General features: G+C 66.0%; 55 protein-coding genes and 1 pseudogene (2 of these 56 running past the window's edge). 11 read left to right on the top strand and 45 right to left on the bottom strand.

Annotated features, from left to right (window positions below; translation table 11 throughout):
• Nucleotides 1-256 carry the start of a multidrug effflux MFS transporter gene (locus tag B2R83_RS14815; RefSeq protein WP_292042722.1) on the bottom strand. It extends 926 nt beyond the left edge of the window, so only the first 256 of its 1182 coding nucleotides appear in the window; the start codon lies at nt 254-256; its stop codon lies off the left edge, out of view.
• Nucleotides 257-491: 235 nt separating this feature from the next.
• Complete coding sequence (lepB, locus tag B2R83_RS14810; protein ID WP_292042720.1) at nt 492-1160, bottom strand: signal peptidase I; 669 nt, start codon at nt 1158-1160, stop codon at nt 492-494.
• Between the two features lie 162 nt (nt 1161-1322).
• Here lepB and ppk1 point away from each other — a divergent pair, with 162 nt between their 5' ends.
• Nucleotides 1323-3479 (top strand): polyphosphate kinase 1, encoded by a 2157-nt coding sequence (gene ppk1, locus B2R83_RS14805; protein ID WP_292042717.1) that lies wholly within the window; start codon nt 1323-1325, stop codon nt 3477-3479.
• Complete coding sequence (locus tag B2R83_RS14800; RefSeq protein ID WP_292042715.1) at nt 3445-3921, top strand: SixA phosphatase family protein; 477 nt, start codon at nt 3445-3447, stop codon at nt 3919-3921. Before ppk1 ends, B2R83_RS14800 begins: the two co-directional genes overlap by 35 nt.
• Nucleotides 3922-3930: 9 nt before the next feature.
• Here the strand turns inward: B2R83_RS14800 and B2R83_RS14795 are convergent, their stop codons facing one another.
• From B2R83_RS14795 to B2R83_RS14785, 3 genes are read right to left on the bottom strand one after another with little or no spacing between them, the layout of a single operon-like run.
• The gene (locus B2R83_RS14795; RefSeq protein WP_292042713.1) at nt 3931-5379 is read right to left on the bottom strand and encodes a Ppx/GppA phosphatase family protein; all 1449 of its coding nucleotides are present in this window, start codon (nt 5377-5379) and stop codon (nt 3931-3933) included.
• 60 nt (nt 5380-5439) lie between these two features.
• The gene (locus B2R83_RS14790; RefSeq protein WP_036217364.1) at nt 5440-5622 is read right to left on the bottom strand and encodes a hypothetical protein; all 183 of its coding nucleotides are present in this window, start codon (nt 5620-5622) and stop codon (nt 5440-5442) included.
• Complete coding sequence (locus tag B2R83_RS14785) at nt 5619-6779, bottom strand: PepSY-associated TM helix domain-containing protein (protein WP_292042711.1); 1161 nt, start codon at nt 6777-6779, stop codon at nt 5619-5621. Before B2R83_RS14785 ends, B2R83_RS14790 begins: the two co-directional genes overlap by 4 nt.
• 124 nt (nt 6780-6903) lie before the next feature.
• On the opposite strand from B2R83_RS14785, the gene B2R83_RS14780 reads away from it, so the two are divergent.
• Nucleotides 6904-9060, top strand: coding sequence for a TonB-dependent receptor (locus B2R83_RS14780; RefSeq protein ID WP_292042708.1), 2157 nt, complete (start codon nt 6904-6906; stop codon nt 9058-9060).
• Nucleotides 9061-9078: 18 nt separating this feature from the next.
• On the opposite strand, the gene B2R83_RS14775 is transcribed toward B2R83_RS14780, so the two are convergent.
• The 12 genes from B2R83_RS14775 to B2R83_RS14720 form a co-directional block, all read right to left on the bottom strand.
• Complete coding sequence (locus tag B2R83_RS14775) at nt 9079-9876, bottom strand: hypothetical protein (RefSeq protein WP_292042706.1); 798 nt, start codon at nt 9874-9876, stop codon at nt 9079-9081.
• A gap of 164 nt (nt 9877-10040) precedes the next feature.
• Nucleotides 10041-11462 (bottom strand): ATP-binding protein, encoded by a 1422-nt coding sequence (locus B2R83_RS14770; protein WP_292042704.1) that lies wholly within the window; start codon nt 11460-11462, stop codon nt 10041-10043.
• A complete protein-coding gene (locus B2R83_RS14765) occupies nt 11459-12124 on the bottom strand; it encodes a response regulator (protein ID WP_292042703.1) in 666 nt (221 codons plus the stop codon). Before B2R83_RS14765 ends, B2R83_RS14770 begins: the two co-directional genes overlap by 4 nt.
• Before the next feature lie 25 nt (nt 12125-12149).
• Nucleotides 12150-12797: a TRAP transporter TatT component family protein gene (locus B2R83_RS14760; RefSeq protein ID WP_292042701.1), complete on the bottom strand. Its 648-nt coding sequence runs from the start codon at nt 12795-12797 to the stop codon at nt 12150-12152.
• 27 nt (nt 12798-12824) lie between these two features.
• The gene (locus B2R83_RS14755; protein ID WP_292042699.1) at nt 12825-13625 is read right to left on the bottom strand and encodes an SDR family oxidoreductase; all 801 of its coding nucleotides are present in this window, start codon (nt 13623-13625) and stop codon (nt 12825-12827) included.
• Between the two features lies 1 nt (nt 13626).
• Nucleotides 13627-14301 carry a TenA family transcriptional regulator gene (locus B2R83_RS14750; protein WP_292042697.1) on the bottom strand — a complete coding sequence of 225 codons (675 nt, stop codon included), beginning with the start codon at nt 14299-14301 and terminating at the stop codon, nt 13627-13629.
• The gene (locus tag B2R83_RS14745) at nt 14298-15770 is read right to left on the bottom strand and encodes an AMP-binding protein (RefSeq protein WP_292042695.1); all 1473 of its coding nucleotides are present in this window, start codon (nt 15768-15770) and stop codon (nt 14298-14300) included. Before B2R83_RS14745 ends, B2R83_RS14750 begins: the two co-directional genes overlap by 4 nt.
• Nucleotides 15715-16365 carry a thermostable hemolysin gene (locus B2R83_RS14740; RefSeq protein ID WP_292042692.1) on the bottom strand — a complete coding sequence of 217 codons (651 nt, stop codon included), beginning with the start codon at nt 16363-16365 and terminating at the stop codon, nt 15715-15717. Before B2R83_RS14740 ends, B2R83_RS14745 begins: the two co-directional genes overlap by 56 nt.
• A gap of 136 nt (nt 16366-16501) precedes the next feature.
• Nucleotides 16502-17563, bottom strand: a complete 1062-nt coding sequence (locus B2R83_RS14735) for a hypothetical protein (RefSeq protein WP_292042690.1) — start codon at nt 17561-17563, stop codon at nt 16502-16504.
• A gap of 101 nt (nt 17564-17664) precedes the next feature.
• On the bottom strand, nt 17665-18720 hold the full coding sequence (locus B2R83_RS14730; protein WP_292042687.1) for an NAD(P)-dependent alcohol dehydrogenase: 1056 nt from the start codon (nt 18718-18720) through the stop codon (nt 17665-17667).
• Between the two features lie 28 nt (nt 18721-18748).
• Nucleotides 18749-19585, bottom strand: a complete 837-nt coding sequence (locus tag B2R83_RS14725) for a universal stress protein (RefSeq protein WP_292042685.1) — start codon at nt 19583-19585, stop codon at nt 18749-18751.
• Nucleotides 19582-20088 carry a hypothetical protein gene (locus tag B2R83_RS14720; protein WP_292042683.1) on the bottom strand — a complete coding sequence of 169 codons (507 nt, stop codon included), beginning with the start codon at nt 20086-20088 and terminating at the stop codon, nt 19582-19584. Before B2R83_RS14720 ends, B2R83_RS14725 begins: the two co-directional genes overlap by 4 nt.
• Nucleotides 20089-20271: 183 nt before the next feature.
• Here B2R83_RS14720 and B2R83_RS14715 point away from each other — a divergent pair, with 183 nt between their 5' ends.
• A complete protein-coding gene (locus B2R83_RS14715; RefSeq protein WP_292042681.1) occupies nt 20272-23040 on the top strand; it encodes a bifunctional acetate--CoA ligase family protein/GNAT family N-acetyltransferase in 2769 nt (922 codons plus the stop codon).
• On the opposite strand, the gene B2R83_RS14710 is transcribed toward B2R83_RS14715, so the two are convergent.
• Both B2R83_RS14710 and B2R83_RS14705 read right to left on the bottom strand, forming a co-directional pair.
• On the bottom strand, nt 23037-23558 hold the full coding sequence (locus tag B2R83_RS14710) for a universal stress protein (protein WP_292042679.1): 522 nt from the start codon (nt 23556-23558) through the stop codon (nt 23037-23039). The two genes, B2R83_RS14715 and B2R83_RS14710, sit on opposite strands and share 4 nt — an antisense overlap.
• A 12-nt stretch (nt 23559-23570) precedes the next feature.
• On the bottom strand, nt 23571-24008 hold the full coding sequence (locus B2R83_RS14705; protein ID WP_209586393.1) for a universal stress protein: 438 nt from the start codon (nt 24006-24008) through the stop codon (nt 23571-23573).
• 236 nt (nt 24009-24244) lie between these two features.
• On the opposite strand from B2R83_RS14705, the gene B2R83_RS14700 reads away from it, so the two are divergent.
• Nucleotides 24245-24391 carry a hypothetical protein gene (locus tag B2R83_RS14700; protein WP_292042678.1) on the top strand — a complete coding sequence of 49 codons (147 nt, stop codon included), beginning with the start codon at nt 24245-24247 and terminating at the stop codon, nt 24389-24391.
• A gap of 12 nt (nt 24392-24403) precedes the next feature.
• A pseudogene (locus tag B2R83_RS24060) lies at nt 24404-24523 on the top strand (hypothetical protein); the annotation flags it as partial.
• 1 nt (nt 24524) lies between these two features.
• Here B2R83_RS24060 and B2R83_RS14695 read toward each other — a convergent pair.
• From B2R83_RS14695 to ppsA, 4 genes are all read right to left on the bottom strand, one after another.
• The gene (locus tag B2R83_RS14695) at nt 24525-25334 is read right to left on the bottom strand and encodes an SDR family oxidoreductase (protein WP_209586391.1); all 810 of its coding nucleotides are present in this window, start codon (nt 25332-25334) and stop codon (nt 24525-24527) included.
• Nucleotides 25331-26266, bottom strand: coding sequence for an SPFH domain-containing protein (locus B2R83_RS14690; protein ID WP_027865287.1), 936 nt, complete (start codon nt 26264-26266; stop codon nt 25331-25333). Before B2R83_RS14690 ends, B2R83_RS14695 begins: the two co-directional genes overlap by 4 nt.
• A gap of 39 nt (nt 26267-26305) precedes the next feature.
• Nucleotides 26306-26728, bottom strand: coding sequence for an NfeD family protein (locus B2R83_RS14685; protein WP_292042672.1), 423 nt, complete (start codon nt 26726-26728; stop codon nt 26306-26308).
• A gap of 395 nt (nt 26729-27123) precedes the next feature.
• Nucleotides 27124-29556: a phosphoenolpyruvate synthase gene (gene ppsA, locus B2R83_RS14680; RefSeq protein ID WP_292042669.1), complete on the bottom strand. Its 2433-nt coding sequence runs from the start codon at nt 29554-29556 to the stop codon at nt 27124-27126.
• 284 nt (nt 29557-29840) lie between these two features.
• Between ppsA and ppsR the strand changes: the two genes are divergently transcribed.
• Complete coding sequence (ppsR, locus tag B2R83_RS14675; RefSeq protein ID WP_209586386.1) at nt 29841-30701, top strand: posphoenolpyruvate synthetase regulatory kinase/phosphorylase PpsR; 861 nt, start codon at nt 29841-29843, stop codon at nt 30699-30701.
• Nucleotides 30702-31257: 556 nt separating this feature from the next.
• Here the strand turns inward: ppsR and B2R83_RS14670 are convergent.
• The 20 genes from B2R83_RS14670 to rpsB all read right to left on the bottom strand — a co-directional run bounded on the left by B2R83_RS14670 (nt 31258) and on the right by rpsB (nt 50039).
• Complete coding sequence (locus B2R83_RS14670; RefSeq protein WP_292042667.1) at nt 31258-31647, bottom strand: hypothetical protein; 390 nt, start codon at nt 31645-31647, stop codon at nt 31258-31260.
• A gap of 154 nt (nt 31648-31801) precedes the next feature.
• Nucleotides 31802-32530 (bottom strand): hypothetical protein, encoded by a 729-nt coding sequence (locus tag B2R83_RS14665; RefSeq protein WP_292042666.1) that lies wholly within the window; start codon nt 32528-32530, stop codon nt 31802-31804.
• A 1-nt stretch (nt 32531) separates the two neighbouring features.
• Complete coding sequence (locus B2R83_RS14660) at nt 32532-33041, bottom strand: hypothetical protein (protein ID WP_292042663.1); 510 nt, start codon at nt 33039-33041, stop codon at nt 32532-32534.
• Nucleotides 33042-33265: 224 nt separating this feature from the next.
• Nucleotides 33266-34471, bottom strand: a complete 1206-nt coding sequence (locus tag B2R83_RS14655; RefSeq protein WP_292042661.1) for an EAL domain-containing response regulator — start codon at nt 34469-34471, stop codon at nt 33266-33268.
• A 51-nt stretch (nt 34472-34522) separates the two neighbouring features.
• A complete protein-coding gene (locus B2R83_RS14650) occupies nt 34523-35308 on the bottom strand; it encodes a TrmH family RNA methyltransferase (RefSeq protein ID WP_292042657.1) in 786 nt (261 codons plus the stop codon).
• A gap of 10 nt (nt 35309-35318) precedes the next feature.
• A complete protein-coding gene (rnhB, locus tag B2R83_RS14645; protein WP_209586381.1) occupies nt 35319-35966 on the bottom strand; it encodes a ribonuclease HII in 648 nt (215 codons plus the stop codon).
• A 7-nt stretch (nt 35967-35973) separates the two neighbouring features.
• On the bottom strand, nt 35974-37134 hold the full coding sequence (gene lpxB, locus B2R83_RS14640; RefSeq protein ID WP_414674429.1) for a lipid-A-disaccharide synthase: 1161 nt from the start codon (nt 37132-37134) through the stop codon (nt 35974-35976).
• Nucleotides 37118-37906 carry an acyl-ACP--UDP-N-acetylglucosamine O-acyltransferase gene (lpxA, locus tag B2R83_RS14635; protein WP_036207028.1) on the bottom strand — a complete coding sequence of 263 codons (789 nt, stop codon included), beginning with the start codon at nt 37904-37906 and terminating at the stop codon, nt 37118-37120. The genes lpxB and lpxA overlap by 17 nt, the downstream gene beginning before the upstream one ends.
• A 1-nt stretch (nt 37907) precedes the next feature.
• Nucleotides 37908-38396: a 3-hydroxyacyl-ACP dehydratase FabZ gene (fabZ, locus tag B2R83_RS14630; protein ID WP_229413069.1), complete on the bottom strand. Its 489-nt coding sequence runs from the start codon at nt 38394-38396 to the stop codon at nt 37908-37910.
• The gene (gene lpxD, locus B2R83_RS14625) at nt 38393-39442 is read right to left on the bottom strand and encodes a UDP-3-O-(3-hydroxymyristoyl)glucosamine N-acyltransferase (RefSeq protein WP_292042653.1); all 1050 of its coding nucleotides are present in this window, start codon (nt 39440-39442) and stop codon (nt 38393-38395) included. The genes fabZ and lpxD overlap by 4 nt, the downstream gene beginning before the upstream one ends.
• Nucleotides 39443-39505: 63 nt before the next feature.
• Nucleotides 39506-40021, bottom strand: coding sequence for an OmpH family outer membrane protein (locus B2R83_RS14620; RefSeq protein WP_292042651.1), 516 nt, complete (start codon nt 40019-40021; stop codon nt 39506-39508).
• Nucleotides 40022-40080: 59 nt separating this feature from the next.
• Entirely contained in the window at nt 40081-42417 is a 2337-nt protein-coding gene (bamA, locus tag B2R83_RS14615; RefSeq protein WP_292042647.1) for an outer membrane protein assembly factor BamA, read from the bottom strand.
• A 75-nt stretch (nt 42418-42492) separates the two neighbouring features.
• A complete protein-coding gene (rseP, locus tag B2R83_RS14610) occupies nt 42493-43833 on the bottom strand; it encodes an RIP metalloprotease RseP (RefSeq protein ID WP_292042645.1) in 1341 nt (446 codons plus the stop codon).
• Nucleotides 43834-43837: 4 nt separating this feature from the next.
• Nucleotides 43838-45013 (bottom strand): 1-deoxy-D-xylulose-5-phosphate reductoisomerase, encoded by a 1176-nt coding sequence (gene ispC / locus B2R83_RS14605; protein WP_292042642.1) that lies wholly within the window; start codon nt 45011-45013, stop codon nt 43838-43840.
• A gap of 32 nt (nt 45014-45045) precedes the next feature.
• Complete coding sequence (locus B2R83_RS14600) at nt 45046-45876, bottom strand: phosphatidate cytidylyltransferase (protein WP_285377257.1); 831 nt, start codon at nt 45874-45876, stop codon at nt 45046-45048.
• A gap of 21 nt (nt 45877-45897) precedes the next feature.
• Nucleotides 45898-46650 (bottom strand): polyprenyl diphosphate synthase, encoded by a 753-nt coding sequence (gene uppS / locus B2R83_RS14595; protein ID WP_036207009.1) that lies wholly within the window; start codon nt 46648-46650, stop codon nt 45898-45900.
• Between the two features lie 103 nt (nt 46651-46753).
• Nucleotides 46754-47314, bottom strand: coding sequence for a ribosome recycling factor (gene frr, locus B2R83_RS14590; RefSeq protein ID WP_285377262.1), 561 nt, complete (start codon nt 47312-47314; stop codon nt 46754-46756).
• A 35-nt stretch (nt 47315-47349) separates the two neighbouring features.
• Nucleotides 47350-48066 (bottom strand): UMP kinase, encoded by a 717-nt coding sequence (gene pyrH / locus B2R83_RS14585; RefSeq protein WP_027865306.1) that lies wholly within the window; start codon nt 48064-48066, stop codon nt 47350-47352.
• A 163-nt stretch (nt 48067-48229) separates the two neighbouring features.
• A complete protein-coding gene (tsf, locus tag B2R83_RS14580; RefSeq protein ID WP_292042633.1) occupies nt 48230-49135 on the bottom strand; it encodes a translation elongation factor Ts in 906 nt (301 codons plus the stop codon).
• 154 nt (nt 49136-49289) lie between these two features.
• Entirely contained in the window at nt 49290-50039 is a 750-nt protein-coding gene (gene rpsB, locus B2R83_RS14575) for a 30S ribosomal protein S2 (RefSeq protein WP_036207002.1), read from the bottom strand.
• Nucleotides 50040-50315: 276 nt separating this feature from the next.
• Between rpsB and map the strand changes: the two genes are divergently transcribed.
• The 3 genes from map to B2R83_RS14560 are packed head-to-tail and all read left to right on the top strand — an operon-like array spanning nt 50316 to nt 54519.
• Entirely contained in the window at nt 50316-51152 is an 837-nt protein-coding gene (gene map / locus B2R83_RS14570; RefSeq protein ID WP_292042630.1) for a type I methionyl aminopeptidase, read from the top strand.
• Nucleotides 51153-51166: 14 nt separating this feature from the next.
• Nucleotides 51167-53749 carry a [protein-PII] uridylyltransferase gene (locus B2R83_RS14565; RefSeq protein WP_292042627.1) on the top strand — a complete coding sequence of 861 codons (2583 nt, stop codon included), beginning with the start codon at nt 51167-51169 and terminating at the stop codon, nt 53747-53749.
• 23 nt (nt 53750-53772) lie between these two features.
• Nucleotides 53773-54519 (top strand): pseudouridine synthase, encoded by a 747-nt coding sequence (locus B2R83_RS14560; RefSeq protein ID WP_285377268.1) that lies wholly within the window; start codon nt 53773-53775, stop codon nt 54517-54519.
• Between the two features lie 12 nt (nt 54520-54531).
• Here the strand turns inward: B2R83_RS14560 and B2R83_RS14555 are convergent, their stop codons facing one another.
• Together B2R83_RS14555 and B2R83_RS14550 are read right to left on the bottom strand one after the other, a co-directional pair.
• Nucleotides 54532-54780: a hypothetical protein gene (locus B2R83_RS14555; protein ID WP_292042622.1), complete on the bottom strand. Its 249-nt coding sequence runs from the start codon at nt 54778-54780 to the stop codon at nt 54532-54534.
• An 89-nt stretch (nt 54781-54869) separates the two neighbouring features.
• On the bottom strand, nt 54870-55217 hold the full coding sequence (locus tag B2R83_RS14550; protein WP_292042621.1) for a GFA family protein: 348 nt from the start codon (nt 55215-55217) through the stop codon (nt 54870-54872).
• Between the two features lie 117 nt (nt 55218-55334).
• Here B2R83_RS14550 and B2R83_RS14545 point away from each other — a divergent pair, with 117 nt between their 5' ends.
• A protein-coding gene (locus B2R83_RS14545) for a DUF488 family protein (protein WP_036206987.1) crosses the window boundary here: on the top strand, nt 55335-55776 show its 5' portion. It continues 89 nt past the right edge of the window; 442 of the gene's 531 nt are visible here — the first part of the coding sequence; the start codon lies at nt 55335-55337; its stop codon lies beyond the right edge, outside the window.

Raw genomic sequence — 55776 nt, 5'->3', positions numbered from 1 at the left:
CGCCGACCGAGGCCAGCGTGTACACCGCCAGCGCTCCGAGGATCACCGGGCGGCGCCCGAAGGAATCCGACAGCGTCCCGTAGAACAGCATCATCAGCGCAAAGGTGAACAGGAACACGCTCAGGGTCTGCTGCACCGCCACCGGCCCGACGCCGAAATCGCCCCCGATGACGGGCATCGAAGGCAGATAGGTGTCGATCGCGAGGGCCCCCGTCATGCCGAGGCAGGCGAGGATGGTGGTGAGGAGTCGTTGCATGGGAGTGCCTTGTGAAAACCCGGCACTGCGGGGGCAAGCGTCCGGAGGGGACGCAATTGTACTGGGTTTCTATAAAACAAATCGGCGCCCCTCCAAACTGGAAGAGGCGCCGGCGACAGCACCAGGGGTCAGGTCTGACATCGAGACACGGACTCGTGCGTAGCACTATGGTAGCGCTCAGTCCGTGTCCGAATGTCAGACCTGACCCCGGCCTGGACCCCGGTCTGGGGGGCAATCAGCGCAGCGACTGGCCGAAGCGCTCGGTGCGCGGCATCCAGTTGCCCTGGTAGTCGGCCGAGACCAGGATGCGCTCGGCGCGCCCGATCAGCAGGTGGCGCGGCACGAAGCCGATGTAGCGCGAATCGGCGCTGTTGTCGCGGTTATCGCCCAGCATCAGGTAGGCGTCCTGCGGCACGGTGACCGGCCCGAAATCGCGCATCACCACGCGCTGCGGCAGCACCTGGATGCGGTGGCGGCGCCCGTCGACCACTTCCTCCATGCGCAGCGCATCCATGACGCGGCCCTCGTCGGTCGGTTCCTGCACCACTTCCTCGAGCGCGTACTGCGACTGGACGCCGTTGATGACCAGGCGCTCGTTGCGCATCTCGACGCGGTCGCCCGGCAGCGCCAGGATGCGCTTGATCAAGCGGGTGCCGTCCGCCGGCGAGGAGAAAGTGACGACGTCGCCGCGTTGCGGCTCGCCGGTGCGCGCGATCACGAGGTCGGTCAGCGGGAGCTTGACGTTATAGGCCAGCCGGTTCACGAACACCACGTCCCCTTCCAGCAGGTTGGGCCGCATGGAACCGGAAGGGATCGGGTTCCAGTCGGCCACCGCGGTGCGGAACACGCCGAACAAAAGCATGAACAACAGGAAACCCTTGTTGGCGCGCACGAACGCTTTCATCTCGCAATGCTCCTCTTGTTATGATTAACGATGAGAAGCTTTATACGCGCTCAGCCTTTAAGCATGCTTAAACGTCAAGCGCCGCCAGGCTGAGGGCCGCGTGTAACAACATTGTCATATTCGCCAACTACACTGCCTGCGCCGAGACTACGACGCAGACCCATGGATATGAAACACAAGGCCCAGGAAGCCGAGGCCAGGAGCATTCCCGAAGGCGGCGCCTTCCTGAACCGCGAGCTGTCGCTGCTCGAGTTCAACCGTCGGGTATTGGCCCAGGCCGAGGATCCCAGCATTCCGCTGCTCGAGCGGCTGCGCTTCCTGACCATCGTGTCGGGCAACCTCGACGAATTCTTCGAGGTGCGCGTGGCCAGCCTGCTGGCCCAGCACCAGATGGAGGCCGGCCACAACGGCATTCCCCATGCGCTGGCCAGTACCCTCGAGCGCGCCAGCCTCGAGTGCCGTACGCTGATCGAGCGCCAGTACAAGCTGTTCAACCACGAGATCCTGCCGCTCCTGTCCGAGAACGGCATCCACATGCTGCGGCGGGGCGAGCGCAACGCCGCCCAGCGCGCCTGGGTCAAGCAATTCTTCGACCGCGAGGTGCGCCCGCTGCTCACTCCGATCGGGCTCGACCCGGCCCACCCCTTCCCGCGCGTGGTCAATAAAAGCCTGAACTTCATCGTCGAACTGGCCGGCAAGGACGCGTTCGGGCGCGGCACCGGCATCGCCATCATGAAGGCGCCGCGCGTGCTGCCGCGCGTGATCCGCCTGCCGGCCGAACTGTCGGACAAGAAGGGCGAGTCCTATTGCCTGCTGTCCTCGGTGATCCAGGCCCACCTGGCCGACCTGTTCACCGGCCGCGAGGTGCTCTCGTATTCGCAGTTCCGCGTCACCCGCAACAGCGACCTGTGGGTCGACGAGGACGAGGTCAAGAACCTGCGCCAAGCCCTGCAGAGCGAACTGCACAGCCGCAACTACGGCTTCGCGGTGCGCCTGGAAGTGGGCCGCGCCTGCCCGCCGCACCTGTCGAACTTCCTGCTGGACCAGTTCGGGATCGACCCATCGCGCCTGTTCACGGTGGACGGCCCGGTGAACCTCGGGCGCATGCTGGAAATCGCCAACACCCACGACAAGTCGGAACTGAAGTTCCCCCCCTTCACGCCGGGTTTTCCGGCCAAGCTGGTGGGACCCGACATCTTCGCCGTGCTGCGCAAGGGCGACGTGCTGCTGCACCATCCCTTCGAATCCTTCCAGCCGGTGATCGAATTCATCCAGTCGGCCGCGAACGACCCCTGCGTGGCGGCGATCAAGCAGACCATCTACCGCGCCGGCATGAATTCCGACCTGATGGAAGCCCTGATCGCCGCCGCGCGGCGCGGCAAGGAAGTCACCGTCATCGTCGAACTGATGGCGCGCTTCGACGAGGAAGCCAACATCAACTGGGCCGAGCGCCTGGAGCAGGCCGGCGCCCAGGTGGTCTACGGCGTGGTCGGCCTGAAGACCCACGCCAAGCTGGCGCTGGTGCTGCGCCGCGAAGACAACGGACTGCGGCGCTACGCCCACCTGGGCACCGGCAACTACAACTCGACCACCGCCAAGTTCTACACCGACTTCGGCCTGCTCACCTGCGACGACGAGATCACCGCCGACGTCAACGAGGTCTTCATCCACCTCACCAGCCTGACGCGCCCGAAGCAGCTCACCATCCTGTGGCTGGCGCCCTTCTCGCTGCAGAAGGAGATCGTGCGCGCCATCCGCGACGAGGCCGCGATCGCACGCGCCGGCAAGCCGGCGCGCATCATCGCCAAGATGAATTCGCTCACCGACGAGTCGGTCATCCGGGCGCTGTACGAAGCCTCGCAAGCCGGCGTGCGCATCGACCTGATCGTGCGCGGCGCCTGCTCGCTGCGGCCCGGCGTGAAGGGCTTGAGCGAGACCATCCGGGTGCGCTCGATCGTCGGCCGCTTCCTGGAGCACACGCGCATTTTCTACTTCCGCAACAACCTCAAGCACGACATCTACCTGTCGAGTGCGGACTGGATGAACCGCAACCTGTTCCGGCGCGTGGAAGTGGCCTTCCCGATCCGTTCGCCCGCGCTCAAGCGCCGCGTGCTGCGCGAAGGCCTGCATCCCTACCTGAAGGACAATGTCAACGCCTGGGAACTGGGCAGCGACGGGCGTTATCGCCGCAAGAAGGCGCGCGGCGGCCAGAAGGCGCTCAGCGCGCAGCAAGACCTGATGGAGACGCTGGGCGCGGGCCTTCATTCCAACAAGGAGAACGAGCATGGACCTGATCCTGTGGCGCCACGCCGAGGCTGAAGCGCACGTCGCCGAGGGCGATGACGAAGGCGACCTGCGGCGCACGCTGACCCCGAAGGGCAAGCGCCACGCCGCGCGCGTCGGCGCCTGGCTGCACCGCCAGCTGCCGGAGGACCTGCGGGTGCTGAGCAGCCCGGCCAGGCGCTGCGTGCAGACGGTGGAAGCGCTGGGGCGCAACTACAAGCTGGTGGATGCCCTCGCGCCGGATTCGGGCGCGGAAGCGATCATCGAGGCGGCCGGCTGGCCCGAGCACCGCCAGCCGGTGCTGATCGTCGGCCACCAGCCGCTGCTGGGACAGGTGGCCTCATTGGTGCTGTGCGGCGGGAAGCAGGACTGGCGCATCCGCAAGGCGGGGGTGTTCTGGATCACGCACAAGAACAGCGATGGCCTGCCCTATGTGAAGCTGGTGGTGGGACCGGACTTCATTGGGCAGTTGCGCTAGCCACCTACGTCAAACCACCTTCGCCTGGAACGGCATCCCGACCTCGCTCCACGCCCCCTCTTCCTTCTGCAGCCAAGGTCCCAGCGTCGGATGCTTCTCCAGCAGCCCGGCCGGCAGTTCCAGCTCGATGCGCTGCCGCATGCGCATGTTGAGGCCCGCCAGGTCCTCGTCCGCGCGCGCATGCATGAATACCACCGCCGTGCGCAGCGCCAGCACCGCCTTGGCCACGTCGGCCTCGCCCAGGGCCTCGCGGATCTTGCGCAGGTTGCCCTTCTGCCCCAGGATCAGCCTGGCCATCAGGCGCTGCTCGCGCGTGGTGAAGCCCGGCAGGTCGGCGTGTTCGACGATGTAGGCGCCATGCTTGTGCGCCCCCGTCATCGAGATCTGCAGGCCGACTTCGTGCAGCATGGCGCTCCAGCACAGGTAGTGCTGCGCGTCCGAGGGGGTCAGCTTTTCGTATAGTAGCGAGGCGATCTTCGCGGTGCGCAGCGCGCGCTGGCTGTCCACGCCGAAGCGGCGCATGCAGGCGCGGATGGCGGCGTCGCGGCGGTCGCGCCGGTTGGCGCGCAGCTCCAGGTCGTACAGCACGCCCAGGCGCAGGCCGGCGTTGATCGCGGTGAGCTGCTGCACGCCGAGTTCCTGCATCACCCCGATCAGGACCGTGAGGCCGCCCACCATCACCGGCACCCTCTCCTTCTTGACGCCCGGCAGAGTGAAGGCGTCGACGTGGCCCAGCGCCAGCAGGATGTCGCGCAGCGCGTGCAGGCTGGCCTGCGACATGGATCCGTCGCCGATGCCGTTCCTGCTGATGACCTCGTTGATGGCGCGCATGGTGCCGGACGAGCCATAGGCCGCATCCCAGCCCTGCGCCTTGTACAGGTCGGCCGCATCCTCGAAGCGGGCGCGCGCCTCGGTGACGGCGGCATCGAAGGCCTGCGGCGTGATGCGGCCGTCGGCGAAGAAGGCGGCGGTCTGCGGGTGGGTGCCGATGCCGAAGGATTCGACCAGGTTGATCTCGGGGCCGATGGCGGCGATGACTTCGGTCGAGCCGCCGCCGATGTCGATCACCAGCCGGCGCTCGTCCGGCTTGTCGATGGCGCGCGCCACGCCCATGTAGATCAGGCGCCCTTCTTCCTCGCCCGAAATCACTTCGATCGGATAGCCGATGGCCGCCTCCAGCTGGGGCAGCAGCTGCTCGGCGTTGCGCGCCACGCGCAGGGTGTTGGTGGCGACCACGCGCACCGCGTCCAGCGTGTATTCGTCGAGGATGGCGCGGAAGTCCTGCAGGGTCTTCACCGCGCTGCGCATGGCGGGTTCAAGGAGCATGTTGTCCCGGTCCAGGCCCGCGGCCAGGCGGATCGGGTCGCGCGCGGTGCGCACGATGTGCATGCGCCCGCCCGCGGGCTCGCCGATATGGAGCCGGAAGCTGTTGGACCCCAGGTCCACTGCTGCAAACATAGGCGCTCTTTCGCTGTGGTTGTTGGCGAAGTATACAGCCTTGGCGCGCTTGAGGCAGCCCTAGCGGCGCGCGCGCGGGCGGCGCAGCGCGTACCAGGCGCCCACTGCGACCGGCGTGCCCAGGCTCACTGCCGAAACCAGGTCCCAGATGCCGTCGCCCAGCAGGGCCGGGACCAGGCCGATGACGGTCAGGATGGCCAGCAGGACCGGCATGGCCCAGATCTGGGTACGGGTACGGATCATGATGCCTCCCTCGAGCGCGCCAGCGCCGGCTCGGCGACGCTGGCCTTGCCCGCTTGGGCGACCCGGGTCTTGCGGCTGCGCTTGAGCCACAGGTAGAGGCCACTGCCCAGGATGATGATGGTGGCGATGTCGAGCAAGGCCCACAGCAGCTTCATGGCCTGGCCGCCGTAGTCGCCGAAGTGCAGCGGTTGCGACAGCAGCAGCGCCGTCAGGTACCAGGGCAGCTCGCGGCGGTCGGTGATCTCGCCGGTGGCGGCGTCGATCAGCACCGGCTTGTACAGGCGCGAGCTGAAGGCCTCTTCGCCGCGCATGAAGATGCCGTAATGGTGCGGGCTGCTGAAGGGCGTGCCCGGGAAGGCCACGAACGCGACCTTCATGCCCGGCTCGGCGGTTTCCGCGCGCACGATGGCCTCGTGGATCGAGGACATCCTGGTGACCTGCGGCTGGCCCTCGTAGGGCTTGAGCATCACGGCCAGTTCGTTGTTCTGCCAGTACTTGAGCAGCAGGTCGGCCCAAGTGTTGACCATGCCGGTGGCGCCCACCACGAAGACCCAGACCATGGTGACGATGCCGAGCAGGTTGTGCAGGTCGAGCCAGCGGATCACGCGGCTGCGCTCGCGGCGCACTTCGCCGAAATCGAGCTTGCGCATGAAGGGCGCGTACAGCACCACGCCGCTGACGACGGCGACGATCAGGAGGAAGCCCATGAAACCGAGGAACAGCTGCCCGTACAGGCCGGCGAACAGGTCGACGTGCAGGCGCAGCATGGTCGACATGAAGGCGCCGCCTTCGAAGGCCGGTTCGGTAATGACCTTGGTGGTACGGGCGTCGACCGCGATCGGCTTGTAGTGCTCGTCGTTCGGATGGTCGCCCAGGGTGACGTTCCAGATCGCCGGTTCGTCGATTTCCTGCGACATGTACATCGCAATCTTGTTGGGGTAGAGCTCCTTGGCCGAGGCCAGCACGGCGTCGATGTTGCCGCGTGGGGTGTCGACGGGCATGGCAGGCGCTTCGACGTCGGTGCCGAGCAGGTGGCCGATCTCGTGGTGGTAGATCAGCGGCAGGCCCGTCAGGCAGAGCAGCAGCATGAAGACGGTACAAACCAGGCTGCTCCATTTATGGATCCAGCTCCAGAGGCGCAGCTTATTTGGCGACATAGGTGGGTGCTATCGGACGTCGGAATCGACAAGTTCGGCAAATAATAATCGTTCTCATTTACACGCGCAAGCCAAAACGGATAGAATGACAATCATTCTCATTAAGAAAAACCGAGCCCTACCGATGAAACTGTTCCGCCTGACTCCGATCGCCCTCGCCGCCGCGGCCTTTGCCGCGCAAGCACAAGACACCACCTCCGAACCTGTCGCCACCGTCGTCGTCACCGCCTCGGCCGACGCGTCCAGCCAGGGCCTGCCCTCGGCCTACGCCGGCGGCCAGGTCGCGCGCGGGGGGCGCCTGGGCCTGCTGGGCAACGTCGACATCATGGACACCCCCTTCAATTCCATGAACTACACCCAGGCGCTGATCCAGGACCAGCAGGCGCGCAGCGTGGCCGACGTGGTGCAGAACGACCCCTCGGTGCGGGTGGCGCGCGGCTTCGGCAACTACCAGGAGCTGTACGTGATCCGCGGCTTCGCCGTCAACTCGGACGACCTGGCCTACAACGGCCTGTACGGCCTGCTGCCGCGCCAGTTCGTGGCCTCGGAACTGCTCGAACGCGTCGAAGTGCTGCGCGGCGCGAACAGCTTCGTGAACGGCGCCGCGCCGGGTGGCGGCGGCATCGGCGGCGCCATCAACCTGCTGCCCAAGCGCGCGCCGAACGCGCCGCTGACCCAGCTGACCGTGGGCGTCGAGACCGGCGGCCAGGCCTATGTGGCGACCGACTTCGCGAACCGCTTCGGTCCGGAGGGCCGCCTGGGCGTGCGCGTGAACGCGGTGCGCCGCGAGGGCGACACCGCGATCGACCGCGAGAGCCGCGAACTGAGCCTGTACTCGGTGGGCGTGGATTACCGCGGACGCGGCTACCGCCTGTCGGCCGACGTCGGCCATCAGGACCACCAGCTGCGCGGCGCGCGCCCGAGCGTGACGATGGCGGCCGGCGTGCCGATCATCGCAGCCCCGGAAAGCGACAGCAACTACGCCCAGCCCTGGACCTATTCCGGCGAGCGCGACACCTTCGGCACCCTGCGCGGCGAAGTCGACCTGCCGGGCGGCGCGGTGGCCTGGGCGGCGCTCGGCATGCGCGGCGGCATTGAGTCCAACATCATCTCCTCGCCGACCGTCACCAACGCGGGCGGCGACGCCACCATGACCCGCTTCGACAATGCCCGCGAAGACAAGGTGCGTACCGGCGAAGTCGGCGTGCGCACCGAGCTGAAAACCGGCGCGGTCTCGCACAAGCTGAGCGCCTCGCTGTCGGGCTTCCATTCGGAGTCGAAGAACGCCTACGGCATGAGCGATTTCGCGGGCTTCGCCTCGAACATCTATCGTCCGCTCGACGCCCAAGCGCCGTCGAGCGGCTTCTTCACCGGCGGGAACATGAACGACCCGCTCCTGACCAGCAAGGCGATCCTGTCGAGCTTTGCCGTGGCCGATACACTGGGCTTCATGGACGAGCGCCTGCTCGTGACCGTGGGCGCGCGCCACCAGACCATCAAGTCCTTCGGCTACGACTACAACACCGGCGCAGCGAACGCGCGCTACGACGAAAGCGACGTGACGCCGGTGGCGGGCATCGTCTACAAGCCGATGAAAGGCGTGTCGGTCTACGCCAACTACAGCGAGGCGCTGCAGCAGGGCCCGGTGGCGGCGGGCACCGACATCGTCAACCAGGGCGAGGTGTTCGCACCCTTCGTCTCGCGCCAGAAGGAAGTCGGCGTCAAATACGACAGCGGCAAATTCGGAATGACGGCAGCCGTGTTCGCTACCTCCCAGCCGAGCGCCTACGTCCAGGACCGCCGCTTCGGCGTGTTCGGCGAGCAGCGCAACCGCGGCCTGGAGCTGAGCGTGTTCGGCCTGCCTGCGCGCGGCCTGCGCCTGCTGGGCGGCCTGACCCTGCTTGAAGCCGAGCAGCGCCAGACCGCCGGCGGCGTCAACGAGGGCAAGGATGCGATCGGCGTGCCGGGCACGCAGCTGAACCTCGGCGCCGAATGGGAAGTGCCTGGCGTGCAGGGCCTGTCGCTCAATGCGCGCGCCCTGTACACCGCGACCCAGTACGCGGATGCGGCCAACACCCAGAAGCTGCCATCGTGGTCGCGCCTCGACATCGGGGCGAACTACCTGATGCGCTTCATGGACCGCGACGTGACCCTGCGTGCGCGCATCGACAACGTCACGGACAAGAACTACTGGGCGTCGGCGGGCGGCTATCCGGGCTTCGGCTACCTGGTGCAGGGCGCGCCGCGCAGCGTGGTGGTGTCGGCGACGGTCGATTTCTGAGCGCCGCCGAACGGCCCGTCAGAAGCGGACCTTGAGGTAGGCGGAAGGTCCGGTCAGTTTCAGGTCGAGGTCGGCGCTGCGGTCGCCGTTGCGGTGCAGGTCGATCTTCTGGATGCCGTAGTCGAGCACCAGGCCGACGTTCTTCGCCGCCATCCATTCGATGCCCGCGGCGGCGTTGACCACATGGCCCTCGACGCTGCCGCCATTGCGCTTGACCCCGCCCGCCTCGGCATACAGGCGCACCCTGTCGTTCAATGCGTGGCGCCATGCCAGCTCGATGGTCGGCGCCCACACGCTGTCGCTGGCGGAACCGGACCCGCTCCAGCTGTAGGTTTCGAGCGGCGCTTCGGCGCGCAGGTCGGCCTCGGCCGTCGCCGAGATCCTGGCGCGCAGGTGGGCGGCGCCCAGGCCGATCCCGAAGGCATTCCTGTCCGAACCGAACCAGTATTTGTAGGCCAGGCGCGCCATCTCGATGCGCAGCTTGGCATCCGCGCGGATGCTGCCGCTGACCGGGCGGCCTTCGTAGACCGTGGCGCCGCTCGGCGCGGCCGCGTAGTCCTCGTTGAAGCGCCAGTAGTCGAAGGACGCGCCATGGCGCTCGCCAAACAGCAGTTCGGCTTTCACGCGCGGCAGGGTGCCGTCGCCGAGCTTCTCGTCGGGCGTGTCGACGCGGCCGTAGCGGGTATCGCCGCCGAGGCGGATTTCCGGTTCGGCATGGAAGGCGCCGACCGACAGGCTCATGCGATCGAGCGCCGGCGACTGCTGCGCCTGGGCCATGCCGGCGGCGGCCGCGCCGAGCAGGATGGCGCCTTTCAAGAATTTAACGGATACGACGGACGTGCGTGATGCAGGGCGAGACATGGATACTCCGATCATCAAGGGTGTGTTCAGAAATGTCCGCCAGACTATGTCTAGCGCGACAACACCCTGATTATCGCAGTTATCAAAATATTATCCCGCACGATTGGCGAATCTTGATTCTATAAATACACGGCGCCGCTAGTGCGGCAGCTTCCGGCCACGGGCAGCGAGACCTCGGCGACGGTGCCCTGCCCGTCAGGCTTGCGATGCAGGCTGATTGACGCGCCATGCTGGCCGGCGATTTCCTTGACGATCGCGAGACCCAGCCCATGTCCACCGGGCGCCGCTCCCGGCGAACGGTAGTACGGCGTGAACAGTTTGTTCATTTCCCCGGCCGGAATCGGGCGTCCGTCGTTCGCCACCGAGACCAGCGCGCGGTCGGCCCGCCGCGCCAGCCGCACCTCGATCTCGCCGTCCGGCGCGCCGTGGACCGAGGCGTTGTCGATCAGGTTCTGCAGCAGGCGCCGTAGCTGCGAGGGCTCGCCCCACACATGCACGTCCTGCTCCGCGTCCAGGCTGATGCCCTGCCCGCGTCGCTCGAGCAGCGGATCGAGCGTTCCGATCACATCATGGCAGACCTCCAGCAGGGAGACCTGCTGCGGCGCGTAGTCGTCGCTGCGGGCGCTGATGCGGCTCAGGGTCAGGAGCTGCTCGGCCAGCTTGCTGGTGCGGCGCGCCGCGACGAGTGCCTGATCGAGCGCTTCGGCGCGCTCGGCATCGGCCGGCGCACGCACGGCATTCTCGAGGTGCAGCTGGACCGCCGCGATCGGCGTGCGGATCTCGTGCGCCGCGGCGTCGATGAACCGTTGTTCGCGTTCGAAAGCGGCCTTGATTCGGTCGAGCAGGCTGTTGAGCTCCTCGATGATCGGCGCCAGCTCGGTTGGTGTCTCCGCGAGGCGCACCGGATCGAGCGAGTCGGGGGTGCGCGCCGCGATGCGCGCGGCGAGCTCCTTGAGGGGACGCATGCTGCGCACCAGGACCAGGTTCACCGCAACCAGCAGCAACAGACCGCCGCCGATCAGCGGCGCGGTGATCGACATGCCGATATACTCGGCCAGCTCGCCGCGCACCTCCTCCTTCTCCGCCGTCATCACCCAGATATCCCCGGAGCGCAGGGCGAAGACTTCCCATAGCGTGTCACCGACCTGGTGAACGCTGAAGCCGGCAGCCAGCGGCGCCAATGCTTCATTCGGCGCCGAGGCGGATTTCGCCAGCAGCACGCCGTCGGCGCGCCACACCTGGAAGGCGATCTTGGTCTCGTAGCGGTGCCCGGCGGCCCCGGGGGCGTCGCTGGTCGAGGTCTCCAGTTCGGGCGGCAGTGCGATGACGAGCGGCTGCGACAGCGTCGCCGTCGACAGTTGCTGCGCCACCAGCGCCTCCAGCACCCGCGCCGAGGTCGCCAGGCGGGCGCTGAACAGCTCTTCGGATTCGTGCCGCGCCACCAGCTGCGCGGCCACGCCGATGCCGCCAAACACCAGCACGATGCAGACCAGCGTGGCGACGACCAGGCGGCGCCGGCCGGAATAGATGCGCGTCCTCATGCGCCGACGTCGCCCAGGCGGTAGCCGACGCCGCGGATGGTCTTGATCGCCGCCGGGGCGAGCTTCTTGCGCAGGTGGTGGACGTGCACGTCGATGGTGTTGCTCTCGGCGCCCTCGCCCCAGCCATACAGGGACTCTTCCAGCTGCGCCCGATTGAATACGCGCAGCGGGTTCTCGGCGAGCTGCTTGAGCAGCATGAACTCGAGGCGCTGCAGCTCGACCGGCTGGCCGTGCCACGACGCGCGCAGGCTGTCCTCCTCCAGCACCAGGGCGCCGCGCTCGATCCGGTTCACCGGTCGTCCGCCGTGGCGCCGCAGCAGCACGCGCAGGCGCGCCAGCAGCTCGTCCAGCTCGAAGGGCTTGACCAGGTAATCGTCGGCCCCGAGGTCCAGGCCCTGGACCCGGTCACGCATCGCGTCGCGCGCCGACAGGATCAGGACCGGCACGCCGTTGCCGCTGGCGCGCACCCGCTCCAGCACCCGGGTGCCGTCCAGGTCGGGCAGGCCGAGATCGAGCACCGCCAGGTCGAAGGCATTGTCGCGCAGTGCCGCCACCGCGGAAGCGCCGTCGCGCACGTGTTCGACCGTGTAATGCGCGCGGCGCAGCGCCACCAGCAGCCCGTTGGCGAGCAGCGCGTCGTCTTCAACCAGCAGCAACCTCAAGATGGCCTTCCTTCCCGTGTACTCGTCACTTCTTCCCTTCCGCAATCTTGTTCAACAACTCCCTGATTTCCCCGCGCCGGCCCTCGTCGGCCAGCTTGCGGCCCGGGCGTGCCGGCGCCTGCAAGGCCTTGCGCAGGTAGCGCTCGGCATTGCTGTAGTCGCCCTGGCGCAGCAGGTAGTCGCCGTAAAAATAGTTCGGATCGATCCCGTCCGGATTCACCGCCAGGCCTTTCTTGAGGAACTCCTCCGCCCGGGTCTTGTCGCCGAAGCCGATCGGCCAGCCCGGCACCTGGTAGTACAGCGAACCGAGGCTGGTGTAGGCCGAGCCGTTGAGCGCGTTCGGATCGAGCGCCAGCGCCCGTTCCAGCGACTTCCTCGCGTTCTTGACGTACTTTAACGCGCCGAGGCCGCCTTTGGCGCCGGCATAGGTGGACTCGACGATCGCGTACCAGATCAGCACGTCGGCATTGCCGGGATTGCGCGCCGCCATCTGCTCGCTGTCGGCCAGCAGGCGCGCGAACTCGGCTTCCTGGCGCGCTGCAGGCGTTCCATACTTGATCTGTTCCCAGCCCTGCTGCATGCGCGCGACATCCTCGGCGGGCCCGGCCCAGGCGCTGCCGGCCAGCAGCGCCGCGGCGGCGAAGGCCGCTATCCATCGATATACGGTGTTCATCATCTTCTCCTTTGTACTTCGCTTATGTTATCGAGGCAAGTATTTTCGAATCTGGACCAGCTGCTTGCGGATCGCCTTGTCGGGTATGCCGGGCAGCAGCTTGTTGACCAGGACGAAGAAGCGTTCCGCCGAGCCCAGGGTTCGGGTCGCGGCACTTCCCGCGAGGAAGGCCATGAACGCATCCGCGACCGCTTCGGGCGAATCCTGCGTCGTGCGCAAGGCCTGGTTCATGTCGTTGACGGCGGCGCTGTTGATCGGCGTGCGGGTGGCGCGCGGCGAGAAATGGCGCACCGAGACCGTCGAATCGGCGTACTCGCGCCGCAGCGCTTGCGAAAAACCGGCCAGGCCGGCCTTGGCGGCGCCATAGGCGGCGAAGCCCGGAAAGCCGAGCGCGCCGAACACCGAACCGATGTTGATCACCTGGGCCCGCGGCGCCGCACCCAGCAGCGGCAACAGTTCGCGCGTGAGCAGCATCGGCGCCAGCAGGTTGGTCTCGACCTGGGCGCGGATGGCGGCGGGATCCTGGCTCTCGAAGGCGTGGAAGCCGCTCACGCCGGCGTTGTTGATCAACAGGTCGATCCCGCCGCTGGCGCGCGCGGTGGCGGCGATGGCGCTCGCGGTATGGGGATCGCACAGGTCGCCGCAGACGATCTGGACGTCGCAGCCGCGCAGCTGCGCCGCCAGGGTCTCGAGCGCCTGGCGCTGGCGTCCCACCAGGATCAAGAGCGCGCACTGCGGGGCCAGGCGGGCAGCGATCGCGGCGCCGATGCCGCCGCTGGCGCCGGTGAGGACGGCGCGGTAGCGCCCGGGTTGCGGTGACCGCGCCATCTCAGGCCGCCTTCCCGAACAGCGCCTCGCCGCGCGGCAGGCTGCGGAACACGTTGCCGTACAGCCCGTACATCATGCGCGCCATGTGGACCACCGCTGCACGGTCGGCGTCGTCCTCGAGCCGGTTCATCAGCGTTTCGAAGAAGGCCACGTGTTCGAGGTCCAGGCTGCCGTGCGAACTCAGGTAACTGAAGGCTTCCGGCGGCAGCGACAGCGCGCTCTGGATGGTGCCCGCTGCGTGGGTGGCCAGCGCGGTGCTGGTTCCTTCCAGCACGTGCACCATCCCGAAGAAGCCGACCGGGTTGCCGCGGTCCACCTGGTGATAGGCATAGGCCACCATCAGCTCGGTGCTCGGGTGCGGACGGGCGCGGCGCACCGCTTCGGCGTCGCCGCCGCAGGCGCGGATGTCGGACAGGATCCATTCCTGGTGCCCGACTTCCTCCTCGATGTATTCGGCGATCGCCTCGCGCAGCCATTCGTGGCGTTCGCCGAGGCGGCTGCCGCAGGCCATCAGGAGCGGCACCGTGTGCTTCACGTGGTGGTAGGCCTGCGACAGGAAGGCGATGTACTGCGAGATCACCACCTGGCCCTGGAGCGCGTCCTGGATGATCGGGATGGAAAACATCTCCTGGCGCTCGGCCAGGGTGACGGATTGCAGTTGGTCGAAAAAGTTCACGTTGAATACTCCGGTTGATCGAACAGGGATGCGATGTCGTGCGCGTGGGCGGCGCGGATCGCGGCGCGGCGCAGGCGCCCGTTGGGGGTAAGCAGGCCCGCCGCCGGAGAAAATGGCGGCACGGGGCGCCAGCGCCGGACCTGCGCGTAGTCCGGCAACTGCGCGTTGGCGCGGTCGACCGCCTCCTGCAGCTGCGCCGGTGCCAGGCCGGGGCGGGCCGGCACCAGCAGCGCGCCCAGATAAGGCTGGGCCTCGCCGAGCACCATGGCCTGGGCGAACAGGCCGGTGCCGAGCAGGACCGCTTCCGGCCACTCCGGGGAGACGTTACGGCCATAGCCGGTGATCAGGATGTCCTTCTTGCGGCCGTCGACGAACAGGAAGCCGTCCGCGTCGAGGTGCCCCAGGTCGCCGGTCGCCAGCCAGGGATCGGCCGCTACCGGCTGGCCCAGGTAGCGCGCGACGCAATCCTCGACCAGGATCTCGCCGTCGGCGGCGATGGCGACGCGCCGGTGCGCCAGCGGTCGCCCGACGCTGCCGTCGCGCTGGGCCCCCGGCAGGTTCAGCGCCACCACCGACGCGCACTCCGACAGCCCGTAGCCCTCGAACACCGGGAAGCCGCGCGCCCGGGCGGCCTCGATCAGCTGCGGCGGCATCTTGCCGCCGCCCACCGCCACGAAACGCAGGCTGGCGATGCGCCGGTCGCCGGGCGCGCTGGCGGCCACCAGCGCCCCCAGCATCTGCGGCACCAGCGTGATGCTGTGCGGCGCATGGCGCGCGATCGCATCGAGGCAGGCGCCGGCATCGAAGCCGCTGGCGCCGCGCATCCCGGTCTCCTGCAAGGGCGGACAGATCGTGGTGGCGCCGCTGAGCAAGGCGGTGTACGGGCCGGCCAGGTTCTCGAGCAGCACCGCGAACGGCAGCAGGCACAGGTGGCGTTCCAGTCCCAGCGGCGCAACGCCGTCGCACAGGGCGCGGGCTACCTCCCATTGCTGCCCGGCGGACAGGCAGACGCCCTTCGGCGCCGAGGTGGTGCCGGAGGTGAAGGTCAGCTTCTGCACGCCGTCGAGCGGCGCGGCGCGCGGCGCGCGGCTGCTTTCGCACAGCGCCAGCGGGCCGCCCGTGTCGTGCGCCACGTCGAAGCCAAGCGCCGCGCCCTGCCCCGGATCGGCGCAGAACAGCGCGCCGATGCCGCTCTCGGCCACCACGTGCGCCCACTGCTGCGCGGTGAAGAACAGGGGCAGCGGCACCAGGGTGAGGCCGAGCGCCTGCGTGGCGAGGTCGACCATCAGCCACTCGGGCGAATTGTCGGCCAACATTCCTACCGGGGCCTGGGGCCGGGCGCGCGCGCCGAGCGCGGCGCCGATGCGCGCGATGCCCTGCGCAAGCGCGGCGCGGTCGAGCCCGCGCTCGCCGTCACTCAGCAGGATCGCGTGGTCGGGCAGCGAGTCGAGCAAGTTCTGAATATCCATATTGAATGTCGCCAAACATGACTTGTGGGTGGGTGTCGTAATAGCTGCCCCACTGGCTGCCGCCGTCGGGCAGGCGCGCCGGATCGGCGCACGCCAGCACCTGCGGGCGCAGCTGGAGGCGGCTGAAGGAATTGAGCAGGCTGGTGGTGGCGGTGAAGGCCACCACGCGCAGGCCGAGCCCGTGCAGCAGGCTGGTGGTGCCGACGATCAGGGCGCGCGCCGCGCCCGGATGCAGCGCCGCCAGGTTCCCGACCTCGACGATGTCGGTGCGCGCGACCGGACGGCCGAGGCGCGCGCCGATCTCCGCTTCGATCGGACCGTCCAGGTAATGCTCGAGGAAGAGCGGATGGGCGCCGGCCAGCGAAAAGCCCAGCGCGGCCGTCCAGGCGCCCTCGGCATCGCGGCAGCCCACCAGGGTGTCGCTGAAGTGAGCGATATGCGCGCCGTAGTTCTTCAGGAAGGCGGCAGCGATGAAGGCCTCGAGCTGCGCGCGTCCCGGATCGCCCCGCTCGTAGCATGCGAGGCTCGTTCGGGGCCGGCGCGGCAGGCGCGGCGGCAGGGCCTGGCCTGCAGGCGGTTCAAGAATGTTCATCATGCGTGGCCTGCTTGCTGCTGTTTCAATGGTGCAAGCCTATGCAGCGAACATTAAACCCAGATTAAGCGGACTGCAGCGCAGGACAGTTCGCCGCAATACTGACAAAACGCCAAGAGATATTTTCGCGACGATGTCTCTACGGGCGGGAGGCTGCAACACGCCGCCCCTGCACCCGGAGCAGCGCCAGCCCCATCGCCAGCATCGCGAAGTGCGCAGGCTCCGGCACCCCGGGCACCGGCGTCAGCAGCGTGGAGCCGTAGCAGAACACGCCTGTCCGGTCGCAAGAGTGGGCCAGGATCTGGCCACGATCGTTGATTTCGTCAGCCGAAACCAGCAACAGGTCGGCGCCGGGGTCGATGAGGGTGTTCGGGTCGATCAGTTCGCCGTCGGCATACAGGAAGGGGCGACCGTCCGTAACGCCGACGACCTGGCCGCGGTTGTTGATGTCGTAGCCGAAGCTGTTCGCCGCCCAGGGCGTCAGGTTGGTGAAGGTGTCGCCATCCCACAGGAAAGCGTGGGTGCGGCCGTTGGCGCCGGTGACGGAGCCGGTCACCCAGCCGGCATCGTTGATGGCCTGGCCGATCACCGGCTTTCCTCCGAAGAGCGGCAGCTCGGACAAGACCCCGTCGCTGTACACCGCCGTGCGCGGGACGTAGCCGTTGTCGTAATCGTAGTAGCCGACCAGCAGCTCGCCGCGCTCGTTCAAGTCGCCGGCCCCGCTGTTGTCGGGCTCCAGGACGTGCACCACGCCGTCCCTGAGTATGGCGGCGCGGAAGTCCGCGCTGCGGGCGGCGATCTTGCCCCGGTTGTTGATGTCGCGCACATCCTGCAGGCCATAGCGGGTCGTCAGGTCCACCATCCGCCCGTCGGAATAGAAGAAAGAGTGCGCTTCGCCCGTGCCCGTGGTCGAGATCCCGACCGCCTCGTCGAGGTCGTTCAGGGCGCGGACCTGCGTGACGTAGCCGCCCAGGCCGCCGACCGGTTCCCCGAAAGGCGAACGGATGATCCCGGCACCCTGGTACGGCGTCTCGGGTCCGTAGCTGTTGACCGCGAAATGTCCCTGGTTGTTGAGCGCAAGCGCACTCGCATACTTGCTGCCCGCCGGCGACGTCGAGAAATATTCCGGGACCGCAGCGGCAATCGGCGCCAGCATGGCCAGCAGCGCCGCCAAGCCGGCGCGACACACGTGCCTGTTCATCATCGCCCCCTGGCGGCGGTCTTCACGCCGCAGTCGAATCCATTCTGACATCGGCGGACCCTGGAGCGCCGCACGCGCCTGCGTGCCGCATCCAGTTCCATTCAGGGCACGATCGCCACCTTCAGCACGCCGTCGCGCTGGTTGGCGAACAGCTCATATGCTTCCTCGATACGCTCGAGGGGGAAGCGGTGCGTGACCAGCGGCCGCAAATCGACCCGGCCCGAGGCCACGATGTTCATCAGCCGCCGCATGCGGTGCTTGCCGCCCGGGCACAGCGTCGTGATCAGCTTGTGGTCGCCCAGGCCGGCGGCGAAGGCGTCGACCGGCAGCCCCAGCTTGCCTGAATACACACCCAGGCTCGACAGGGTGCCGCCGGGGCGCAGTGCGCGCAGGCAGCTTTCGAAGGTCTGCTGGGTGCCCAGGGCCTCGATCGTGACGTCCGCGCCCTGCCCGTCGGTGAGTTCGAGGATGGCCTGGACCGGATCGGTCTGCCGGTAATCGATGACATGGTCCGCGCCCAGCCGTTTGGCCATCTCGAGCCGCGCCGGCACGGTGTCGACCGCGATGATGCGGCTGGCGCCGCGCAGCCGCGCGCCGGCGGTGGCGCACAGGCCGATCGGTCCCTGGGCGAACACCGCCACCGTATCGCCAATGCGGATCGCGCCGTTCTCGGCGCCGCCGAAGCCGGTGCTCATGATATCGGGGCACATCAGCACCTGCTCGTCGCTGAGCCCATCCGGGACCGGGGCCAGGTTCGCTGCCGCGAACGGCACCCGCACGTACTCGGCCTGGCAACCGTCGATGGTGTTGCCAAAGCGCCAGCCCCCCATTGCATGCCCCCCGCACTGCGACTGGTGCGCTTCCAGGCAGGCGTGGCACTGGCCGCAGGGCGTGATCGCGCCGACCACGACACGTTGCCCGAGCGTATAGCCCTCGACACCCGCGCCGAGCTCGGCGATGACGCCAACGGGTTCGTGTCCGATGGTCAGACCGGGCTCGACCGGATACTCGCCTTTCAGGATATGCACGTCGGTCCCGCAAATGGTCGTCATCGTCACCTTGACGATGGCTTCGCCGGGCCCGGCCTGCGGCACCGGCTTGCGCTCGAGCGCGATCCGACCGGGGCCGGTAAATACTGCCGCTTTCATCGTTTCCATGGAAGCTCCTTTTGGTAGGAAGAGACGCTCAGCGCGCCATCAGCACGGCCATGGTCGCCTCCTGCAGCACCTTCCTGGTGACGCCGCCGAGGAACAGTTCGCGAAACTGCGAGTGCCCGTAGCATCCGATGACGAGCACATCGTAGGCCTCCTGGTTGGCCAGCGTGAGCAGGGCCTGCCCGCCATCGATATGGCGGTTGAAGGCAATGATCTCGGCCTGGACCTCGTGGCGCGCAAGGAAAGCGGTCAGGTCGGCCCTCTGCTGTGCGTCTTCCAGGTCGGTGTTGCCGGGCGAGCGGAAGGAAACGACCGTCACGCGCACCGCGCGCCGCATCAGCGGCACCGCGGCCAGCAGTGCGGCCGATGCTTCCTTGCTGCCATTCCAGGCGGCCAGGACATGCCGCCCCATGAAATGCGTCACCGGCGCGCAGGGAACGACCAGCACCGGGCGGGCGCAAGTGAAGGCAACGTACTCGGGAATACGCCCGACGGTTTCGGCCAGGGCCTCCGTCAGGTCGTCCTGGTTGACGACGACCAGGTCGGCAAAGCGTCCCATCCGCGCCAGGGCCTCGCTGGCGAGGTCGCAGACCAGGCGCTTCTCGAACGCGACGCCGGCCTCGCCGGCGAGCACGCCGAATCTGTCGAGCGCACGCGCTGCTGACTCGTTCAGGGGGCCGAAATAGCTGGCTTCGAGGCTGCCCGGCGCCGCAGGGTAGCCGTGCGGGAAGACCTCGCGCGAGACGCCGATGGCGGCGACGCCGATCAGGTGCGCCTCGTGCTCGGCAGCCAGCCTGGCCGCGAGCCGGATGCGCTGCGGGGCATGGCGCGACTCGTCGGCATGTACGAGAATGGTCCTGTAGCTCATCGGTCTTCTCCCGTTGGCAATGACATCGGAAACTCGGCCTGGCGCTGGCGGCGTGCCGCCAGACGCGCCGCGGCGCGTCCCGCGAGCGGCCCCGGCACACGTCCCCGGCGCAGGGCCAGCACCGCGCCGCGCGCCGTGGCCAGCACGCGCAGGCCGCAGAAGCGGTGCAGCGACAGCAGGTCCGGCAAGGCAGCCACGACCGCCCGGCCGACGCCCAGGTCGCCGGCTTCCACCAGGGGCACCGCGTGATGCAGGGCGTTGAGCAGCAGGGCATTGTCGCGGCGCTGCTCGTGCACCCCGGAAAACCCGGTCGCTTCCATCAGCGCCTCCTCGCGACGGAAGGCGGCTTCGACGGCAGCGCTCAGGTGCACGAACGCGGCAGGAAAACGTTCGTCCGGCTCGCCCGCAACGGTGCGGACCTGCGCCAGCAGCAGCTTGCGCGCATGCGCCAATGCGCGCACGATGGTGTGGGCGCCCGGCGCGGGCGCTGACGAGGCAAGCATGATGACACCTTCGATGTTGACCGGGGTAGAGGTGGCAGTCTCGCTCTTTCCCCCCTACCCTGTATTTGATGCAGATCAAATGGGCTAAAATCGCTGCAAGGCCGCATGCGTTCGACGGTCAAAGAAGGGGTCATCCAGCCTCGACAGGCTTGGGGCGCTTGGCGGCAACCGGCAGGAGCATCCATGAGCATCCGCAACCTGAATCACCTGTTCGCGCCCGCGTCCGTGGCCGTGCTCGGCGCTTCCGACCGTGCGGGCAGCGTCGGCGCCACTGTGTGGAACAACCTCGTCGCCGGCGGTTTCCGCGGGCCGCTGTGGCCCGTGAACCGGCGCCATGCCCGGGTTGGCGGGCAGCAGGCATGGCGCAGCGTCGCCGACCTGCCGGCCGTACCGGAGCTGGCCGTGATCTGCACACCGGCCGCTACCGTACCCGGCCTGATACGCGAACTCGGCGCGGCCGGCTGCCGCGCCGCCATCGTCATCAGCGCCGGCCTGGACGCTCCCGCGACCGAAGGCGATCCGGGGCAAAGCTTGCGCCAGGCCATGCTCGACGCCGCCCGACCGTGGCTGCTGCGCATCCTCGGGCCCAACTGTGTCGGCCTGCTGGTGCCGGGCATCGGCCTGAACGCCAGCTTCGCGCCCGCCGCGGCGCTCCCCGGGCGGCTGGCCTTCGTGGCCCAGTCCGGCGCCCTGGTTACCGCCGTGCTCGACTGGGCGGCGGCCCGCCGCATCGGCTTTTCCTGTTTCGTTTCGCTGGGCGACGGCAGCGACATCGATTTCGGCGACCTGCTCGACTGGCTGGCCGGCGACGCGGGCACCGATGCCATCCTCCTGTACGCCGAAAGCGTGCGCCAGGCCCGCAAGTTCATGAGCGCGGCGCGCGGAGCGGCGCGCGGCAAGCCTACCCTGATCGTCAAGTCCGGCCGCGGCGCCGACGCGGCGCGCGCCGCATTCAGTCATACCGGCGCGCTGGCCGGCTCCGACCTGGTCTACGACGCAGCCATCCGCCGCGCCGGCATGCTGCGGGTCTACACGACGGCCGAGCTGTTCGACGCGGTCGCGACCCTGGCCCGTACCCGGCCTCCGCGCGGCGAGCGGCTGGCCATCCTCACCAACGGCGGCGGGCCGGGCGTGATGGCGACCGACGCCCTGCTCGACGGGGGCGGCGTACCGGCCCGGCTCGCACCAGATACGGTGGCGCGCCTGGACGAAGGCCTGCCCCCGCTGTGGTCGCACGGCAATCCGGTCGACATCGTCGGCGATGCCCCTGCCGAGCGTTACCGCCACGCGCTGGCCGCGCTGCTGGATGCGCCTGAAGTCGACGGGGTGCTACTGATCCATGCTCCGACCGCCATCGTGGCGAGCAGCGAGATCGCCGCCGCCGTGCTGCCGCTCATCAACGGCAGCAGCCGTCCGGTGCTGTGCTGCTGGCTGGGCGGGCCGAGCGTGGCCGGTGCGCGCCACCTGTGCATCGAGGCGGGCGTGCCGGTATTCGACACGCCGGAGGAAGCGGTCAAGGGCTTCCAGCAACTGGTCGACTACCGGCGCAACAGCGACATCCTGGTGCAGGCGCCGGGCCCAAGCGAGATGGCGGTACCGGACCGCGATGCAGCAAGGTCCCAGGTCGAGGCCCTGCTGGCCGGTGGAGCAAGGGAGATCGGCGAGACCGACACCAAACGCCTGCTGGCTGCGTACGGCATTCCCGTGGTGCCCACGGAGAGCGTCGCGGACCGGGGCGCTGCGCTGGCGGCGGCGCGCCGGATCGGCTTTCCCGTCGCGCTCAAGATCCAGTCGCCGGACCTTGCGCACAAGACCGAGGTCGGCGGCGTCGTCCTTGACCTGGAGGACGAAGACGCCTTGTGCGCGGCCCTCGATGCGATGCTCCCGCGTGTCGCCAGCCTGCGCCCGCAGGCGCGGCTGGCCGGGTTTACGGTGCAGGCCATGGCGCGCCGGCCACAGGCACTGGAGCTGATCATCGGCATTACCACGGATCCGGTATTCGGTCCGGTGGTGTTGTTCGGCCATGGCGGCATCGCGGTCGAGGTCACGGCCGACCAGGCGGTCGGGCTGCCGCCACTGAACCGGGTACTGGCCGCCGACCTCGTCAAGCGCACCCGGGTGGCGCGGCTGCTGGCCGGCTACCGCAACCTGCCCCCGGCCGACCTGGACGCGCTATGCGACGTGCTGGTGCGGGTCGGACAGATGGCGGCCGACCTGCCCGAGCTCGTCGAGCTCGACATCAATCCACTGCTGGCGGACGCCGGCGGCGTGGTGGCGCTCGACGCCCGCATGCGGCTGGAACCGGTGCCGCCGGGCCGCGACGGCAGCGCGCGCCTGGCCATCCTGCCCTACCCGGAACACCTCGAACGCCAGGTCGCCAGCAGCATCGGGCCGCTGACGATCCGCCCGATCCGGCCCGAGGACGCGGCTGCGCATGTGGACTTCTTCAAGGCCTTGAGCCCTGAGGACGTGCACATGCGCATGTTCGGCATGATGCGCGAACTCTCTCCGCAACAGCTGGCGCGCTTCACGCAGATCGACTACGCACGCGAAATGGCCTTGATCGCCACCCGCGCCGTGCCGGCCGGCAGCGAGACGCTGGGCGTGGCGCGCGTCGTATTCGACCCGGACGACCTGCGCGGCGAATTCGCCGTGACGGTGCGATCGGACCTGCAAGGATGCGGGCTGGGGCGGATCCTGTTGTCCAGCCTGCTCGATTACTGCGACGCGCGCGGCGTGCCGCTCCTCGAAGGCCTCGCGCTCCCGGAAAACACGCGGATGCACAGGCTTGCCGCCGGCCTCGGCTTCGCGCTGGAGGGCGCCGCCGACGGCATGGTGCGCATGCGGCGGCCTCGTGAGCACGGGCATCCTTCGCCCTCCCCGCGGGAACACCCGCTATCGGAGAACGTGGACGCGGAATCCCGCTGCCCCACGCTGCACCGGCGCCCCTAGTCGGGATCCCTGGCTGGCCAGGCCCTCGCCAGCGCCTGCGCATCCGCCGGGGCCCGGACGTCGCCAGCCACCGGGCGCAGCACCATCACCGGGACCGGCGCATAGGCGAGCACCGCCTGCGTGACGCTGCCGGCCAGCAAGCGGCTGATCCCGCGCCGCCCGTGCGATCCCATCGCGATCAGGTCGCAACCGTGCTGGCGCGCCGCGTCGGCGATCGCCTCGGCCACGTCGAGCGCATTGGTCGTCACTTTCGTGCAAGGCACGCCGGCCGCTTGTGCGCGCGCGGCGATGGCATCGACATAGTGGGTGGCATGCTCCAGCAGCACGTCGGCCCGCGCGCCCGGATCGTAGGTCATCGAACCTTCGAGCGCCTGCAGGACCGGCTCGGGAAGGGCGACGCACAGCGCGACGATCTCGCTGCCGCACGCACGCGCAAGATCGATGGCGGTGTCGGCGGCCGCCTCGGCGACCGCCGAGCCGTCGGTCGGCACCAGGATGCGTTTGTACATGAATGCCATTCTCCCGCGCGCCTAGCGGTGCACCAGCACCGGAATCAGGCTGTGGACCAGCACTTTCTGTGTTTCGCTGCCCAGCAGCAGTCCCTTGATGCCCTTGTGCCCATGCGATGCCATCACGATCAGGTCGCAGAGCCGTTCGCGCGCCGTGGCGATAATGGCTTCGTACGGCTCGTCGGAGACGACTTGCACGCAGCTGCAGGGCACACCCGCATCGCGCGCCAGCGCCGCCACCTCGTCCAGGAGGCGCTGCCCGTGCGCCCTGCTGGATGCGAGATACTGGTCGCGGGTTTGCTCCATCATCTCGGCATTGGCGGTGAAGGTATGGAATTCGGGCGTGGCGGTCATGCCGACCACCTCGGCGCCCAGACTCTTGGCGAAGTCGACGCCGGCCCGGATAGCACGCTGGGATGCCTCCGAACCGTCGGTCGGGAGCAGGATACGCTGGTACATGGCAACCTCCATCACTAAGCCCTACAGGTCTGTACCGGTCAGGACATCCGGCACCAATCAGGCGCTTGCCGTTTGAGAGAATCGGTGCCAGTCTGCTCTCCCGGGCTCGCAGTTTCTTTGATGCAGATCAAGAACTTCCGGGTTCAGTACTGCGGCGCTATCGATCCTTCCTACGCGCAGATCGTCCGGCACTGGTACTGCGGAACGCGCTCGCCATATCGGACAATGGCGCGATCGTGGCGCAGGCGCTGTCGAGCTTTTCCGCCGCCTTCAAGGAAGCCAAGCTGGGTGACATCCACAGGGCGACGTGGACATGGGGCGATGAAAGCAAGGATGCCGCTGTCGTAAGCGAGCGCAATGGCGCGGGGAATGCGAGCGGCTAGCATGCCTATGGCGCGCCAGGGAGTTACCGCGCCAGCCTGACCGTCACCGACAGTCGTGGCGCAAGCACGACGGTACATCGACAGCTCACCATCCGACGCGCCGGGCCGCATGTGGCCGGCGAAGACGGCTAAGTCAACGGGGACGAACGTCCTCCTTGAGGGCCGCCAGCGCCATCTTTTCCACCAGGCCGGGCGCGATCAGCTTGAGGAAGCGCCCGAGCCTGCCCTTGGCCGTCATGACGACTTCGCGCCGGCGCGCCTCCATCCCTTCGATGATGAGGCGTGCGCATTCTTCCACGCTCATCGCGCCCTCCTCGTTCAGTGCACTCGCGCCCATCGGCTCCCCTTGCGCATTGAAGCCGCGGTAGCGGATCCTGGTCGCCACCACGCCCGGATAGGCGGTGGTCACGGACACGCCATGGCCCTTCACTTCGGCGCGCAGCGCTTCAAAGAAGCCGGTCATGGCAAACTTGGTGGCGCTGTAGGCGGTGCGCCCCGGCACGCCGACCAGGCCGGCCAGCGAGGACACCGCAACGATGCGGCCCCTCGAGGCCTTCAGCGCCGGCAGCGCGGCCTGGGTGCACCAGACCGCGCCCCACAGGTTCACGCGCATCAGCTCCTCGTACCAGGACAGGTCCTCGACTTCCTCGAACAGCGCATGGGCCGAGCGGCCGGCGTTGTTGACCAGGACGTCGATGCGCCCGAAGTGCTCGACGGCGCTGACCACCAGTCGCCGGCACTGAATCTGCACGCCGACGTCGGTCGCTACCACCAGCGTCTGCGCGCCCAGCGCCGCGCATTCGCCCGCCACCGTGTCGAGCTGGGCCGCGTTACGCGCCGCCAGCACCAAGGCCACGCTCGCGCCTTCTTTTGCCGCCAGCTGGCGAGCGATCTCGGCGCCAATGCCATCCGAGGCGCCGGTGATGATCACCACGCGCGTCATCGGAGGATGTCCGGTTGCTGCGATTTCACGATCTGCAGCGCGCTGGCGATCACGCTGCTCATGTCGCCCATGTTGGCCGGGACGATCAGCGAATTGTTGGTCTTGGCCAGCTTGCCGAAGGCGTCGACGTAGTGCTCGGCCACGCGCAGGTTGACCGCGTCCATGCCGCCCGGTTCGCGGATCGCCGCGCCCACCTGGCGCAGCGCGGCGGCGCTCGCATCGGCCAGGGCCACGATGGCGCTGGCTTCGCCCTGGGCGCGGTTGATCGCGGCCTGGCGCTCGCCCTCGGAACGGGCAATCGCCGCTTCGCGCTCGCCGCTGGCGATGTTGATCTGTTCCTGGCGACGGCCTTCGGAAGCGGCGATCAGGGCGCGCTTCTCGCGCTCGGCGGTGATCTGGCGCTGCATCGCGTGCAGGATCTCGGCCGGCGGGGTCAGGTCCTTGATCTCGTAGCGCAGCACCTTGACGCCCCAGTTGGCGGCCGACTCGTCGATCGCGTTGACGATGGTGGTGTTGATGTGATCGCGCTCTTCAAAAGTCTTGTCGAGCTCCATCTTGCCGATCACCGAACGCAGCGTGGTCTGGGCCAGCTGGGTGATGGCCTGGATGTAGTTCGACGAGCCGTAGGAGGCGCGCATGGCGTCGGTCACCTGGAAGTACAGGATGCCGTCGACCTGCAGCTGGGTGTTGTCCTTGGTGATGCAGACCTGCGGCGGCACGTCCAGCGGGATTTCCTTGAGGCTGTGCTTGTAGGCGATGCGGTCGATGAAGGGCACCACGATGTTCAGGCCGGGCGCCAGCACGGCGTGGAACTTGCCGAGTCGTTCGACCACCACCGCGTGCTGCTGCGGCACCACGTTGATGGTCTTGAAGATGAATACCAGCGCAATGATGAAGAACACCAGCGCCACAGTGCCGAACGTGAATTCCATGAGCATCCCTTATAGATGAGTATTAATTATTAGTTGGTCTTATGAATTAGCGAGGATCAGCCGGCTGCCGCGCACCTCGACGATGCGGTAGTCCCCTGCTTCAGGCTGCGCGCCGGGGCCGAGTTCGACGTCCCACAGCGCGCCGCGGTACATCACGCGGGCGCGGCCATCCACCCAATGCGCTACCGCGACGCGCTGCCCGATGTCGAGGTTGACGTTGCGGTCGCGGGTCGCATCAAGCTTGGCCGGCTTGCCGAAGCGGCTGCGGTGCAGGAGCGCGGTTGCGGCCAGGCCGACCAATGCGGCAGCCAGGGTCTGCATCGGGCCACTGGCGCCCGCCAGGGCGGCCAGCGCGCCGGCGCTCAGGCCGATCGCGATCATCAAGAGATAAAAGGTGCCGGTGAACAGTTCGGCGATCACGAGGATGCCGGCCACTACCAGCCAGCTCATCCAGTCCGTCATTGGCGTGTCTCCTTGAAGTGGTGGATCAGAAAAGTAAAAAACCCCCGCGGCCTGCGACAGGCGGCGAGGGCTCAACGATGTCGATGCGCTTGATTATTGTGTGCTTTCTGGCAAAGAGTTATCGATGCCAGTGTAGCAGGTCTGTCCTGGAAAGGAAGCTTCCCGGCCGAGCTTTATCGCCTGCGCATAAGACTGCCTTCGCCCTTCAACCCGCGGCCGCCGCCCATGCGACGGCACCGACCCCTGCGCCAACCAAGGCCTCCGCTGCCCGCGCCCACCTGAAGGCCGGCAAGCACGCCTGAGCGGGCGTGTGGCCAGCCCGTGCGAAGGCAGCGGAATGAAAAAACCCCGCTGCCTGCGCGGCGAGCGGGGTTGTGGCTACTGCCCTGGCCTGCTTACTTCGCGGCCAGCTTCTGCCAGGTCTCGATCACCGAGTCCGGATTGAGCGACATCGACTCGATGCCCTCGCCCACCAGCCACTCGGCGAAGTCCGGGTTATCCGACGGCCCCTGGCCGCAGATGCCGATGTACTTGCCCTGGGCGCGGCAGGCCTTGATGGCGAGGCTCAGCATGGCTTTCACGGCCGGGTCGCGCTCGTCGAAGTCCTTGGCCAGCAGCTCCATGCCGGAGTCGCGGTCCAGGCCCAGGGTGAGCTGGGTCAGGTCGTTCGAGCCGATCGAGAAGCCGTCGAAATACTGCAGGAACTGTTCGGCCAGGATCGCGTTGGACGGCACTTCGCACATCATGATGACGCGCAGGCCGTTCTCGCCGCGCTTCAGGCCATACTTGGCCAGCAGCTCGATGACCTTCTCGGCCTGGCCCAGGGTGCGCACGAACGGGATCATGATCTCGACGTTGGTCAGGCCCATGTCTTCGCGCACGCGCTTCATGGCCATGCATTCCATCTCGAAGGACTCGGCGAAGTCCTCGGCCAGATAGCGCGCGGCGCCGCGGAAGCCCAGCATCGGGTTCTCTTCGTCCGGCTCGTAGCGCGAACCGCCGATCAGCTTCTTGTACTCGTTCGACTTGAAGTCGGACAGGCGCACGATCACCGGCTTGGGCCAGAAGGCCGCGGCGATGGTCGCAACACCCTCCGCCAGCTTGTCGACATAGAAGGCGCGCGGCGAGGCGTGGCCGCGTGCCACCGACTCAACCGCCTTTTTCAGGTCGACGTCGATGTTCGGGTACTCGAGGATGGCCTTCGGGTGCACGCCGATGTTGTTGTTGATGATGAACTCGAGGCGCGCCAGGCCGACGCCGCCGTTCGGCACCGACTGGAAGTCGAAGGCCAGCTGCGGGTTGCCGACGTTGAGCATGATTTTGGTCGGGATCGGCGGCAGCTCGCCGCGCGAGACTTCGGTGATCTCGGTTTCCAGCAAGCCGTCGTAGATCTTGCCCTCGTCGCCTTCGGCGCACGAGACGGTAACAAAGGTGCCGTCCTTCAGCGCCTCGGTGGCGTCGCCACAGCCGACTACGGCCGGCACGCCCAGCTCGCGCGCGATGATCGCCGCGTGGCAGGTACGCCCGCCGCGGTTGGTGACGATGGCCGAGGCGCGCTTCATGACCGGTTCCCAGTTCGGGTCGGTCATGTCGGCCACCAGGACGTCGCCCGGCTGCACCCGCTCCATCTCGCTCGGATCGTGGATCACGCGCACCGGACCGGCGCCGATCTTCTGGCCGATCGCGCGGCCGCTCGTCAAGACGGTGCCGGTGCCCTTCAGGCTGAAGCGCTGCTGGGCGTCGGTGGCCTTCTGCTGCGACTTCACGGTTTCCGGACGCGCCTGCAGGATGTACAGCTTGCCGTCGCGGCCGTCCTTGCCCCACTCGATGTCCATCGGACGGCCATAGTGGTTCTCGATGATGACGGCGTACTTGGCCAGCTCGACCACTTCGGCATCGGTCAGCGAATAGCGGTTGCGCATCTCGATCGGCACGTCGACGGTGCGCACCGAGCGGCCGGCCTTGGCTTCGCTGGTGAACTCCATCTTGATGAGCTTCGAGCCGATGTTGCGGCGGATGACCGGCAGCTTGCCCTGGGCCAGCATCGGCTTGTGGACATAGAACTCATCCGGATTCACCGCGCCCTGCACCACCGTCTCGCCCAGGCCGTAGCTCGAGGTGACGAAGACCACGTCCTTGAAGCCAGATTCTGTATCGATGGTGAACATCACGCCCGCGGCGCCCGTGTCCGAACGGACCATGCGCTGCACGCCGGCCGACAGCGCGACTTCGGCGTGGGTGAAGCCCTTGTGGACGCGGTAGGAGATCGCGCGGTCGTTGTAGAGGGAAGCGAAGACGTGCTTCATGGCTTCGAGCACGTTGTCGATGCCGACCACGTTCAGGAAGGTCTCCTGCTGGCCCGCGAAGGACGCGTCCGGCAAGTCTTCGGCGGTGGCCGATGAGCGCACGGCGAAGGAGACTTCGGTGTCGGAATCGGCGACCAGGCGCTCGTAGAAGGCGCGGATTTCCTGTTCCAGGCGCGGCTGGAACGGGGTGTCGACGATCCACTGGCGGATTTCAAGGCCGGCACTGGCCAGCGCACGGACATCGTCGATGTCCAGGCCTTCCAGGCGCGTGGCGATGCGTTGCGCCAGCGAAGGCCCGCCATCGCTGTGCTCGAGGAAGTCGCGGAAGGCGTCGGCCGTGGTGGCGAAGCCGCCCGGCACGCGCACGCCGGCGCTGGCCAGCTGCGAGATCATCTCGCCCAGCGAGGCGTTCTTGCCGCCGACCGACTCGACGTCGGTCATGCGCAGGTTCTCGAACGATGCTACATAGACCCGTGATGCTTGCTCAGGCTCCTTCAATGCTGCTACAGACAGGTTAGTCATGGTGATGCACCCTTACTTGAGATAGAAACCTTGTGGCTGCCTAAAGCGCCTAACAAAACCTCCATGGCTGCGTTCACCGTCTCGCCGTACAGGCGTACTGTCTTCGACGGTGCGCCTTGCCCTGAAGGTTTTGTTAGACGCTTTGGTGCATCGTGCGGGACGACGGGGTGTTCTTGTTATTCTGGCCGTCGTGCAGCACAATGCAGAACCGTTGCCGAGCATTTTACCGCGTGAGCGGCAAACCTCGCTGCAACTTTGTCAGAATGACTTAGTATTTCGACACCATGATCGTAGAAACCACCGCTTCGCCCACCCCGGGTTCCGCCCCTTCCTCGCGCACCGTCTTCTTCGTCTCGGACGGGACCGGCATCACGGCGGAGACCTTCGGCCACGCAGTGCTGAGCCAGTTCGAGATGCGTTTCCGCCAGATTCGCCTGCCCTTCATCGACTCGGTCGAGAAGGCCCACGAGGCCGCGCGCCGCATCAACGACAGCTTCGCGCGCGACGGCCAGCGGCCGATCGTGTTCTCGACCCTGGTGAAGCACGACCTGTCGAGCATCATCCGTGCCGCCCGCGGCATGCACATGGACCTGTTCCAGACCTTCGTCTCGCCGCTCGAGCAGGAACTGGGCGTCAAGTCGACGCACACGATCGGACGCATCCACAATGCAGTGGACACCGAGGAGTACAAGAACAGAATCGAAGCGATCAACTTTTCGCTGGCCCATGACGACGGTCAGTCGCACAAGAATTTGGCCGAGGCGGATGTGATCCTGGTCGGGGTGTCGCGCTCGGGCAAGACGCCGACCAGCCTCTACCTGGCGATGCAATATGGCCTGAAGGCAGCGAACTACCCGCTGATTCCCGACGACTTCGAGCGCGGCAAGCTGCCCTCTTCGCTGCCGCCGTTCAAGGCCAAGCTGTTCGGGCTGACGATCACCCCGGAGCGCCTCTCGCAGATCCGCAACGAACGCCGCGCCGGCAGCAAGTACGCGTCGATCGAGAATTGCCGCTATGAAGTGAACGAAGCGGAAGCGATGATGCGCCGCGAGGGCATCCGCTGGCTGTCCTCGACCACCAAGTCGATCGAGGAAATCGCTACGACTATCCTGCAAGAGATCAAGCCGGACCGGCGCGAGTATTAAAGGTCTGGGAAAACGGTGGAGCCAAGCCAAGGTGACGTCCGCTTCTGGCCGTTCTCGATCATTTAATGGAAGCCAGTCCTTCCGTCCAATACGGGACTCAATTGTCAGTCAACGCGGTCGGCGGCGTTTGACAATCCAGCCAACTAGCATCAGGGCGCCGAAATAGATAGCGATGTTAGCCAACAGTGCACCGATGTATAACTTGTCTTCGATAAACGCAAGCTTCCCCTCGACGGAAATGCCTGGCTGATCATACAGATACCCGATAGGGAACCCGCCCTTGAGTGCAGGCTTATAGCAAGGCTCGAAGCGTGGAGCTCCACAAAGATTTCCATGCTGGACCTGCTCCGGACCTACGCGTTCAACACTGACCGAGAGTAGTGCAAGCGTAGTTGCTGCGGCTAACGCGAGGCTAGTAAAGGTAAGTCGCGAAAGAGTTCTTTTCATCTTTCGAGCCGCCTGTTCAGTAAGTTCAATCGCCTGCTAATGGCTGGCAGACGACCTACCTGGTCAGTCTGCTTGCGACCCAGAGCGGACCGTGACAGCGGTCGAACGATCAGCTCTTTTTGCTTTCAAGCGGAGGCCAGCAATGCACGGCGCCACTGGTCTCCCCCATTGCACGGCGCCAAACCTCTTCGGGAAAATAGCCGCGCTCCGTCAACGCTCCAAAAAAATCAGAGCTGCCCTTGGCCTCGCTCGGCACTACAACGGGGCCCTCTCGTCCGTGCAGTTGGATGATGATCGAGTCTGAAGAGTACAGGCCTTCATCCTTGAAGCAAACGCGCGAGATGTCGTCCCACAGGAATTCTTGATTCCAAGCAGGATCAAGTCCCCCAAGGACGAGCACCTTGACTCGTGCGTCATCAAACTCAACGGCCAGTATTTCACGCAACGGCTTTGGTCGTCTAGAAAGAAACCATTCCTTAATGCTCTGCAGACTGAACATGTCTTTCCTCAGATACGGGTATTACCGCTCTTGGCAGAACCCGGCTGTTGAGCTCAGCATAGCAGGTTGCCAAGCACGGAAAATCGCCAACTGTCACGAAGGACCATACCGACCCATTGCAGACATATGAATTGCTTTGGTGTGCCTGAAGTGATCATTGTGCTAGTCGAGGAGCTCGATACCGTTCACTGCACACCTTTTTCAGCTCAAAATCGTCACCAAATTGGTATGCAGTCACAACGCCGTAGAACTTGGTAACGAGGAGCGGCTCGGCGATCGCTTTGAGCGTTATCCCGACATCGCCACAGTTTCCTGCTTCAGCGGATAGGCCTTCCAGTGCAGGACTATCAATTAAGCGGTAAGTGTCTTTTTGGTACAGAAAATACGTATCGCGCACGCAGTAGGCATTTCCTACGAACCTCTCTATGCGGACAATCTTTCCGCCTTTACTCGGTATATCCACTTCGAATACTCGCCCTGTATAGTCGGCGTATTCCAGCAAAACGCTCTTCACCTGCTCAGGATTAGTTGCGCTCTTCCATATATTTTCTGCTGCGATCCCTCCACGATCTAAACAGTCTTGATCGCCAGGAAAACATAATTCTCGCTCCTGTGGCTTAGCTTGCAATGGACTGCCGGCTTCGTCCGCAACAGCATCTTGAACCAACGGCTTGCACGACACAACTTGGTCGGCCTGTGCAAAAGTTGAAGCGCAGGCCGTCGCAAGGCACAGCGCCAGAGTAGCTTTTACTAGCATGTCTGTCATAAATTCGAGATGTGGATTGTCCGCTGTTGGCCGTTTGCCGTCCTTTGGCCGAGGCCGCTCCGTTGCAGTCGTACACTCAGGGGCGATAACGGTTCTTGCCGAGTTCAGGAAGTTCATGTTATCGCCGGCTGACCGCACAGCGAAGCGAGGTGCCATCGATACTCCCGAGTGCGCTTCGCTCCCGGAGTTCATGTAGGACTGAATTAGGCAGTTGCGAAACCTTGTCGAACGCTGACGAAAAACATTGTGGCTCTGCATCTTTGATTCGACCACGGTCGTTATCAAAGACAATAAACAAGGCCGCACCGTCAGCGACACGAACTGTCGCCGCATAATTCTTGTCCGGACAGAATTGTGGCTTACATGCGCTGACAACCAGATATCCGTCTACAAGTGCATTTGTTGTTTCAACTAGCTCATTCATCATCGCCCGTCGCCAATCCCGCGGAACCGCTGTGGCCAGGGCCTCTTGCACGACAGGAACTGTAAAGAACTTGGGTCCGCCATACTTGCCCTTCTCCGAAACATAACGTTTATCCAGTTGGGACAAGTGGTCCCTTGGAGCAGCTGCGTGGGCTGAAGTGATGCCAGCGACAACTGCGAAGATGGAAATCAATTTGACGTGCATAAAAGATAGCCTGCGCTGCTGGTTGAGTACGCTATGGTCAATCTTACTCGCTTGAAGAGGAAAGTCGACCGCGAGCCAGCGCGAATGCCGTTCGAAACACACAATCTTCACAGTAGGTCGAAACGGCTGCTCCTGGCCGATAGCGGGCAGCCATATGGCTTCGTTACGAGCATGTCACCGTTCAAGCCAGCAACAGCTTTTGTCCTGGCGTCCTAAAAGCCAAATCAGAAGAAGTGCCGCCAGTCCTCGAGCCAGCCGGGGAAGGCCCCCGCTTCCATCGGATTGGCAATGTGGTAGCCTTGGGCATAGGTACAGCCGAGGTTCTGCAGGAAGTCCCAGTCCTGGCGCGTTTCCACACCGACCGCGACCGACATGCGGTCCAGGCTGTGCGCGAGGCCGAGGCAGGAGCGCAGCACCGTGCCCAGCGGGCGCCGCTTGGAGGCGCCGTCGACAAAACTGCGGTCGATCTTCAGTTCGGTGAACGGGATGCGCGCCAGCAGTTGCAGGTTCGAGCGGCCGGTGCCGTAGTCGTCGATCGCCAGGCCGAAGCCCATCATCCGCAGGCGCACCAGGCGCTCGATGAATTCCGGGTCGGTGTTCAGCACCGAGGATTCGGGCATCTCGAAGGTCAGGTATTCGGGCAGGATACGGTGGCGCTGCACGCAAGCGGTGATCTGCCGCACGAATGCCGGGTGCGCCAGGGTCTCGGGCGCCAGGTTCAGGCTGATCGGAACTGGAATGCCCTGGTCCTGGAACCAGCGGCAACGCTCGCTGGAGAGCTCGATCATGCTCCAGTCGAGGAAATCGACGCGGTTGTTCTGCTCCAGCGCATCGATGAAGGATCCCGGCCCCAGCACGCCGTGCTCGGGATGGCGCCAGCGCGCGAAGGCTTCCAGGCCCTTCACCTGCCCGGTGGCGAGCTCGATCTTGGGCTGGAAGAAGGGCTCGAACTGGCGCTTCTGCAGGCCGATGCCGATCTCCTGGAAGGAAAAGCTCGGGCCCTTGGGCGCAGCGTTGCTGCGCGCCAGCGGGGTGTAGTTGTCGAGCAGGGGCTTGAGCTTGGCGGAGGTGATCGGCTTGGCCGTCGTGCCCAGCAGGTCGACGCCATAAGCCTGGGCCAGGGTCTCGACCGAGAACAGCAGCCCGGCCGGCTGAGCGCCGGTGACGATCAGGCGCAGGCCCTCTGCGGCCGCGCCCAGCGCACCAAGATTGCGGATCAGTTCCAGTCCGTCCATGCCCGGCAGCGCCAGGTCGACGATCGCGACGTCCACCTTCGGCGAGAAGCCGGCTTCCAGCCGCTGCAGCGCCAGGTGCCCATCCGGCACGTCGGTCACGCGGCGCGCGCCGAGTTGGCCGAGCAGCTCGACCAGCGTCCTGCGCTGGGCAGCGTCGGCTTCCGCCACCAGGAAGTGCAAATGCGCGATGTCCATCTCTGCTCCAGTTGATCAGCCGCCAGATTACCCTGAAGGCCGAGCCGTCGTCTACGCCTGCGTTTGCCGCAGCTGCTCGAAAAAGCACACCGCGGCGCAGGCGGCCACGTTCAGCGACTCCACCTTGCCGGCATGGGGGACGGCGACGCGGTGGGTGGCCAGCTCGAGCAGCTCCTGCGAGACGCCCTGCCCTTCGTGGCCCAGGATCCAGGCGACCGGGCGGTGCAGGTCGAGCGCGTACAGGCGCTCGGCAGCGTAGCCGCTGGTGGCCAGCACCGGAACGCTGGCCGCCCGCACCAGCGGCGCGAGCTCGATGTTCTCGAAGATGTCGAGCACGAAGTGGGCGCCCATCGCGGCGCGCAGCACCTTGGGCGACCAGCAGAAAGCGGTGCCCGGGCTGCAGTAGACCTGCTTGATGCCGGAAGCGGCGGCGCTGCGCAGGATCGAGCCGACGTTGCCCGGGTCCTGCACGCCATCGAGCAGCACGCTCGATTCGACCAGGCCGGGCGCCTTGGAGGGCACGGGCGAGGCGACCACGAACACGATGTGCACGCCGTGCTCGACCTGGCTGATGGCGCCGAACAGCGCATCCGGCAACGCCGTCACGTGCGCGTGCAAGGCCTCGACGCGCTCGACGATGGCGGCGACTTCGGGATTGCCGAGGGCGCCCTCCGACACCACGCAATGCTCGGGCGCGCCGCGCAGTTCGAGCCAGCTCTGGCACAGGTGGACGCCGTCGAGAAGGCTGGCGCCAAGCTTGCGGCGTGCCTGCGAGCTGGTGGCGAGCGCCTTCAGTTCCTTATAAAACGCGTTGTCGCGCGAGCTGACGTGCTTCATGCGCCGAACCTCATGCGGCGGCGAACAGGTCGGGCTGCAGCAGCCCGCGCACCGGCGCGAACGAGCGGCGGTGCACCGGCGACGGACCGTGCAGGCGCAGGCGTTCCAGGTGCAGCGGCGTCGAATAGCCCTTGTGCTGGTCGAAGCAGTACTGCGGGTATTGCGCGTGCAGCTGCACCAGCGCGGCGTCGCGCGCGGTCTTGGCCAGGATCGAGGCGGCCGAAATCGCATTCACCTTGTCGTCGCCTTCCACCACCGCGTGGGCGCGGATCTCCATCGGCGGGCAGCGGTTGCCGTCGATCAGGGCGATCGTCGGGACGGTTTGCAAAGCTTCCACCGCGCGGCGCATCGCCAGCATGGTGGCGTGCAGGATGTTCAGGGTATCGATCTCTTCGCAGGAGCACTCGGCGATGGCCCAGGCCAGGGCATGCTCCTTGATCAGGGGCGCCAGTTCGTCGCGGCGTGCTTCCGTCAGTTTCTTGGAGTCGCGCAGGCCCTCGATCGGCCGTTTCGGGTCGAGGATCACGGCGGCGGCGAACACGGGCCCGGCCAGCGGGCCGCGTCCGGCTTCGTCCACGCCGCATACGATGTCGGCGTCGGTAAACGGCCGCAGCCGTGGCGGCAGGCCTGGGTAGAGGTTGATTCGCTTCTTGCTCACTGTGTGCTCACTTCTTACGTCCAATCACGCGGAGCACTGCGTCCGCGCTCGCCTCGGCGCTGTTGCGCAGCAGGCTGTGATGCATGTCGGTGAAACGGCGCGCCAGCGCCTCGCTCCCGGCCGGGTCGTCCAGCTGGCGCCAGACCGCATCGGCCAGTGCCTGCGGCGTGGCCGCATGCTGAAGATACTCCGGAACGACGAATTCGCGCGCCAGGATGTTCGGCAGGCCGATCCAGGGCTGGTAGCCCATGTGGCGCATGATCTGCCACGAGGCGCCCATCACCTTGTAGGCGATCACCATCGGCTTCTTGAACAGCGCCACTTCCAGCGTCGCCGTTCCCGAAGCGACCAGCACCGCGTCGGCGGCGGCGATGGCGGCATGCGACTGCCCGTCGACCAGGCGCACCGGCACGTCGCTCAGGCCGGCCTTGTCCAGGATCTCGGTGTAATACGCGCGCTGGCGCTCGCCGGCCATCGGCGCGATGAACACCAGACTCGGGTCGCGCTGGGCCAGCAGCTTCGCCGCCGCCACGAAAGGCTCGGCCAGGTACTTCAGCTCGCCCATGCGGCTGCCCGGCATGATCGTCACCACGCGCGCGCCCTTGTCGATACCGAGCGCCTCGCGCGCGGCCGCCACGTCGGGTTTCATCGGAATCATCTCGGCCAGCGGATGCCCGATATAGGTCACCGGCACGCCGGCGGCGCGGTAGATCGCTTCCTCGAACGGGAAGATCACCAGCATGTGCGAGACGGCGCGCTTGATCTTCTTGATGCGTCCGCCGCGCCAGGCCCAGATCTGGGGACTGACGAAGTGGACCGTCGGGATGCCTTCCGCGCGCAGCTGTTCCTCCAGGCCCAGGTTGAAGCCCGGGTAGTCGGCGCCGATGAAGGCGGCCGGACGCTCGCGCAGCAGGCGGTCGCGCAGCGTGTTCTGGATGCCCTTGATCTCGCGGTAGCGCGGGATGATCTCGAACAGGCCACGCACGGTGAGCGTCTCGATCGGGACGTCGCTGTGCATGCCCTGCTCGATCATGCGCGGGCCGCCGATGCCGTGGAAACGCACGTTCGGCAGCTGCGGACGCAGGCCCGCCATGAGGCGCGCGGCGAGCATGTCGCCGGACACCTCGCCGGCGACCATCGCTAGCGAGACCTCAGCGGACGATGCCACGGGTGGCGCTGTCGAGGAATTCGCGCATGGCGCGGATATCGGCCGCGGCGGCGGCCTGTTCGGACTCGAGCGCCAGCAATGCGGCCTTGGCTTCCTCGAGGGTCAGGTTCGAGCGGTACACCAGCTTGTGGGCGCTGCGGATGCCGTCGATCTGCTCGCGGCTGAAGCCGCGGCGCTTCAGGCCTTCGATGTTGACGCCGCGCTGGCCGGCCGGGTTGCCCGACACCAGCACGAAGGGCGGCACGTCCTGGGTCAGGCTGGTGTACATGCCAACAAAAGCATGGGCGCCGATCTTGCAGAACTGGTGCACGCCGGCGTAGCCGGACAGGATGGCGTGGTCGCCCACGTGGACGTGGCCGGCCAGCTGCGCGTTGTTCGAGAAGATCGTGTGGCTGCCCACCTGGCAGTCGTGCGCCAGGTGCACGTAAGCCGAGATCCAGTTGTCGTCGCCCAGGCGGGTGACGCCGACGTCCTGGGCGGTGCCCAGGTTCATGGTGACGAATTCGCGAATGGTGTTGCCGTCGCCGATTTCCAGGCGGGTCGGCTCGCCCTTCCACTTCTTGTCCTGCGGCGCGGCGCCGATCGAACAGAACTGGAAGAATTTGTTGTCCTTGCCGATCGTCGTGTTGCCTTCGATGACCACGTGCGGGCCCACCACGGTCCCGGCGCCGATGCGCACGTCGGGGCCGATGATCGAATACGGGCCGACCTCGACCGAGCTGTCCAGCTCGGCCTTGGGGTCGACGATCGCGCTCGGATGAATCTTGCTCATATTACTGTCCTGCGGCTTCGTTGGCGCGGATGGTGCACATCAGTTCACCCTCGACCGCGACCTTGCCGTCGACGCTGGCGACGGCCTTGTACTTCCAGATGCCGCGCGACACGCGCAGGATCTCGACTTCCATCTTGAGCTGGTCGCCCGGCTCGACCGGACGCTTGAAGCGCGCGTTGTCGATGCCGACGAAATACACCACCGAATTCTCGTCCGGCTTGACGTTCATGGTCATGAAGGACAGGATCGCGGCGGTCTGCGCCATCGCTTCGATCATCAGGACGCCCGGCATCACCGGCTTGTGCGGGAAGTGGCCGTTGAAGAATTCTTCGTTGACGGTGACGTTCTTGATGGCGGTGATGCGCTTGCCCAGTTCGACGTCCAGCACGCGGTCGACCAGCAGCAGCGGATAGCGGTGCGGCAGGTATTCCTTGATCGCGTTGATGTCGAGGGTCTTGATGTCAGCGGTGGTCTGGACTTCGGTGGTCATTTTTGTTCTGTCAGTGTTTTGATGGTTTTTTCAAGCGTGCGGATCTTCTCGCGCATCGAGGCCAGGTTGCGCACGATGGCTGCGCTGCGCTCCCATTCGGCGTTCTTGGCCAGCGGGTAGAAGCCGGTGTACTGGCCCGGCTCGAGCACCGAGCGCGACACCATGCTGCCCGAGGAAATATGGACGTTGTCGGCGATCTCGAGGTGGCCCAGCACCATGGCCGCGCCGCCGAAGGTGCAGCCCTTGCCGATTTTCGCGCTGCCGGCCACGCCGACGCAGCCGGCCATGGCGGTATTGGCGCCGATGTGGCAATTGTGGCCGATCTGGATCTGGTTATCCAGCTTGACGCCGTCTTCGATGACGGTATCGGCCAGGGCGCCGCGGTCGATGCAGGTGTTGGCGCCGATGTCGACGTCGTCGCCGATCACCACGCGCCCGGTCTGCGGAATCTTGATGTACTTGCCGCCCTCGACCGCGAAGCCGAAGCCGTCGCCGCCGATCACGGCGCCGGAATGGATCACGCCGCGCGCGCCGATCACGCAGCGCGCGTGGAAGGTGGCGTTCGCGAACAGGTGCGTGCCCTCGCCGATGCGCGCGTCCGCGCCGATGAAGCAGCCGGCGTCGATCACGACGTGGGCGCCGATCACGGCGCCGGCTTCGATGGTCACGTGCGGGCCGACGTGGGCGGTCGGGTCGACCGTCGCATCCGGCGAGACCACGGCGCTCGGGTCGATGCCGGGCGCTTTCGGCGTCTCGGACAGCGACACGAAGTACTGCGCGGCGCGGGCGAAATAGGCGTAGGGGTTGGTCGTGACGATGCGCGCGCCCTCGTAGGTCGCGGCAACGCTCGGGTCGTCCAGCGGAGAGAGGATCAGCGCAGCGGCCTGGCTTTGCGCCGCCAGGGCGCGCAGCTTGCTGTTGCTGAGGAAGCTGATGTGGGAGGCGCCCGCGCTGTCGAGCGGCGCGATGGCCGAGACGATCAGGTCCGGGTCGCCGACGAGCTGTCCGCCGAAGCGCTCGACCAGGTCTTGGAGTCGAATGCCCATGTTGGAATGTCGGGTGTCAGTCAAAATGTGCTGCGTCTTTACTTGTGCTGCCGCCGGAGCGGATTACTTGTCCAGCAGCTTCAGGATCTTGTCGGTGATATCGATGCGCGGGCTCGACCAGGCGGCTTCGGCCAGCACGGCGTCCAGGCGCTCCTGCTCGGCGACCTGCTCGATGATCTTGTAGGCACGCGTCGCGATGGCGGCGCGCTCTTCGTTCTTGCGCTGCATGAGGTCTTCCTGGAACTCGCGCTGCATGCGCTGCACGTCCTTTTCCATGTTCAGCAGCTCGCGCGCGCGGCGGGTGCGTTCCACGTCGTTCAGGCCGGCCGCCTCGCCGTCGAATTTCTCCGACATCTGCTTGAGCTTGGTGACCGTTTCCTCGACCACCTTCTGGCGTTTCGAGAATTCGGCCTGGATGCGGGCATCGGCCGTCTTCGCCATCTTCGATTCGCTCATCAGGCGCTCGGTGGCGACGAATCCGATCCGACCGGTGCTCTGGGCCTGGGCCAGCGGCGCTGCGCACAGCGCGGCCAGCAGCAGTGTCCGGAGCAAAGGCCGGGGCAACGTGGCTTTCAGCATTTTCAACATCTTTCTCCGTATAACGGTGGGGCCTGACTGAACGGCCCCGTTCCGGCCGGTCAGAAGCCGGTACCCATCTGGAACTGGAAGCGTTCCAGTCGGTCGCCCGGCAAGGCGTTCAAAGGCTTAGCATAACTCAACTTCAGCGGACCGACCGGGGAAATCCACGACAGGCCGATGCCCGCCGAGAAACGCATCCGGTTCAGGCGGATCTTCTCTTCCTCCTGGTAGACCTGGCCGCCATCCACGAAAGTGAACCAGCGCAGGCTGCGGTCGGTGCCGCCGCCCGGGAACGGGAACTGCAGTTCGGCGTTGGCGATCAGGCGCTTGGAGCCGCCCACCGCGTCGTAGTAGTTCGGGTCGACCACGCCCAGCGAGGAGCTTTCGTAGCCGCGCACCGAGCCGATGCCGCCGGCGTAGAAGTTCTTGAACACCGGATAGTTGCTGCCGCCGATGCCCTTGCCGTAGTCGAACTCGCCGCGCAGCGCCAGGGTCATCCAGCGCGTCAGCGGACGCCACCACTGGTGTTCGTACACCAGGCGGTAGTACTTGGCGTCGCCCAACGCATCGATTTCGAGGTTGGCGCGCTGGTAGCGGCCGCGGGTCGGCGTCACCGCGCTGTCGCGAGTATCGCGGCCCCATGCGGCGGTCAGCGGGATGGCGTTGGTCTGGGCCTTGCCGATACCGTCGGCCGGGCCGCCGTTGTCCGCGACGAAGGTCTTGTACAGGGTCGGCGAGGTGATGTCGGTCTCGATCTGGGTGCGTTCCAGGCCGGCGCCGAAGAACACGGTATCGTTTTCCGAGAACGGCACGCCGAAGGTCATGGTGCCGCCGGTCTGGCGCACCGTGTACAGGCCGAGGTTGAGCGCCGGCGGGCGCATCGTGCGCAGGTAGAGCTGGAACGAGCGCGAGATGCCGTCGTCGGTGAAGTACGGATTGGTCTGCGAGAACGCGATCGTCCGGTTGTACTTGCTGGTATTCAGTTCCAGGCCGATGGTGTTGCCGCTGCCGGCGAAGTTGGCCTGCGAGATCGAGGCGGTGAAGGTGAACTTCTCCGACTGCGAGAACGCGCCGCCGATCATGAAGTTACCGGTCGGCTTTTCTTCGACCACCAGGTTCACGTCCACCTGGTCGGTGGTGCCCGGCGACTCCGGGGTCTCGACCTTCACTTCCTTGAAGTAGCCGAGGCGGTCGACACGGTCGCGCGAGAGCTTGACGCGGTTGGCGTCGTACCAGGAGCTTTCGAACTGGCGGAACTCGCGGCGGATGACTTCGTCGCGGGTCACGGTATTGCCCGAGATGTTCATGTGGCGCACATAGGCGCGCTTGCCCGGATCGATGAAGAAGGTGAACTTGGCTTCGCGCTTCTCGCGGTCGATCTCCGGGTTGGCAGTGACGTTGGCGAAGGCGTAGCCGAAGGAGCCGAGGCGGTCCGAGATCAGCTTGTTGGTCGCTTCCATCAGGTCGCCCGAGTAGGTCTTGCCCGGCTGGAGCAGGATCAGCTTGCTCAGTTCTTCTTCGCGGCCGAACATCTCGCCTTCCAGCTTCACGCCGGAGACGGTGTACTTCTCGCCTTCGGTGACATTGATGGTCAGGTAGATGTCGCGCTTGTCCGGGGTGATCGAGACCTGGGTCGATTCGACGTTCGCTTCCAGGTAGCCATTGTTCAGGTACAGGGACTTGATCGCCTCGAGGTCGCCGGTCAGCTTCTGCTTGGAGTACTGGTCGGCCTTCGAGTACCAGGTGAACCAGCCCGACTTGGACAGCTGCAGCACTTCGCGCAGCTGCTTGTCGCTGAAGGCCTTGTTGCCGACGAAGTTGATCTGGCGGATCTTCGCCACGTCGCCTTCGTCGACGTTGAACATGATCGTCACGCGGTTGCGCTCGATCGGGGTGACGGTGGTGGTGATCTTCACGCCGTACAGGCCGTGCGACAGGTACTGGCGCTTGAGTTCCTGCTCGGCGCGGTCCACGGCCGCCTTGTCGAAGATCTTGGTCTCGCCGACGCCGATCTCGCCCAGCGCCTTGACCAGCATGTCCTTCTCGAATTCCTTGGTGCCGGTGAAGTCCACCGAGGAGATCGCCGGGCGTTCCTCGACCAGCACCACCAGCACGCCGTTTTCCTCTTCCAGGCGGACGTCCTTGAAGAAACCGGTCGCGAACAGCGCCTTGATGGCGGTGGTCGCGCGGGCATCGTCCATGGTTTCACCCACGCGCACCGGCAGGTAGCTGAACACGGTGCCCGCTTCCGTACGCTGGATGCCTTCGACCCGGATGTCCTTGACCACGAACGGGTTGGCGGCAAGGGCATTGCCGGCGCACAGCGCCAGCACGGCTGCGCCAATCATGCTGCGACGGATGAACGGCAGGGCGAAACGATCAGGTTGTGAATTCATTGGCTGGATTTCTGGTCAGTCATTGGACAACGTAACTATTGTTTTTACCGGTGCGCGGCCCCTGCTTGGGCACCGCTAGAGCAACCGCACCAGGTCATTGAAGACGGCGAGCGCCATCAGCATGAACAGCAGGCCAACCCCGAAGCGCTGCGCATATTCTCCAACGCGCGCAGGGAGGGGACGCCCGGTCAAAACTTCCAGCGAATAATACAGTAAATGGCCACCATCCAGAACCGGAATTGGTAACAAATTCATTACGCCTAAGCTAATACTAATAAATGCGATGAACTGCAAATAGGTGGCCAGGCCGATGCGTGCCGTCTGTCCCGCGTAATCGGCGATGGTGATCGGGCCGGTGACGTTCTTCCACGAGGCTTCGCCGGTGATCATCCTGCCGATCATCTTGATCGTCATGACGCTGGTCTCCCAGGTCCGCTCCGCGCCCTTGGCAATTGCCTCGAAGGGACCCGAGCTCACGGTGACCATCTCGACCGGCTGCGACAGCATCACCTTGGCGACGCCGCGCCCGCTGGCCGCGTCCTTCTCGGGCGTGACCGCGACACTCAAGACGCGCCCTGCCCGCTCGACCTCCAGCTGCACGGTGCGGCCGGCCGCCGCACGCATGGTCTCGGTGAAGACCAGGCCGTCCTCGACCGCCTTGCCGTCGGCGCGCAGCACCAGGTCGCCGGCCTGCAGGCCGGCGCGTTCCCCCGCCCCGCCCGGCAGCACCTTCTCGATGCGGGCGCGCGCGCGCCACAGGTCCAGGCCCAGCGCTTGCGTCACGTCGCCTTCGACATCGAGCTGTGCGATGCGCTGCGCGGGGATGGTGGCGTTGTAGCTGCCGCCGCCCTGGGCGCGCAGCTCGAGGCGCGCATCAAGCTTGTCCACGGTGGCGTGGATGATCTGCCAGCGCAGCTCGGCCCAGGACTGGACCGGGTTGCCGTTCACCGCCACCACGGTGTCGCCGCCGCGCACGCCTGCCAGCTGCGCCGCCGTGCCCTGGGGCGCGGCGCGCAGGCGCGCCGAGGGTTCCTCGACGCCGTGCATGAACAGCACCGCCATCAGGCCGATGGCCACCATGAAGTTGGCGAGCGGGCCGGCCGCCACGATGGCGATGCGGCGCCATACGCTCTGGCGGGTGAACTCGCGGTGCAGTTCGGATTCGTCCTTCGGCGCCGTCTCGGGGTCGCGGCTGTCGAGCATCTTGACGTAGCCGCCCAGGGGCAAGGCCGAGATCGCCCACTCGGTCTGGTCCGGCCCGAAGCGGCGCGACCACACCACCCGGCCCATGCCGATCGAGAAGCGCAGCACCTTCACGCCGCAGGCACGGGCTACCAGGTAGTGCCCGAGTTCGTGCAGGACGATCAGCGGTCCGAGGGCCAGGGCAAAAGCCAGGATGGTATAGAGCAGGCTCATGGTTTCAAGCCCGCAGGCGAGCGATCACGTCTTGCGCCGCGGCGCGGGCGCGCGCATCCTGGGCCAGCACCGCCTCGATCGAGGGTGCGGGACCATGCGGCACGGCGTCCATCACCTGGGCGATGACGCGGTCGATGTCGCGGAAACCGATCTCGCGCTCGAGGAAGGATTGCACCGCCACTTCATTGGCGGCATTGAGCAGGGCCGGCGCAGTGCCGCCCGCGCGCAGCGCGTCGAACGCGAGCGCCAGGCAAGGGAAGCGCGCGAAGTCGGGCTGGTGGAACTGCAGCGCGGCCATCGCGGTCAGGTCGAGCTGGGGCACGCCGGAAGCGATCCGTTCCGGGAAGGCCAGCGCGTGCGCGATCGGGGTGCGCATGTCGGGGTTGCCCAGCTGGGCCAGCACCGAGCCGTCGGTGTAGGAGACCATCGAGTGGATCACGCTCTGCGGGTGGATCACCACTTCGATCAGGTCGGCCGGCGCCCCGAACAGCCAGTGGGCCTCGATCACTTCCAGGCCCTTGTTCATCATGGTGGCCGAATCGACCGAGATCTTGCGGCCCATGACCCAGTTCGGATGCTTGCAGGCTTCGTCGGGCGTCACCGCCTCCAGGGTCTCGACGGCGCGCTGCAGGAAGGGACCGCCGGACGCGGTGAGCAGGATCTTGGCCACGCCGGCCGCCTGCGGGTCGCGGGCGTAAGTGGCGGGCAGCGACTGGAAGATCGCATTGTGCTCGCTGTCGATCGGCAGCAGGGTCGCACGGTGCTCGCGCACCGCGTCCATGAACAGCTGGCCGGACATGACCAGGGCTTCCTTGTTGGCCAGCAGGACCTTCTTGCCGGCGCGCGCTGCCGCCAGGGTCGGCGCCAGGCCGGCGGCGCCGACGATGGCCGCCATCACGGTGTCGGTGTCCGGGCTGGAGGCGATCTCGCACAAGGCCTGCTCGCCATGGTCGACCTGGATGTCCAGGCCCGCCAGGAGCTGCGCCAGGCGCTCTGCCCCTTCCGCCGTGCCGACCACGGCGCGCGCCGGCTTGACGCGGCGGCAGGCGTCGGCCAGTTCTTCCACGCGGCCGTGCGCGCTCAGCGCGTACACGCGGTAGCGGTCGGGGTGGCGGGCGAGAACGTCGAGGGTCGAGGCGCCGATCGAGCCGGTGGCGCCCAGGATGGTAATGCGCTGCATTGCGGGATTCCTTTATTGCTGGCAGCTTGCTGCTAGAGCCGGGAGCCGATCAGGGCTGCCAGGGGCAGGACCGGGACGAGCGCGTCCACGCGGTCCAGCACTCCGCCGTGGCCAGGCAGCAGGTTGCTGCTGTCCTTCATGCCGGCGCGGCGCTTGAGCTGGGATTCGAACAGGTCGCCGACCACGCTGGCCGCGACGATGAGGATGAGCACCACGTACAGTGCGGCCCAGCCGAGGCTGGCCTGCACCTGCGCGGCAAAGGTGCCGGCCATCGCGTCGCCGCCCAGCGCGATGCTGAGGGTGGCCAGGACCAGCACGGCGATGCAGCCGCCGATCGCGCCTTCCCAGGACTTGCCCGGCGAGATCGAGGGCGCCAGCTTGCGCTTGCCAAAGGCCTTGCCCGAGAAGTAGGCGAAGATGTCGGCGGCCCAGACGATGGCCATCACCGACAGCAGGTAGAGCGGCGACAGGCGGTACATCTCGACGATGGCCGCGAAGCAGCCGACCACGGCTACGGCGTAGACCAGGCTGAGGAAGGTGTTGGCGCTGCTGTTCAGCGGCGGCAGGCCGAGCTTCAGGGACGGCGCGAAGCGCAGCGCCCACACCAGCACGCTGATCGCGAACCAGAAGGTCGGGTTCGGGCTCGGCGCGATGAAGAAGGCGTAGACGAAGGCCGCGGTCCAGAAGGCGGCGATCAGCGGCGCCTTGGCGGTCTCCGGATTGAACAGGCGGAAGCACTCCCAGATCGCCGCCCCGAAGAAGATCGAGGCGACCACCGCGAACGCCGTGTAGTTGTTGAAGTACAGGACCGGCAGCAGGACTGCCAGCAGTGCGAGCGCGGTGAGGATCCGGGTTTTCAGCATTGTCGATATGGGCTTCGGGTCTTAAACCTTGGACTTCTTCGCGACCTGGTCGCCGGTCTGGCCGAAGCGACGCTCGCGCTGCTGGAAGGAGTCGATCGCTTCGTCCAGCGAGGCTTTGGAAAAGTCCGGCCAGAAGGTCTTGGTGAAATACAGCTCGGAATACGCGAGCTGCCACAACAGGAAGTTCGAGATGCGTTCCTCGCCGCCGGTACGGATGAACAGGTCGGGCTCGGGCGCGTAGGCCATGGCCAGGTGCGGGGCCAGCATCTCTTCGGTGAATTCGGTCACGCCGGGATTGGCCGCCACCATCTTGCCCGTTGCCTGCATGATATCCCAGCGGCCGCCATAGTTGGCGCACACGCTGACCGTGAGGCGGGTGTTGTTGGCGGTGCGGCGCTCGGCCGCGGTGATCATTTCCTGCAGCTTGGCGTCGAAACGACTCAGGTCGCCCACAACCTTCAGGCGGATGTTATTGGCATGCATCTTCGCGACTTCGCGCTCGAGCGCGGTGACGAACAGGCGCATCAAGAGAGAGACTTCCTCGGCCGGACGGCGCCAGTTTTCGGACGAAAAGGCGAACAGCGTCAGGTATTCCACGCCGCGTTCGACGCAGTGCTCGACGACACCGCGCACCGCCTCCACGCCCTTGACGTGGCCGGCCACGCGCGGCAGCAGGCGTTTGGTCGCCCAGCGCCCATTGCCATCCATGATGATGGCGATATGGCGCGGCACCTTCGGCGCTTCGGGAATGACAGTGGTCGAACTTTTGAACATCTTTGCTTCCAGCTGGGTCTTAAAGGGAGTCGGACCGGCCGCGGCATCGAAACCGGGACCGGTCCGCCTGGGCGCGAGTGAGGATCGCTCGCGGTGCCCAGTATTACACCGTCATGATGTCTTTTTCTTTTTCGGCCAGCAGCTTGTCGATTTCGGCAACGAACTTGTCGGTCAGCTTCTGGATCTCGTCGGCCGAGCGGCGCTCGTCGTCTTCCGACGCGGTCTTGTCCTTGACCATTTTCTTGACGGCTTCGTTGGCGTCGCGACGGATGTTGCGCACGGCAATCTTCGCGTCCTCGCCTTCCGACTTGGTCAGCTTGACCATTTCCTTGCGGCGCTCTTCGGTCAGCGGCGGGGTCGGCACGCGGATCATGTCGCCCTGCGAGGACGGGTTCAGGCCCAGGTCGGAGTCGCGGATCGCCTTTTCGATGGTGCTCCCCATTTTCTTCTCGAACGGCGCCACGCCGATGGTGCGGGCGTCGATCAGGGTCAGGTTGGCCACCTGCGACAGCGGGACCGGCGAACCGTAGTACTCGACCATCACGGAATCGAGGATGCCGGCGTGGGCGCGGCCGGTACGGACCTTGGCCAGGTTGGCCCGCAGGGTCTCGATGGACTTGGTCATGCGCTCCTGCGCGTTCTTCTTGACGTCAGCTAAGGACATGCTGCACTCCTATATTTTAATTTTTGAAACGAAACTCAAACGTGTACCAGTGTACCCTCGTCTTCACCCATGATCACGGCTTTCATTGCGCCGGGCTTGACGATGGAGAAGACCTTGATCGGCAGTTTCTGGTCACGGCACAGGGCGAACGCGGTAGCGTCCATCACCTGCAGGTTCTTGGCGATCGCCTCGTCGAAGGAGATCGAATTGTAGCGGGTGGCGCTCGGGTCCTTTTTCGGGTCGGCGGTGTAGACGCCGTCGACCTTGGTTGCCTTCAGGACGATCTCGGCCGAGATCTCGGCGCCGCGCAGGGCGGCGGCGGTGTCGGTGGTGAAGAAGGGATTGCCGGTGCCGGCGGCGAACACCACGACCTTGCCCTCTTCCAGGTACTGCAGGGCCTTCGGGCGTACGTAGGGCTCGACCACCTGCTCGATGCTGATCGCCGACATCACGCGCGCGGTGATGCCCACGTGGCGCATCGAATCGGCCAGGGCCAGGGCGTTCATGACGGTGGCGAGCATGCCCATGTAGTCCGCGGTGGCGCGGTCCATGCCCTGGGCGCCCGGGGCCACGCCGCGGAAGATGTTGCCGCCGCCGATCACGACCGCCACCTGCACGCCCAGCTTCGCCACTTCCGCCACGTCGGCGACCATGCGGTCGATGGTTGCGCGGTTGATGCCGAACTGGTCGTCACCCATCAGCGCTTCGCCAGACAGTTTGAGGAGGACTCGTTGGTAGGCTGGTTTTGTCATGATGAAGCGGCTCCTATGTTGTGTTTCGAATTCGGGTCCGATCGCCGGCTCGTGGCTGGCGATCTCATCTGCAATACAGATGGCTGTTCGGGCTGCCGCGCCCTACCTACCGACGCGCGCGGCAGCACCCTACAAAAACGGGCCTTACGGCCCGCTTTGTTGATTACTGCTTGTTGGCAGCCATCTGGGCTGCGACTTCTGCTGCGAAGTCGTCCACCTTCTTCTCGATGCCTTCGCCGACGACGTACATCGTGAATGCCTTCACGCTGGCGTTCGAGGCCTTCAGGTACTGCTCGATCGACTGCTTGTCGTTCTTCACGAATGCCTGGTTCAGCAGCGAGACTTCCTTCAGGTACTTCTGCACCGAGCCGTCGATGCGCTTGGCGACGATCTCGGCCGACTGCGGCTGCTTGCCTTCGGCGACGGCCTTGTCGGCGTCTTCCTGGGCTTTCAGCTGAGCAACCGAACGCTCTTTCTCGATCAGTTCAGCAGGCACTTGCTCCGCCGACAGGGAAACCGGCTTCATTGCAGCGATGTGCATCGCCACGTCCTTGCCGACCTGGTCGTCGCCTTCGAACTCGACCATGACGCCGATGCGGGCGCCGTGCAGGTACGAAGCCAGCTTGGCGGTGGTTTCGAAGCGCTGGAAGCGGCGAACGGTCATATTCTCGCCGATTTTACCGATCAGTGCCGTACGCACGTCATCGAAGGTCTTGCCGTCGTGCGGCAGGGCTGCCAGGGCGGCGACGTCGGCCGGGTTCTGCTCGGCGACCAGGCGAGCTGCCAGGTTGGCCATGGCCAGGAAGTCGTCGTTCTTGGCGACGAAGTCGGTTTCGCTGTTGATTTCAACCAGCGCGCCGATGTTGCCCGAAATGTAAGCGGCGACCACGCCTTCGGCGGTGATACGCGATGCTGCCTTCGATGCCTTGCCGCCCAGTTTGACGCGCAGGATCTCTTCGGCACGGCCCATGTCGCCTTCGGCTTCGGTCAGTGCCTTTTTGCATTCCATCATCGGCGCGTCGGTCTTCGCGCGCAGTTCACCAACCATCGCTGCGGTAATAGCTGCCATGTTGAATTCTCCCAAATATTTGATGTAGAGGCCCACATGTCCCACGGACATCCGGACGATAATTTATTGCTAAGCGTCGTGCTTAAAAAAAGGGGCGCTCGTGCTATGGCTCGGCGCCCCTTCTAATACTCAGGCAGGTCTCACCTGCCCTGCATTATGCCTGCTCGGAAACTTCGACGAAGTCGTCGCCAGCGGCCTTGACCATCTCGACGACTTCGTTGGTGGCGTTGGCGCGGCCTTCCAGGATCGCATCGGCGACGCCGCGTGCGTACAGGGTGATCGCCTTCGACGAGTCGTCGTTACCCGGGATCACGTGGGTGACGCCTTCCGGCGAGTGGTTGGTATCGACCACGCCGATGACCGGGATGCCCAGCTTGCCGGCTTCGGTGATGGCGCCCTTGTGGTAGCCGACGTCGACGACGAAGATCGCGTCAGGCACGCCGCCCAGCTCCTTGATGCCGCCGATCGACTTCTGCAGCTTGACCATTTCGCGCGAGAACATCAGCGCTTCTTTCTTCGACAGCTTCTCGACTTCACCCGACTCGACCAGGGCTTCCATGTCCTTCAGGCGCTTGATCGAGGTCTTGATGGTCTTGAAGTTGGTCAGCATGCCGCCCAGCCAGCGCTGGTCGACGTAAGGCACGCCTGCGCGCTGCGCTTCGGCGGCGATGATGTCGCGGGCCTGGCGCTTGGTGCCGACCATCAGGATGGTGCCGCGGTTTGCCGAGATCTGCTTGATGGTCTTCATCGCATCCTGGTACATCGCCATGGTCTTTTCCAGGTTGATGATGTGGATCTTGTTGCGATGACCGAAGATGAACGGCGCCATTTTCGGGTTCCAGAAACGGGTCTGGTGGCCGAAGTGGATACCGGCTTCCAGCATTTCACGCATAGTAACGGACATGTAATTCTCCAGGGTTGGGTCTTGAACGTAGCCAGTCACCTAGCAGGCACCCTTTGGCGGCCACGTTCGCGATTTCATTTAAAAGATGATTTTTACAACATTGCTCGATGCGAATACGAGCAACCCGAGATTCTAGCGGGATTTGGTCCGCTTTTCAAGGTGTGCGTGCGGGATCGACACCGGATCCCCGGCTTCGGCGGGACGACCGGCCCACCTACGGGGACCCGCCATCCCTTATAATGGCGCAATATCACCACATTTTTGCAGGAAAAGAACATGGCCTCCATCCCCAAGACCCCGGAAGAAATCGAAGGCATGCGCGTCGCCTGCCGGCTCGGCTCGGAAGTGCTCGACTACATCACGCCTTTCGTCAAGCCCGGCGTCACTACCGGCGAACTGGACCGCCTGGCCAAGGACTACATGATCAACGTGCAGGGCACCGTCCCGGCCACCCTGAACTACGCGCCGCCGGGCTACCCGCCCTTCCCCGGCTCGATCTGCGCCTCGGTCAACGACGTCATCTGCCACGGCATCCCGGGCGACCGCGTGCTCAAGAGCGGCGACGCGCTGAACATCGACATCACCCCGATCACCAAGGAAGGTTTCCACGGCGACAACAGCCGCATGTTCCTGGTCGGCGAGCCCTCGATCCTGGCCAAGCGCCTGTCCGAAGTCACCTTCGAGTGCATGTGGCTGGGCATCGCCAAGGTCAGGCCGGGTAACCGCCTGGGCGACATCGGCTTCGCGATCCAGCAGCACGCCGAGAAGCACGGCTACAGCGTGGTGCGCGAGTTCTGCGGCCATGGCGTGGGCCGCGTGTTCCACGAAGAGCCGCAGGTGCTGCACTACGGCCGCCCCGGCACCGGCGAAGAGCTGGTGCCCGGCATGATCTTCACCATCGAGCCGATGATCAATGCCGGCCGCCGCGAGATCCGCGAGATGCCGGACGGCTGGACCATCAAGACCAAGGACCGCAGCCTGTCGGCGCAGTGGGAGCACACCGTGCTGGTCACCGAGACCGGCGTCGAGGTGCTGACCATGTCGGCCGGCAGCCCGCCGCCCCCAAGCATCGTGCTGCCGCTGCTGGACCAGGGCGCCGCCGTCCCGGCCTGAGCGAAGGAATCGACATGGGCCAGCCCGCGCTCCTCGACAGTTCGCGTGCCGAATTGCGGCAACGGCTCAAGGCCGAGCGCCAGGCCCTGATCGACGCCTTCCACCAGGACGGCAAGCCGGAAAAGCTGCTGCGCGGACTGCGCAACTGCGTCGACGGCATCCTGCTCGATGCCTGGCGCGCGGCCGGCCTGCCCGCCAATACGGCGCTGGTGGGCGTGGGCGGCTACGGCCGCGGCGAACTCTTCCCCTATTCCGACGTCGACCTCCTGGTCCTGCTGGGCCAGCCGGCCGACGCCCTCACCCAGGCCAAGCTGGAAAGCCTGGTGCAGCTGTTCTGGGACCTGGGCCTGGAAATCGGCCACAGCATCCGCACCGTGGATGAGTGCCTGGTCGAGTCGCGCGCCGACATCACGGTGCAGACCAGCCTGCTGGAAGCGCGCCTGGTGGCCGGCGACGAACTCCTGTTCGACGAGCTGCGCCGGCGCTACCGCGAGGCCCTCGACCCGCAAGCCTTCTTCCAAGCCAAGACCGCCGAGATGCGGCTGCGCCACGCCAAGTACGAGTACACCGCCTTCGCCCTCGAGCCCAACGTCAAGGAAAGCCCGGGCGCGCTGCGCGACCTGCAGGTGATCATGTGGGTGGCCAAGGCGGCCGGCCTGGCCGAATCCTGGAGCCAGATGGCGCGCGCCAAGCTGATCACCCGCGCCGAGGCGCGCCAGCTGATGGAAAAGGAGTACGCCTTCAAGGACATCCGGGTGCGCCTGCACCTGCACACCAAGCGGCGCGAAGACCGGCTGGTGTTCGACGTCCAGACCGCGATCGCCAAGACCTTCGGCCTGGAGAACGCCGAAGGACGCCGCGCCAGCGAATTCCTGATGCAGCGCTACTACTGGGCGGCCAAGGTGGTCACCCAGATGAACACCATCATGCTGCAGAACATCGAGGCGCAGCTGTTCCCGCGCCCGGCGGCGAAGCTGCCCATCGGCGGCGACTTCCAGGCGCACTTCAACGAGGTCAACGGCTTCATCGACATCGCGCACGACGACACGTTCGAGCGCCATCCCTCGACGGTGCTGGGGGTCTTCGTGGCCATGACCGAACGCCCCGACATCAAGGGCATGACGGCGCGCACCATCCGCGCCCTGTGGCATGCGCGGAACGTGATCGACGATGAATTCCGGGCGAATCCAGCCAACAAGGCCCTGTTCCTGCGCATCCTGAAGGCCCCGGTGGGCCTGCTGCACGCGCTGCGGCGCATGAACGACATGGGCGTGCTGGGCCGCTACCTGCCGGCCTTCCGCAGCATCATCGGCCAGATGCAGCACGACCTGTTCCACGTCTACACGGTGGACCAGCACATCATGATGGTGGTGCGCAACCTGCGCCGCTTCACGATGCCCGAGCACGCCCACGAATACCCGTTCTGCAGCGGGCTGATCGCCAATTTCCGCGACCGCTGGCTGCTCTACGTGGCCGCCCTGTTCCACGACATCGCCAAGGGCCGCGGCGGCGACCATTCGGAGCTGGGCATGCAGGACGCGGCCGACTTCTGCCGCGGCCACGGCATCGGCGAAGAAGATACCGAACTGGTAGTGTTCCTGGTGCAGCAGCACCTGACCATGTCGACGGTGGCCCAGAAGCAGGACCTGTCGGACCCGGACGTGATCCAGGCCTTCGCCAACCTGGTGAAGGACGAACGCCACCTGACCGCGCTCTACCTGCTCACGGTCGCCGACATCCGCGGCACCAGCCCGAAAGTCTGGAATGCCTGGAAGGCCAAGCTGTTAGAGGACCTGTACAAGGTGACCCTGCGCGTGCTGGGCGGCGAGCCGCACAGCGCCGACCGCGAACTGCGCGCGCGCCAGAAAGAGGCGCTGGCCACCCTGCGTCTGTTCGGCCTGTCCGCCACCGCCCACGAGCCCCTGTGGAAGCAGCTCGACGTGGTCTATTTCCTGCGCCACGATGCCTCCGACATCGCCTGGCAGACGCGCGCCCTGCACGACAAGGTCGACAGCGACAAGCCTGTGGTGAAGGCGCGCCTGGCGCCGATCGGCGAAGGCCTGCAGGTGGCGGTGTACGTGAAGGACCAGCCGGACCTGTTCGCGCGCATCTGCAGCTACTTCGACCGCAAGAACTTCAGCATCCTCGACGCCAAGATCCACACCACGCGCCACGGCTACGCGCTCGACTCCTTCCTCGTCACCGAGGACAACTTCGCCGGCAGCTACCGCGACATCATCAGCCTGATCGAGCACGAGCTGTGCGCGCAGCTGCTGGCCCAGGAAGCCCTGCCGCCGCCGACACGCGGGCGCCTGTCGCGCCTGTCGCGCACGTTCCCGGTCACGCCAACGGTCGACCTTCGACCCGACGAGCGCGGCCAGTTCCACGTGCTGTCGGTAGCCGCCAACGACCGCCCCGGCCTGCTGTACGCGATCGCCAGCGTGCTGACGCGCTACCGCATCAATTTGCACACCGCCAAAATCATGACCCTGGGCGAGCGTGTCGAGGACGTGTTCCTGATCGACGGCGCCGCGCTCAACAACCCGCGCAGCCAGGTGCAGCTCGAGACCGACCTGCTCGATGCCCTCAAGATTTAACCTTCTTTTTCCTTGTTTTTCCGATGACCGAACCTGTCCGCCTCTCCAAACGTATGTCCGAACTCGGCCTGTCCTCGCGCCGCGAAGCCGATGACTGGATCGCCAAAGGCTGGGTGCGGGTGGACGGCAAGGTCGTCTCCGAGCTGGGCAGCAAGGTGCTGCCGCACCAGAAGATCACCGTCGAGCGCCAGGCCGCGGCCGAGCAGTCCAAGCGCGTGACGGTCCTGATCAACAAGCCGGTCGGCTATGTCAGCGGCCAGGCCGAGGACGGCTACAAGCCGGCCGTCACCCTGATCAAGCCGGAGAACCGCTGGCCGGACGATCCTTCGCCCGAACAGTTCCACCCGACCCAGCTGCGCAGCCTGGTCCCGGCCGGGCGCCTGGACATCGACTCGGTGGGCCTCTTGGTGCTGACCCAGGACGGCCGCATCGCCAAGCAGCTCATCGGCGAGAACAGTGCGGTCGACAAGGAATACCTGGTGCGGGTGCAGTACACCAAACCCGGCACGCTGCCGGACGCCGACCTGAAAAAGCTCAACCACGGCCTGTGGATGGATGGCAAGCCCCTACTGCCGGCCAAGGTGCGCTGGCAGAACGAGGACCAGCTCAGCTTTACGCTGAGGGAAGGCCGCAAGCGTCAGATCCGCCGCATGTGCGACATGGTCGGGCTGAAGGTGCTCGGCCTGAAACGCGTGCGCATCGGCAAAGTCAAGCTGGGCGAGCTGCCGCCGGGGCAGTGGCGCTACCTGCGCCCGGACGAGCAGTTCTGAGGGCTGCCGGCCTTATTGGCCGACGCAGATGATCCTGGTGTCGTACTCCTGGGCATTGCCCTTCTTTTGCTTCGCCCAACGGATCACCTCTTCGACTTCGGCGACCGTCATCACGGTCGCTTTTTCCTTGTTTCGGATAAAGGACACGCCTTCGAACTTGCCCTCCTTGCTGCGCATGACCCTGGCAAACACGGGGGGTTTCTTGCCTTCGTCGGTGCGCTTGTTTTGCTGGACGAGGTAACGCTGGTCGATGTTTTCCATGCTGGTGTCGTACGTGTGGGAATCGGGGGCGCATTGTACGGCGTATCGGCGTTTGGCACGAGCGCCCACGATGGGACAAGGCGAAATAGTCAGTGCGCGCGCCCGTCATAATGGTGTACCGGAACGCTGTCCAGGTCGAGGTTCTCGACACAGCGCAGGTTCACCGCCGCCATCGCATTTCCCTTCGGATCGACTCCCTCGCCATAAGGATGGATACCGCAGTTCGGGCAGAAGCGGTGCTTGATCACGTGCTGGTTGAAGGTGTAGGTGCTGGCCGCCTCTTCCGGCGTCTTGAGGCGCAGCTTGTCGCGCGCGATAAACCATAGCAGCGAACCCTTGCGCCTGCAGATCGAGCCGTTGCAGGCCAGGGCGCCGTCGATTTCCCCTTCCGCTTCGAATGCCACCTGCCCGCAGTGGCAGCTTCCTTCGTAAATCATCCCGGTCTCCTCGTTGTCGTTGTCGAACCGGCGTAACGCTATCACATCCGCAGTTGCGCGCCGCAAAACGGGCCGGCGGGCGACAATGGCCGCGACACAGCCGAGGAGGAATCAGGCATGGAAGCGGTCTACACGATCGGCCACTCGAACCGCCCGATCGAGGAATTCATCGGCCTGCTGCGCGAGCACGGCATCGAGCGTGTGCTCGACATCAGGACCGTGCCGAAGTCGCGCCACAACCCGCAGTTCGGGCAGGACCAGTTGCCGGATTCGCTGGCCAAGGCGGGCATCGGCTACGAATACATCCGCGAACTGGGCGGCCTGCGCAAGGCGCGCAAGGACACGCCGAACGGCGCCTGGCGCAATGCCTCGTTTCGCGGCTATGCGGACCACATGCAGTCGCCGGAATTCAACGAGCACGTCGACATCGTGGCGCGCATGGCGCAGTCGACACGCTGCGCGCTGATGTGCGCCGAGGCCGTGCCCTGGCGCTGCCACCGCTCGATGGTGGCGGACGCGCTGGCGGTGCGCGGCGTGCCGGCCGAGCACATCATCAACA

This window comes from Massilia sp. UBA6681 (assembly GCF_002454935.1).
GTDB lineage: Bacteria > Pseudomonadota > Gammaproteobacteria > Burkholderiales > Burkholderiaceae_D > Telluria > Telluria varians.
Note: the sequence above shows the minus strand (reverse complement) of the source record. Positions and strands in the feature narration are given on the sequence as shown.

What these genes read in the sequence shown, in the direction of transcription:
- B2R83_RS14720 (WP_292042683.1), bottom strand. Translation starts at nt 20,088, where the DNA reads ATGCTTGCCTCGTCAGCGCCCGCGCCGGGCGCCCACACCATCGTGCGC.
- B2R83_RS14690 (WP_027865287.1), bottom strand. Translation starts at nt 26,266, where the DNA reads ATGGAATTCACGTTCGGCACTGTGGCGCTGGTGTTCTTCATCATTGCG.
- fabZ (WP_229413069.1), bottom strand. Translation starts at nt 38,396, where the DNA reads ATGACCACCGAAGTCCAGACCACCGCTGACATCAAGACCCTCGACATC.
- tsf (WP_292042633.1), bottom strand. Translation starts at nt 49,135, where the DNA reads ATGGCAGCTATTACCGCAGCGATGGTTGGTGAACTGCGCGCGAAGACC.
- B2R83_RS14800 (WP_292042715.1), top strand. Translation starts at nt 3,445, where the DNA reads ATGGACCTGATCCTGTGGCGCCACGCCGAGGCTGAAGCGCACGTCGCC.
- B2R83_RS14685 (WP_292042672.1), bottom strand. Translation starts at nt 26,728, where the DNA reads ATGACGGACTGGATGAGCTGGCTGGTAGTGGCCGGCATCCTCGTGATC.
- B2R83_RS14760 (WP_292042701.1), bottom strand. Translation starts at nt 12,797, where the DNA reads ATGAACACCGTATATCGATGGATAGCGGCCTTCGCCGCCGCGGCGCTG.
- ispC (WP_292042642.1), bottom strand. Translation starts at nt 45,013, where the DNA reads ATGCAGCGCATTACCATCCTGGGCGCCACCGGCTCGATCGGCGCCTCG.
- B2R83_RS14600 (WP_285377257.1), bottom strand. Translation starts at nt 45,876, where the DNA reads ATGCTGAAAACCCGGATCCTCACCGCGCTCGCACTGCTGGCAGTCCTG.
- ppk1 (WP_292042717.1), top strand. Translation starts at nt 1,323, where the DNA reads ATGGATATGAAACACAAGGCCCAGGAAGCCGAGGCCAGGAGCATTCCC.
- B2R83_RS14725 (WP_292042685.1), bottom strand. Translation starts at nt 19,585, where the DNA reads ATGAGCTACAGGACCATTCTCGTACATGCCGACGAGTCGCGCCATGCC.
- B2R83_RS14710 (WP_292042679.1), bottom strand. Translation starts at nt 23,558, where the DNA reads ATGGCATTCATGTACAAACGCATCCTGGTGCCGACCGACGGCTCGGCG.
- ppsA (WP_292042669.1), bottom strand. Translation starts at nt 29,556, where the DNA reads ATGACTAACCTGTCTGTAGCAGCATTGAAGGAGCCTGAGCAAGCATCA.
- lepB (WP_292042720.1), bottom strand. Translation starts at nt 1,160, where the DNA reads ATGAAAGCGTTCGTGCGCGCCAACAAGGGTTTCCTGTTGTTCATGCTT.
- B2R83_RS14730 (WP_292042687.1), bottom strand. Translation starts at nt 18,720, where the DNA reads ATGGAAACGATGAAAGCGGCAGTATTTACCGGCCCCGGTCGGATCGCG.
- B2R83_RS14550 (WP_292042621.1), bottom strand. Translation starts at nt 55,217, where the DNA reads ATGATTTACGAAGGAAGCTGCCACTGCGGGCAGGTGGCATTCGAAGCG.
- B2R83_RS14770 (WP_292042704.1), bottom strand. Translation starts at nt 11,462, where the DNA reads ATGAGGACGCGCATCTATTCCGGCCGGCGCCGCCTGGTCGTCGCCACG.
- B2R83_RS14560 (WP_285377268.1), top strand. Translation starts at nt 53,773, where the DNA reads ATGACCGAACCTGTCCGCCTCTCCAAACGTATGTCCGAACTCGGCCTG.
- lpxA (WP_036207028.1), bottom strand. Translation starts at nt 37,906, where the DNA reads ATGAGCAAGATTCATCCGAGCGCGATCGTCGACCCCAAGGCCGAGCTG.
- B2R83_RS14555 (WP_292042622.1), bottom strand. Translation starts at nt 54,780, where the DNA reads ATGGAAAACATCGACCAGCGTTACCTCGTCCAGCAAAACAAGCGCACC.
- B2R83_RS14670 (WP_292042667.1), bottom strand. Translation starts at nt 31,647, where the DNA reads ATGTTCAGTCTGCAGAGCATTAAGGAATGGTTTCTTTCTAGACGACCA.
- B2R83_RS14780 (WP_292042708.1), top strand. Translation starts at nt 6,904, where the DNA reads ATGAAACTGTTCCGCCTGACTCCGATCGCCCTCGCCGCCGCGGCCTTT.
- frr (WP_285377262.1), bottom strand. Translation starts at nt 47,314, where the DNA reads ATGTCCTTAGCTGACGTCAAGAAGAACGCGCAGGAGCGCATGACCAAG.
- lpxD (WP_292042653.1), bottom strand. Translation starts at nt 39,442, where the DNA reads ATGGGCATTCGACTCCAAGACCTGGTCGAGCGCTTCGGCGGACAGCTC.
- rseP (WP_292042645.1), bottom strand. Translation starts at nt 43,833, where the DNA reads ATGAGCCTGCTCTATACCATCCTGGCTTTTGCCCTGGCCCTCGGACCG.
- B2R83_RS14790 (WP_036217364.1), bottom strand. Translation starts at nt 5,622, where the DNA reads ATGATCCGTACCCGTACCCAGATCTGGGCCATGCCGGTCCTGCTGGCC.
- pyrH (WP_027865306.1), bottom strand. Translation starts at nt 48,066, where the DNA reads ATGACAAAACCAGCCTACCAACGAGTCCTCCTCAAACTGTCTGGCGAA.
- map (WP_292042630.1), top strand. Translation starts at nt 50,316, where the DNA reads ATGGCCTCCATCCCCAAGACCCCGGAAGAAATCGAAGGCATGCGCGTC.
- B2R83_RS14660 (WP_292042663.1), bottom strand. Translation starts at nt 33,041, where the DNA reads ATGCACGTCAAATTGATTTCCATCTTCGCAGTTGTCGCTGGCATCACT.
- rpsB (WP_036207002.1), bottom strand. Translation starts at nt 50,039, where the DNA reads ATGTCCGTTACTATGCGTGAAATGCTGGAAGCCGGTATCCACTTCGGC.
- B2R83_RS14665 (WP_292042666.1), bottom strand. Translation starts at nt 32,530, where the DNA reads ATGAACTTCCTGAACTCGGCAAGAACCGTTATCGCCCCTGAGTGTACG.
- B2R83_RS14565 (WP_292042627.1), top strand. Translation starts at nt 51,167, where the DNA reads ATGGGCCAGCCCGCGCTCCTCGACAGTTCGCGTGCCGAATTGCGGCAA.
- B2R83_RS14695 (WP_209586391.1), bottom strand. Translation starts at nt 25,334, where the DNA reads ATGACGCGCGTGGTGATCATCACCGGCGCCTCGGATGGCATTGGCGCC.
- B2R83_RS14715 (WP_292042681.1), top strand. Translation starts at nt 20,272, where the DNA reads ATGAGCATCCGCAACCTGAATCACCTGTTCGCGCCCGCGTCCGTGGCC.
- B2R83_RS14795 (WP_292042713.1), bottom strand. Translation starts at nt 5,379, where the DNA reads ATGTTTGCAGCAGTGGACCTGGGGTCCAACAGCTTCCGGCTCCATATC.
- B2R83_RS14755 (WP_292042699.1), bottom strand. Translation starts at nt 13,625, where the DNA reads ATGGCGCGGTCACCGCAACCCGGGCGCTACCGCGCCGTCCTCACCGGC.
- B2R83_RS14650 (WP_292042657.1), bottom strand. Translation starts at nt 35,308, where the DNA reads ATGAAGCACGTCAGCTCGCGCGACAACGCGTTTTATAAGGAACTGAAG.
- B2R83_RS14735 (WP_292042690.1), bottom strand. Translation starts at nt 17,563, where the DNA reads ATGAACAGGCACGTGTGTCGCGCCGGCTTGGCGGCGCTGCTGGCCATG.
- B2R83_RS14705 (WP_209586393.1), bottom strand. Translation starts at nt 24,008, where the DNA reads ATGTACCAGCGTATCCTGCTCCCGACCGACGGTTCGGAGGCATCCCAG.
- B2R83_RS14655 (WP_292042661.1), bottom strand. Translation starts at nt 34,471, where the DNA reads ATGGACATCGCGCATTTGCACTTCCTGGTGGCGGAAGCCGACGCTGCC.
- B2R83_RS14785 (WP_292042711.1), bottom strand. Translation starts at nt 6,779, where the DNA reads ATGTCGCCAAATAAGCTGCGCCTCTGGAGCTGGATCCATAAATGGAGC.
- uppS (WP_036207009.1), bottom strand. Translation starts at nt 46,650, where the DNA reads ATGTTCAAAAGTTCGACCACTGTCATTCCCGAAGCGCCGAAGGTGCCG.
- B2R83_RS14745 (WP_292042695.1), bottom strand. Translation starts at nt 15,770, where the DNA reads ATGGATATTCAGAACTTGCTCGACTCGCTGCCCGACCACGCGATCCTG.
- B2R83_RS14740 (WP_292042692.1), bottom strand. Translation starts at nt 16,365, where the DNA reads ATGATGAACATTCTTGAACCGCCTGCAGGCCAGGCCCTGCCGCCGCGC.
- bamA (WP_292042647.1), bottom strand. Translation starts at nt 42,417, where the DNA reads ATGAATTCACAACCTGATCGTTTCGCCCTGCCGTTCATCCGTCGCAGC.
- B2R83_RS14620 (WP_292042651.1), bottom strand. Translation starts at nt 40,021, where the DNA reads ATGCTGAAAGCCACGTTGCCCCGGCCTTTGCTCCGGACACTGCTGCTG.
- ppsR (WP_209586386.1), top strand. Translation starts at nt 29,841, where the DNA reads ATGATCGTAGAAACCACCGCTTCGCCCACCCCGGGTTCCGCCCCTTCC.